General features: G+C 51.9%; 47 protein-coding genes and 1 tRNA gene. 10 read left to right on the forward strand and 38 right to left on the reverse strand.

Translation table 11 applies throughout. The features are described 5' to 3' along the window. Positions 1-93 precede the first annotated feature (93 nt). The 4 genes from sucD to FZ041_RS07780 are packed head-to-tail and all read right to left on the reverse strand — an operon-like array spanning position 94 to position 4,438. Positions 94-999 carry a succinate--CoA ligase subunit alpha gene (gene sucD / locus FZ041_RS07765; RefSeq protein WP_149189162.1) on the reverse strand — a complete coding sequence of 302 codons (906 nt, stop codon included), beginning with the start codon at positions 997-999 and terminating at the stop codon, positions 94-96. A gap of 3 nt (positions 1,000-1,002) precedes the next feature. Continuing rightward, entirely contained in the window at positions 1,003-2,193 is a 1,191-nt protein-coding gene (gene sucC, locus FZ041_RS07770) for an ADP-forming succinate--CoA ligase subunit beta (RefSeq protein ID WP_149189163.1), read from the reverse strand. A gap of 22 nt (positions 2,194-2,215) precedes the next feature. Next, complete coding sequence (locus tag FZ041_RS07775; protein ID WP_149189164.1) at positions 2,216-3,298, reverse strand: iron-containing alcohol dehydrogenase family protein; 1,083 nt, start codon at positions 3,296-3,298, stop codon at positions 2,216-2,218. Between the two features lie 12 nt (positions 3,299-3,310). Beyond that, positions 3,311-4,438 carry an aldose epimerase family protein gene (locus FZ041_RS07780; protein ID WP_149189165.1) on the reverse strand — a complete coding sequence of 376 codons (1,128 nt, stop codon included), beginning with the start codon at positions 4,436-4,438 and terminating at the stop codon, positions 3,311-3,313. Positions 4,439-4,647: 209 nt separating this feature from the next. On the opposite strand from FZ041_RS07780, the gene FZ041_RS07785 reads away from it, so the two are divergent. After that, the gene (locus tag FZ041_RS07785; protein ID WP_075445790.1) at positions 4,648-4,914 is read left to right on the forward strand and encodes a hypothetical protein; all 267 of its coding nucleotides are present in this window, start codon (positions 4,648-4,650) and stop codon (positions 4,912-4,914) included. A gap of 138 nt (positions 4,915-5,052) precedes the next feature. Here FZ041_RS07785 and pglZ read toward each other — a convergent pair whose 3' ends face one another. The 9 genes from pglZ to FZ041_RS07830 all read right to left on the reverse strand — a co-directional run bounded on the left by pglZ (position 5,053) and on the right by FZ041_RS07830 (position 21,884). Continuing rightward, positions 5,053-7,659 carry a BREX-1 system phosphatase PglZ type A gene (gene pglZ, locus FZ041_RS07790; RefSeq protein WP_187626342.1) on the reverse strand — a complete coding sequence of 869 codons (2,607 nt, stop codon included), beginning with the start codon at positions 7,657-7,659 and terminating at the stop codon, positions 5,053-5,055. A 218-nt stretch (positions 7,660-7,877) separates the two neighbouring features. After that, positions 7,878-8,528 carry a PBECR4 domain-containing protein gene (locus tag FZ041_RS14445; RefSeq protein ID WP_187626343.1) on the reverse strand — a complete coding sequence of 217 codons (651 nt, stop codon included), beginning with the start codon at positions 8,526-8,528 and terminating at the stop codon, positions 7,878-7,880. Positions 8,529-8,878: 350 nt separating this feature from the next. Beyond that, a complete protein-coding gene (gene pglX, locus FZ041_RS07800) occupies positions 8,879-12,472 on the reverse strand; it encodes a BREX-1 system adenine-specific DNA-methyltransferase PglX (RefSeq protein WP_149189167.1) in 3,594 nt (1,197 codons plus the stop codon). A 576-nt stretch (positions 12,473-13,048) separates the two neighbouring features. Beyond that, complete coding sequence (brxC, locus tag FZ041_RS07805; RefSeq protein WP_149189168.1) at positions 13,049-16,618, reverse strand: BREX system P-loop protein BrxC; 3,570 nt, start codon at positions 16,616-16,618, stop codon at positions 13,049-13,051. 19 nt (positions 16,619-16,637) lie between these two features. Continuing rightward, entirely contained in the window at positions 16,638-17,192 is a 555-nt protein-coding gene (locus tag FZ041_RS07810; protein ID WP_149189169.1) for a DUF1788 domain-containing protein, read from the reverse strand. A 10-nt stretch (positions 17,193-17,202) separates the two neighbouring features. Further along, the gene (locus tag FZ041_RS07815; protein WP_149189170.1) at positions 17,203-17,805 is read right to left on the reverse strand and encodes a DUF1819 family protein; all 603 of its coding nucleotides are present in this window, start codon (positions 17,803-17,805) and stop codon (positions 17,203-17,205) included. Between the two features lie 262 nt (positions 17,806-18,067). Next, entirely contained in the window at positions 18,068-18,748 is a 681-nt protein-coding gene (locus FZ041_RS07820) for an HAD family hydrolase (RefSeq protein ID WP_255449303.1), read from the reverse strand. Next, positions 18,745-20,463, reverse strand: coding sequence for a putative bifunctional diguanylate cyclase/phosphodiesterase (locus FZ041_RS07825; protein WP_149189171.1), 1,719 nt, complete (start codon positions 20,461-20,463; stop codon positions 18,745-18,747). The genes FZ041_RS07820 and FZ041_RS07825 overlap by 4 nt, the downstream gene beginning before the upstream one ends. A 140-nt stretch (positions 20,464-20,603) precedes the next feature. Further along, complete coding sequence (locus FZ041_RS07830) at positions 20,604-21,884, reverse strand: NCS2 family permease (RefSeq protein ID WP_143092220.1); 1,281 nt, start codon at positions 21,882-21,884, stop codon at positions 20,604-20,606. 187 nt (positions 21,885-22,071) lie between these two features. On the opposite strand from FZ041_RS07830, the gene FZ041_RS07835 reads away from it, so the two are divergent. Together FZ041_RS07835 and FZ041_RS07840 are read left to right on the forward strand one after the other, a co-directional pair. After that, positions 22,072-22,728, forward strand: coding sequence for a Crp/Fnr family transcriptional regulator (locus FZ041_RS07835; RefSeq protein ID WP_075445793.1), 657 nt, complete (start codon positions 22,072-22,074; stop codon positions 22,726-22,728). Between the two features lie 20 nt (positions 22,729-22,748). Next, the gene (locus tag FZ041_RS07840) at positions 22,749-23,228 is read left to right on the forward strand and encodes a hypothetical protein (RefSeq protein WP_075445794.1); all 480 of its coding nucleotides are present in this window, start codon (positions 22,749-22,751) and stop codon (positions 23,226-23,228) included. A gap of 29 nt (positions 23,229-23,257) precedes the next feature. Here FZ041_RS07840 and alr read toward each other — a convergent pair whose 3' ends face one another. Then, positions 23,258-24,367, reverse strand: coding sequence for an alanine racemase (gene alr / locus FZ041_RS07845; protein WP_149189172.1), 1,110 nt, complete (start codon positions 24,365-24,367; stop codon positions 23,258-23,260). An 83-nt stretch (positions 24,368-24,450) separates the two neighbouring features. Between alr and FZ041_RS07850 the strand changes: the two genes are divergently transcribed. Together FZ041_RS07850 and FZ041_RS07855 are read left to right on the forward strand one after the other, a co-directional pair. Continuing rightward, a complete protein-coding gene (locus tag FZ041_RS07850) occupies positions 24,451-24,852 on the forward strand; it encodes a NusG domain II-containing protein (RefSeq protein WP_255449304.1) in 402 nt (133 codons plus the stop codon). Positions 24,853-24,862: 10 nt separating this feature from the next. Further along, positions 24,863-25,384, forward strand: a complete 522-nt coding sequence (locus tag FZ041_RS07855; protein WP_149189173.1) for a Gx transporter family protein — start codon at positions 24,863-24,865, stop codon at positions 25,382-25,384. Positions 25,385-25,396: 12 nt separating this feature from the next. On the opposite strand, the gene FZ041_RS07860 is transcribed toward FZ041_RS07855, so the two are convergent. Both FZ041_RS07860 and FZ041_RS07865 read right to left on the reverse strand, forming a co-directional pair. Next, a complete protein-coding gene (locus FZ041_RS07860) occupies positions 25,397-26,773 on the reverse strand; it encodes a sodium-dependent transporter (protein WP_149189174.1) in 1,377 nt (458 codons plus the stop codon). A gap of 101 nt (positions 26,774-26,874) precedes the next feature. Next, the gene (locus FZ041_RS07865) at positions 26,875-27,333 is read right to left on the reverse strand and encodes a low molecular weight protein-tyrosine-phosphatase (protein ID WP_149189175.1); all 459 of its coding nucleotides are present in this window, start codon (positions 27,331-27,333) and stop codon (positions 26,875-26,877) included. 286 nt (positions 27,334-27,619) lie between these two features. Between FZ041_RS07865 and FZ041_RS07870 the strand changes: the two genes are divergently transcribed. Continuing rightward, positions 27,620-28,996, forward strand: coding sequence for a serine hydrolase domain-containing protein (locus FZ041_RS07870; RefSeq protein WP_149189176.1), 1,377 nt, complete (start codon positions 27,620-27,622; stop codon positions 28,994-28,996). A 181-nt stretch (positions 28,997-29,177) separates the two neighbouring features. Here the strand turns inward: FZ041_RS07870 and FZ041_RS07875 are convergent, their stop codons facing one another. The 5 genes from FZ041_RS07875 to FZ041_RS07895 form a co-directional block, all read right to left on the reverse strand. Then, the gene (locus FZ041_RS07875; protein WP_149189177.1) at positions 29,178-29,819 is read right to left on the reverse strand and encodes a peptidoglycan recognition protein family protein; all 642 of its coding nucleotides are present in this window, start codon (positions 29,817-29,819) and stop codon (positions 29,178-29,180) included. A gap of 235 nt (positions 29,820-30,054) precedes the next feature. Then, positions 30,055-30,288 carry a hypothetical protein gene (locus tag FZ041_RS07880; RefSeq protein WP_149189178.1) on the reverse strand — a complete coding sequence of 78 codons (234 nt, stop codon included), beginning with the start codon at positions 30,286-30,288 and terminating at the stop codon, positions 30,055-30,057. A 221-nt stretch (positions 30,289-30,509) separates the two neighbouring features. Then, complete coding sequence (locus tag FZ041_RS07885; RefSeq protein WP_149189179.1) at positions 30,510-30,791, reverse strand: hypothetical protein; 282 nt, start codon at positions 30,789-30,791, stop codon at positions 30,510-30,512. 109 nt (positions 30,792-30,900) lie between these two features. Further along, the gene (locus FZ041_RS07890; RefSeq protein WP_149189180.1) at positions 30,901-31,776 is read right to left on the reverse strand and encodes a zinc-ribbon domain-containing protein; all 876 of its coding nucleotides are present in this window, start codon (positions 31,774-31,776) and stop codon (positions 30,901-30,903) included. A gap of 93 nt (positions 31,777-31,869) precedes the next feature. Then, complete coding sequence (locus FZ041_RS07895; protein WP_149189181.1) at positions 31,870-33,045, reverse strand: PrsW family intramembrane metalloprotease; 1,176 nt, start codon at positions 33,043-33,045, stop codon at positions 31,870-31,872. A gap of 194 nt (positions 33,046-33,239) precedes the next feature. On the opposite strand from FZ041_RS07895, the gene FZ041_RS07900 reads away from it, so the two are divergent. Next, a complete protein-coding gene (locus FZ041_RS07900; protein WP_149189182.1) occupies positions 33,240-33,782 on the forward strand; it encodes a zinc ribbon domain-containing protein in 543 nt (180 codons plus the stop codon). A gap of 61 nt (positions 33,783-33,843) precedes the next feature. Here FZ041_RS07900 and FZ041_RS07905 read toward each other — a convergent pair whose 3' ends face one another. From FZ041_RS07905 to mqnE (FZ041_RS07925), 5 genes are all read right to left on the reverse strand, one after another. After that, the gene (locus FZ041_RS07905; RefSeq protein WP_149189183.1) at positions 33,844-35,175 is read right to left on the reverse strand and encodes an amidohydrolase family protein; all 1,332 of its coding nucleotides are present in this window, start codon (positions 35,173-35,175) and stop codon (positions 33,844-33,846) included. Between the two features lie 98 nt (positions 35,176-35,273). Next, a complete protein-coding gene (locus FZ041_RS07910) occupies positions 35,274-36,125 on the reverse strand; it encodes an MTAP family purine nucleoside phosphorylase (protein ID WP_149189184.1) in 852 nt (283 codons plus the stop codon). 11 nt (positions 36,126-36,136) lie between these two features. After that, entirely contained in the window at positions 36,137-37,165 is a 1,029-nt protein-coding gene (gene mqnC / locus FZ041_RS07915) for a cyclic dehypoxanthinyl futalosine synthase (protein WP_149189185.1), read from the reverse strand. Beyond that, entirely contained in the window at positions 37,162-38,256 is a 1,095-nt protein-coding gene (gene mqnE, locus FZ041_RS07920; protein ID WP_149189186.1) for an aminofutalosine synthase MqnE, read from the reverse strand. Before mqnE (FZ041_RS07920) ends, mqnC begins: the two co-directional genes overlap by 4 nt. Positions 38,257-38,279: 23 nt before the next feature. Further along, a complete protein-coding gene (gene mqnE / locus FZ041_RS07925; RefSeq protein WP_255449305.1) occupies positions 38,280-39,377 on the reverse strand; it encodes an aminofutalosine synthase MqnE in 1,098 nt (365 codons plus the stop codon). 272 nt (positions 39,378-39,649) lie between these two features. On the opposite strand from mqnE (FZ041_RS07925), the gene FZ041_RS07930 reads away from it, so the two are divergent. Then, a complete protein-coding gene (locus tag FZ041_RS07930; RefSeq protein WP_075445170.1) occupies positions 39,650-39,892 on the forward strand; it encodes a hypothetical protein in 243 nt (80 codons plus the stop codon). 251 nt (positions 39,893-40,143) lie between these two features. Here the strand turns inward: FZ041_RS07930 and FZ041_RS07935 are convergent, their stop codons facing one another. The 7 genes from FZ041_RS07935 to sufC form a co-directional block, all read right to left on the reverse strand. Continuing rightward, positions 40,144-40,848 carry a Crp/Fnr family transcriptional regulator gene (locus FZ041_RS07935; RefSeq protein WP_439653965.1) on the reverse strand — a complete coding sequence of 235 codons (705 nt, stop codon included), beginning with the start codon at positions 40,846-40,848 and terminating at the stop codon, positions 40,144-40,146. Between the two features lie 3 nt (positions 40,849-40,851). Beyond that, positions 40,852-41,355 (reverse strand): flavin reductase family protein, encoded by a 504-nt coding sequence (locus FZ041_RS07940; protein WP_082336293.1) that lies wholly within the window; start codon positions 41,353-41,355, stop codon positions 40,852-40,854. 118 nt (positions 41,356-41,473) lie between these two features. Beyond that, the gene (gene sufU / locus FZ041_RS07945) at positions 41,474-41,917 is read right to left on the reverse strand and encodes a Fe-S cluster assembly sulfur transfer protein SufU (protein WP_149189187.1); all 444 of its coding nucleotides are present in this window, start codon (positions 41,915-41,917) and stop codon (positions 41,474-41,476) included. Further along, positions 41,907-43,142, reverse strand: a complete 1,236-nt coding sequence (locus tag FZ041_RS07950) for a cysteine desulfurase (protein ID WP_149189188.1) — start codon at positions 43,140-43,142, stop codon at positions 41,907-41,909. The genes sufU and FZ041_RS07950 overlap by 11 nt, the downstream gene beginning before the upstream one ends. Continuing rightward, complete coding sequence (locus tag FZ041_RS07955; protein WP_255449306.1) at positions 43,135-43,968, reverse strand: SufB/SufD family protein; 834 nt, start codon at positions 43,966-43,968, stop codon at positions 43,135-43,137. The genes FZ041_RS07950 and FZ041_RS07955 overlap by 8 nt, the downstream gene beginning before the upstream one ends. Beyond that, the gene (gene sufB, locus FZ041_RS07960) at positions 43,968-45,377 is read right to left on the reverse strand and encodes a Fe-S cluster assembly protein SufB (protein ID WP_149189189.1); all 1,410 of its coding nucleotides are present in this window, start codon (positions 45,375-45,377) and stop codon (positions 43,968-43,970) included. The genes FZ041_RS07955 and sufB overlap by 1 nt, the downstream gene beginning before the upstream one ends. A 10-nt stretch (positions 45,378-45,387) precedes the next feature. After that, positions 45,388-46,146, reverse strand: coding sequence for a Fe-S cluster assembly ATPase SufC (gene sufC / locus FZ041_RS07965; protein ID WP_149189190.1), 759 nt, complete (start codon positions 46,144-46,146; stop codon positions 45,388-45,390). A gap of 346 nt (positions 46,147-46,492) precedes the next feature. On the opposite strand from sufC, the gene FZ041_RS07970 reads away from it, so the two are divergent. Both FZ041_RS07970 and FZ041_RS07975 read left to right on the forward strand, forming a co-directional pair. After that, positions 46,493-49,180, forward strand: coding sequence for an EAL domain-containing protein (locus FZ041_RS07970; RefSeq protein ID WP_149189191.1), 2,688 nt, complete (start codon positions 46,493-46,495; stop codon positions 49,178-49,180). A 13-nt stretch (positions 49,181-49,193) separates the two neighbouring features. Continuing rightward, the gene (locus FZ041_RS07975; RefSeq protein ID WP_149189192.1) at positions 49,194-51,389 is read left to right on the forward strand and encodes a transporter substrate-binding domain-containing diguanylate cyclase; all 2,196 of its coding nucleotides are present in this window, start codon (positions 49,194-49,196) and stop codon (positions 51,387-51,389) included. Between the two features lie 845 nt (positions 51,390-52,234). Here the strand turns inward: FZ041_RS07975 and rsmH are convergent. From rsmH to FZ041_RS08000, 5 genes are all read right to left on the reverse strand, one after another. Further along, positions 52,235-53,326 (reverse strand): 16S rRNA (cytosine(1402)-N(4))-methyltransferase RsmH, encoded by a 1,092-nt coding sequence (rsmH, locus tag FZ041_RS07980; RefSeq protein ID WP_149189193.1) that lies wholly within the window; start codon positions 53,324-53,326, stop codon positions 52,235-52,237. Between the two features lie 8 nt (positions 53,327-53,334). Further along, positions 53,335-54,156: a Cof-type HAD-IIB family hydrolase gene (locus tag FZ041_RS07985; protein ID WP_149189194.1), complete on the reverse strand. Its 822-nt coding sequence runs from the start codon at positions 54,154-54,156 to the stop codon at positions 53,335-53,337. A 329-nt stretch (positions 54,157-54,485) separates the two neighbouring features. Next, on the reverse strand, positions 54,486-55,772 hold the full coding sequence (locus tag FZ041_RS07990; RefSeq protein ID WP_149189195.1) for an adenylosuccinate synthase: 1,287 nt from the start codon (positions 55,770-55,772) through the stop codon (positions 54,486-54,488). Between the two features lie 154 nt (positions 55,773-55,926). Beyond that, on the reverse strand, positions 55,927-57,219 hold the full coding sequence (gene purB / locus FZ041_RS07995; RefSeq protein WP_075445151.1) for an adenylosuccinate lyase: 1,293 nt from the start codon (positions 57,217-57,219) through the stop codon (positions 55,927-55,929). Positions 57,220-57,562: 343 nt separating this feature from the next. Further along, positions 57,563-57,639: transfer RNA gene (locus FZ041_RS08000), tRNA-Val, on the reverse strand. Positions 57,640-57,671 lie beyond the last annotated feature (32 nt).

A 57,671-nucleotide genomic window follows, 5' to 3' on the forward strand; every position in this document is an offset into this window, starting at 1 on the left:
CTGTACCGAGTTTGTTTTAACCACGTACGGACAGATAAACTGCAATTGAAAAACCTCGATGCAAATTGCACCGAGGCTCTCCCTATCCTTTATTCAGCAAGTATGGCATTCGTCGTAGATGCCTGCTTTTTTGAGCGTTTCTACCACCGTTGCGCCGATGTGGGCAACGGTATCAGCCACTTCAATACCGACGGCATTGAGGGCCTTGATCTTATCGGCAGCCGTTCCCTTGCCGCCGCTGATGATGGCCCCAGCATGCCCCATGCGTTTGCCCGGAGGCGCCTGGCGCCCCGAGATGAAGGCTGCGACCGGCTTGTCCGGCATATTAGCAGCAATCCACTTGGCCGCATCTTCCTCGGCCGTGCCACCGATCTCACCGATCATCAGCACAGCTTTCGTCTCGGGATCGTCCTTGAACAGCTGCAACGCATCGATGAAGTCCGTGCCTTTTACGGGATCTCCACCGATACCGATAGCTGTGGTCTGGCCAATGCCAGCCGCCGTGAGCTGGAAGGAGGCCTCGTAGGTCAGCGTCCCCGAGCGCGAGATGACACCGACATGGCCTTTCTTGTAGATATAGCCCGGGATGATGCCCAGCTTGGCCTCGCCTGCCGTGAGGATGCCCGGGCAGTTCGGCCCTATCAGTCGGGTCTTCTTGCCCTCCATATAGCGGCGAACCTTGACCATATCGAGCACTGGGATATGCTCTGTGATGCAGACGACGAGGTCGAGCTTCGCATCAACAGCCTCCATGATGGAGTCAGCTGCAAAGCGTGCCGGCACATAGACGACCGAAGCCGTAGCCCCCGTTGCTGCCACCGCATCCTTGACCGTGTTGAAGACTGGCACGCCTTCTACCAGCTGGCCAGCCTTGCCTGGCGTAACGCCAGCGACGATCTGCGTGCCATAATCGAGCATCTGCCGCGTATGGAACGTCGCAGCTTTGCCCGTGATGCCCTGAACGATGACTTTTGTATCTTTACCTACTAAAACACCCATGATTCACGCCTCCGCCTCTTTGACCAGTCTCACGATTTCCTCAGCACCGCCCTCCATGGTCGGCGCCATGATGACATTCGCTATTGGCGTATTCCGCAGGATCTCACGGCCGCGCTCGACGTTAGTGCCCTCCAAACGGACGACGACCGGCACGGGCAGGCTCTTGCCGTCCGGCGAGATGATCTTGGCCGCCTCGACGATGCCCTCGGCCACGAGGTCGCACTTGTTGATACCGCCGAAGATATTGACGAAAATCCCTTTGGCCTGACCACCATCGAGCATGATCTTGAAGGCCTCAGCAATCTTCTCGGGCGTGCTGTCGCCGCCAACATCCAGGAAGTTAGCCGGCTCGCCACCATAGTACTTGATGATATCGACGGTGGCCATCGCCAGGCCGGCACCATTGACCATGCAGGCCACATCGCCGCCCAGGTTTACGTAGTTGAGCGCAGCCGCTGCAGCCCGGCGCTCCTTCGGATCTTCCTCGGTCTCATCCCGCAGCTCCTCGATATCGGGATGGCGGAACAAGGCACTGTCATCGAAGTTCAGCTTGGCATCCAGCGCCACGACATCATCCGCCTGCGTGACGACCAGCGGATTGATCTCGGCCAGGCTGCAATCCTTGCCGACAAAAGCATTGTACAGGCAGCCCATAAGTTTTGTAACCTTACGGATAGCTGGCTGCGGGAAGTGCAGCGCATAAGCCATGCGCGTCGCCTGGAAAGGCGCGAGGCCTACGGCCGGATCGATGTACTCCTTGAAGATCTTGTCGGGCATCTCCGCCGCGACCTTCTCGATCTCCATGCCGCCCTCTTCCGAGCCCATCATGACGACGCGTGCCGTCTGGCGGTCGATGACAAAAGAAAGATAGTATTCCTTCTTGATTGCCGAGCCTTCCTCAATCAACAGGCGGTTTACCTTCTTGCCCTCCGGACCGGTCTGCTTTGTCACAAGTGTCTTGCCGAGGATCTCCTTGGCATACTGCTCCACTTCAGCCATATTCCTGGCCAGCTTGACGCCGCCGGCCTTACCACGGCCACCCGCATGAATCTGCGCTTTGACAACAACGATCTCCGAACCAAGCTTCTTTGCATTCTCGACTGCCTCTTCCACACTAAACGCTGGTAACCCATTCGGTACATTCACACCATATGCTTTCAGGATTGCCTTGCTTTGATACTCATGGATATTCATAATCACGCCTCCCCGCTACGCATTACCTTTTATTATACTGTTCCAGTTCATTAGCCGCCCGATGCAGCATGTCCTGCGTGATCCTGTACGGCAGGATCTTCACATCCTGCTTCTTCTCAGTCGCCTGGAACACGCGATGGATATCCTCCTCACTGGCGCAGATATCCCGGCGGCTGGTCGGCAGCCCGATCTTCCGGCAGAAATCATAGAACCGCGCAAACTCCTGCTGCTGGCCATCGCATAGAAGCAGCAACAGGATGCCATAGGCCGCCAGCCCGCTGTGCTTCTGGCAGCCCGCCTCGCCCGCCGTGATATTCGTCAGTTCGGTGAACAGGGCATGAGCGATATGGCCGTTGTACTCCGGCGCAGCTAGATTCGACACGAGCCCACTCGTCATGACAATGGCGAGCACGACCTCCTCGAAAGCCTTCGTCGCCGCATGTGCCTTGTTGTCGGCTACGGCCTGCTCCCCATAGGCATACAGCGGTTCCAAGCACATCTGCGACAGAGCAAGCCCCATTCCATCACTATGGCAGAGCGTCTTGCCGCGCGAGGCAATCTGCGCCTCGTAGAATTTCGCCATCGTATCGCTGATGCCGCGCAGCAGGAATTCGACAGGTGCCTGCGCCAGCATCCGCGTGCAGAGGAATACATGCACCGGCGGCTCATCGGAATACGCATACTCGCAAAACGTGCCATCCGCATGATAGATGGTGGCGATGCTGGCCGCTGCGGCACAGCTCCCCGCCACCGTCGGGAAGGTGAAGAACGGCTTGTGCTGCAAATGTGCGACCTGCTTAGCTGTATCGATGGCCTTGCCGCCGCCCACAGCAAAGATCATATCGGCGTCTTCAACGGCCTGGTCGCGGCGGAGCTTTTCGATGTTTTCATAGGAAGTCTCCCCGCCAGCGAGCAGGAAACCCGTAAACTCGAGCCCGACCCCATCGACAGCTGCCGCCATTTTCGCCTGCGCTGCCTCGATGCCCCGGCGGCCACCGATGACAACCACACTCTTGCCATAGCGCGGACAGATCTCGCGGATCTTTTCATACGCCTCTACCCCGATCGTATAATCGGGAAAGGTCATAGTATATCTGCCTTGCATCGCAACGCCTCCTCAGTCTTTCGGGCTCAGGACATAAACGGTCTGGGCCTTCCAGGTTTCACCCTTTTTGAGGATAGGCTGCGGGAACGCCGGATTCGCCAGCGCATTGGGATAATACTGCGTCTCAAGGCAGAAGCCCGTGCGGTACTGGAACTCGACGCCATCCTTGCCCTTGATGCCGCCGCAGAGGAAATTCCCCGTGTAGAACTGGATGCCCGGCTGCGTCGTATAGCAGGTCAGCGTGAGCCCTGTCTTCTCCGACTCCGCATAGGCTGCCTTCTTCAAGCCTCCCTTGATGTAGTCGATGGGGCAATGCGGATCGAAGCCGAACATGCCTGGCTTCATCTCGACCATAGCCGGTTCATCGCGCAGCACCCAGTTATGGTCATAGCCCTTGCCCATCTGCAGCTCATCAAAATCGTCATCGATGTGCTCGCCGATGCGCACCGGCTCACGCAGATCCATCGGTGTCCCGGCCACATCCAGGATACGACCATCAGGCAGCGACTCTGCATCGGCCCAAGTGTATTGGTCCGCAAAGATCTGGATTTTCTGATCGAGCACCGGGCCGGCTGCAAAGCCATCCAGGTTGAAGTACGTGTGATTGGTCAGGTTGCAAATTGTGTCCTGGTCACAGGTCGCTTCATAGCTGATAGACAACTCATTGTCATTCGACAACGAATAGATAACGTTTACCGTCATATTTCCCGGATAGCCGCCTTCGCCGTCCTTGGCCTGATAGGTGAACTTCACGCCCTCGTAGATTTCCTCAGCCGTCCACAGCTGATCGTGGAAGCCCTGAAAGCCGCCATGGATATGATTCTGCATCTGCGAGCCCGTATTGCGGTCCAGCTGATACTCCTTGCCGCTGATCGTAACCTTGCCACCGGCGATGCGATTGGCATGACGGCCCACGACGCCGCCCATGCTCGTATCGTCCTTTTCATAAGCCGCGGCATCCGCATAGCCCAGCACCACATCGATGAACTTCGCCTGCGGCCCCATCACGCGCCAGCTCACCAGCCGTGCGCCATAAGTCGTGATCTTGGCCTCGGTGCCTTTCGTATTGCGCAGCGTATAGAGTTCCACTGCCCGTCCATCACTGAGTTTGCCGAATGCTTCTTTTCTGATAATAGCCATGACATATCCCTCCAGGACTCCTATTGTGAATTGCCAACGATTTCAAACAATTCTATACATCTCTCACTTTACTCTATTCATTATTGTTTGTCAACCAAATTGCCACGTCATTTATCGCGTCATTTATCAAGCGGGAAAATTTGTGCTATAATAGCTACATATCCGAAAACTTTAAGTGAGTATCTGGAAGTTTCAAGGGGGATTATTTTATGAAAGAGAAAAAAGCCTATATCTTCTTCAACTGCGATGAAGAAAAAAGCCGGACATCCATGAATGTGTTCTACAATCAGGAAATCTACCGCGATCTCAAGGGAGCGCGCAAGGCACTGCTCAGCAAAGTAGAAGCAGAGCAGGCTGCCGGCCGTATCCATATCGCTGACATGGATGCAGTCCAGCAGGCCATCCTCACCGGCGAGCCGACCGACGCCTCGGCTTTCATCCAGTACGGCGCCATTGAAAGCTTCACGATCATCTAAAAAATCATCCCAGCAATCATTCTCGCTTATCTTAAAAATACATGTAACCAAAAGGCGCTGTGGATAAAATGCAAAAGCATTTTATCCACAGCGCCTTTTTATTACATATCTTTAGGTACTATGGCTCCCCACCACAAGTCATTCCATAAAATTGAACTCTTCCTTCTGGAATGCCGTATCAATCTGGAACTCGACCTTCTGTACCACTTCGCTTGTGTCTGCATTTTGAATAACGAGGAAATACTGGGCACTACGGCTATAATCGCCTGCCTTGAGGTTGAAGTTACAGCGGAATGAACGGTCTGTGCTTTCCGGGCTGACCTTATCGGCTATGATGCGCTGAACGTCACTAATGGCATTATCATAGGCATCCGTAAAGTACACATCATAGTTTGCCGGTACAAAGCCGGAACCTGCAGCCTCGACCTGATAGAAGTTCAAGCCAAAGTCCATATTGCTGACCTTATGGCCGGAACTTAGGAGTCTCACCTGTACCGGCTTCATGGCGTACTGCTTCCGATTCTTCCTAAAGGCCGCCGAATCTGAGCGAACATGCTTAAATTCGAGAACTGGAACCACCATTTCCTGAAGGCTCACACCGCCATGGACAAAGTTCATGCCGCTGCCCTTGACCTTGAGCCGTATCTGTTCCTTGGGAGCGAAACCCTTGAAATCACCATTTTCCGGCATGAAATTCACAGCCAAAAGATGGTCTGCCTCGGCCTCCTTGTCTGTAATAACATAACGCCGGGACAGCTCAACAATATCTTCCTTAGCAAGGCCGCTGCCTGCCTTGCTATCTTCTGCCAGCGGCCTGCCCGTATAAAGGAAGCCATGGTCAGAAGTCAGGATGATATTGGTACCGCCAAACTCATTGATGATAATGCGCACGAGATTTTTTAGTTCATCAATCGTTTCATGGCAAGCCGTAAAGACCTTCTTATCATCGGTATGGCTGGCAGCATCAATGGTGTCATGGTAGATATAGACTACTTCCATGCCTTTGACCTTCGCTGTGCGCTCACTGCGTTTCATCAAGTTCAGTTCAGATGCCTTCAGTGCAACGCTCTTGGGATTTGCTCCCTTCAGTATTGCATCACGATTACCGGCATCCGTTGACTGTCCATCTGCGAGTACCGCCAAATTGCCACTGCCGTCCAGCTTCACAGACAGATTTTCATGGGGCAGTAATGCAGCCATGCCAAATTTCGTAATGCTCGGGAACATGGACTGACAGCTTCCAAGGTTCACTTCACTGGGGATCTCCCTTGCCAGTTCATCAGCGAGCGTTGCGGCCACTTCATAGCGCATAGCATCCGATATTACGACAAAGATACGGTACTTTGCACCAGCCACTTTCGTCTTGTAGAAATCCGTCTGTTGAGGAATCTCCTGTATCTTGCCGAACTCACTTAAATCATGCGCTATATTCTTTGTCCAGTTTTCACCCAACTGGGCCAGATAGTCATTGGTGTAATGGTTCTCGACCATTTCCGAGAGCTGCTTATAAGCATCATCCAAAACTTCCGGCAGGTTTCTCCCCAAAGTCTTAGCAAAGGCAGCATGGAATTTGCGGTAGTAACTATCCATGCGATAGTAGTTTCCGGTATAGGCCTCCCATACTTCTCGGGGATTGGTCAGATGGAAGCCAGTCCGATGTTCCTCGGCAAAGGCAAGCATATTGCCATATTGCCAAAGCCCTTCATACAGGCTTTCCCATTCATCGTACCAGAAAGCACTCCGGCGGCGTTCACATACTTTGCGAATAGTCTCGGGATGCACAAGGTTGTCAAGGCAGTCCTGCAGCAGACGCTCTAAAACCACCCCATCAACGCAGGGAAGCAGGTCAAAGCTCCCCAGTTCATCTAACGACAAGCCTTTCAGACGGTGAGCAAAATTCAAGGCTTTTTCCACCCTCTGCGCTACCGGCTGAAATTCCCTTCTTCGCACACCGTGCATCCATTCCGATATAAAGTCAAAAGCATATGTTTCAAATCCATCGCCTTTGAGGGTTTCTATTTCCTTGAAAGCCCGGTTGGGCAGCACACGGCTGGCCGCTGTTACAAACAAGTAGAGCAGCAAACGAGAAAGGTTACTTCCATCCTTTTCATCGTAACCAGTAATCTGCCGTACCATAGACCAGAAAACGCCTGTTAAGTTGAAGCTCTCCAACTTCTGATAAGCTTCGTTTTCCTCCATAACCGTTCCGGCAGTAAGGACTGCACGCAGTATATCGCCCACATCAATGCTCTTGCTCTTTACCAGCACCGCCATCATACCAAGCATAATTTTTGATTGAGTGTATTCGCCTACGCTGATATTGATAAACTGCTGTCTGCGTTCCCGTGCATTGAAAAACTTTCGATACTGCTTCAAAAGCTTCCGATAAGAAAGCTCATCCGGGATTTTCGCCTCATCCATCCACATGGATATAAGGTCAGCCCGGAAGCTGCCGCTGGCAATTTCAATATCCAGCAACCAGTTATCCTCTAATGACTCATAATCAAAGGGCACATACACCAGATAGTTGCTCTCTAGGTCATCATGGGAAAGTATTTTCTTGGTCAAAAACTGATTCTTTCCCGTAAGTTTCAATACCTTGGCATTATCCAGCGATAGCGTATCAATTTCCTCGGCAAATTCTCCCTCCGGGTCATGCCAGAATATAATGTGCCGTTCATAGTATTCTTTTAACGGCAGGGCAAATCTCCGATTCAGCTCCTGCACAATTTCTGCTATATCCATATCTATGTTCCTATCTACAATCTCTATATTCAAAAACATAAACTTTTTGGCTCAAAAATAGCCCAAGGCCATCCAGCCTTGGGCTACGAGTCTACCAGCATTTTTCGTTTGGCTTACGCCTAGTCAGGCTTTGGCTCAATGCAAACCGTGTAAAAAGACCTACTCTGGACACTTCCCTAACCAAGCCTCCAGTATCAACGGTGAAGATATAACTCGCTTTAAGAATAGCATTTTTCCCCTATGCTGTCAATTCTTACTTTGTCAGCAATATTTTCGTCCAGCATAGGCAGCAACACATCTGGAAACTTTTTCATCTTATCTCTATAGGTTATTTTTGAATATTTGGCACCTATATTATCGAGATTTTTCTCTAAAATAAAATCAACAAATTCTCCGCTATCACTATTCTCAATAGCCTTGTCCTTTACCCGTAAAGAACGAGGAATATATACATTTTCAGGAAACTTATTGATAAATGTTGGCTGTGCTACGCCTAGTGTAAATTCTAAATTTGTTAGCCCTAATTTATAAACCAAAGTATTTGTTTCCATATCACGGACTATGCAAACTGTTGAATCGGTAAGCTCTGGCAATCTAATTAAGCAAGGCAATTTCTTTTTTGCCTTTTTCATAGTCTGCCTTGGCGTAAATTGTATTTGCTTATCAGTCAAACTCTTATTCAAAGCATTTTTGTAAAAATCTTCCGCAGGCAGTGATGAATCAACACCTGTTAAATGCCTGAAACAACCTACGGCAAACAACAACTCAAAATATTGTTCACCACAAACGTACATATAAATTTTGTTTGCCAGCAACGAATATTGATACGCCGCTTTAACTATTTGTTCCCTAATTTTATTATCTGCCATAGAACCACCAAAAAAGGAGAACAGACAACTGCTCTCCCTTATAATTTCTTTTTCGAGAGTTTTCTGCTGGCCGTCAGCCTTGTGCCATCGCACGTTCTGGTGTAGGTTTAACCCCCTACGCAGGTACGACATTCTGCTTGCCGCCAGCCTTGTGCCATCGCACGTTCTGGTGTGGATTTTGATTTGCTCCACTCACAAACCGGCTTTTTACGATGCTCTCACATCGGAAGCATCTCTACTTCACTTATAGTATATCATTATTGTCCCCGGAATTCAATAAAAATCACCTTCTGAACCACGTTTATGCGTAGCTTTTGAATTGTCCACTCACTGTGTGGACAATTCAGCAGTTACTTTATCTTCGCCAAAATATCTGCAAAGAGGGCGTAGTTATGCTTCACGCCGTCATCGAGATCGATTTCCTGCCGCAGGTCAGCGTAGTGGTGGATTTTTTCCTCGTAGACATGGATTTCGTCAAACTGCTCATGGAGCTTTTTGAGTTCGCGCTTGCACTTGTTCTTGTCTGTCTGACTGGCGGCGGTGTCGATGCGGTTCTGGGTGGTTTCGATACGGGTCTTGTAGAGTTCCTGCTGTTTGTAGACGTAGTTCGTCCGCATACGGGCAAGGGTGTCGCGGTCATAGCGATGGAGGTAGACCAGCGCCTTGAAGCTGTTCTTCTTCCCGGCATCAAAGAGCCAGTAGATCGGACGCTTCTGGTAACGCTTGCAATGGTCGGAGTAGAAGTCATTGAGGAAGTAATTACGGATCACCTCACGGGGAAGCCCCTTGCCGCCGGAGAGACTATCGGCAATGAAGAGTAGATTATCCATAAAGTTCTCCTTGCCAAAGGCAGCAGAGAGCCATGCACAGAAGCGGTCTACAATATCATCCTCGAAGTATTCATCATCACAAATCGGGATAATGGCATCCTCGTCCGGGTGGTAGGTTTCATATTTTGACGGGTCAAATTCCCCTCCGGCACAGATAAGCCCCGGCTCGTCAAGGGAGTAACGGCCAAACATACAGCCTACGGCGTAGGAGATAAGGGATTTCACCACATCCTCACGGGTCAGGACGTAGTTATTGCCCTTCATGCTGTCGGGGATTTCCTCTTTGGTGTCGTAAATACGGGCTACGGTTACATCTTTGTCGGCTACGTTTGGGGTCAGTTCGTCAGATAAACCGTAAATGTCAATGAAAATGCGGTTGAGTTCTTCTTCATTCGCTTTAAGTGTGTCAAAACGCGCATTGGTAGTCTGCTGGTAATTATCATAGGCTTCGCTAAGGATGTTTGAGCCGTTAAGCAATGGGTGCTTCTTGAAATCCCAAGATGTTTCAAAAGAATCCCAATCTATTTTAGTTATATTGATATTACTTTTTACTTTTTCTATAACATTTTCTTTAGCATTTTCTTTTAAGATGAACGGCAATTTATTCATATCTGCATTTTGGAGTGATAACGTTGGGTTAATTACACTTATAAAATAATGATTAACCTTCGAATTAAGTAGCCCCAAAATATAATACATTTTTTCTTCTTCTGCAAACAACATCGGCCCCTTGTTAGAATCAAACGTATGACATTGACTATACCGGAATGAATTGGTTCCAGATGATAAAGCCGTCCATGTTATTCCCTTTTCAAAATAATGTTCTATTCCTGTGAATCTTACCGCCTTATTGATTTTATAATACTCTCGCAAGGCTTCCCCATTATTTTCAAACAACACCACTAAATCATTGTTTCCATACCAATTTCTAAATTCTCCTCCTTTATTATGAGGAAACCATTTTTTCTTACTATTTTTTGCTTCCTCAATATTATTACTGTCAATAGACATATTTTCAAAACTTACTTCATGCCAATTTCGTAAATACAGTTCATTATTTCCTGTGGTCAATCCCCTAGTAACATGACAAACATTTTGTAGATTAGGATTATCAAAGTCATTTGTAAAATTTTCACTTACCCAATATGCAATAGGACTTCCTGGCACTTTTTTAAAATTTCCAGCATTAGATTCAAAATACATATGCTCCTCATGGCTACAAATAGCTTCTAATGCTTTCTTTCTCTGAACTTCCATCCCTCCCCGATAGTCAACCAGTCGCAAGTATGTTCCTTTCTTGTTAGCATAGATATTATGCAAAACAAACGTACATATTGGAACAGTAGCTTCTTCAAACGCAGAATACTCAAATTGTATCAGCGTTTCGATTGTTTTTTCTTCGATAAATAATTTACGCATTTTTTCATACGAAGAAATAAACATCCATACATACGGAGAGAGGAAACCTGCGTAACCATCATCTTTAGTCATCTCTGTAAATTTGACCATACAAACAGAAAATAAGTCAAATCTGTAATCAGGATAGTGCATCTTTACATACTCAGAGAGCCTCATCCCCATATTCCCACTACCCATATACGGCGGATTCGTCACGACTACATCATACTTCTGCCCCATAATCTGAGCCTGTTTCACCAGCCCCGGCAGTCTTTCGCATACTTCATGCAGCCAAGCAGCCATGGACAGGTCAAGGACGCTGTTTTCCTGCAATTCCTTGATATAGGTCAGCAGTGCTCCATAATCTTTTTCTGCTACATCAAGAATGGAGCCGTATTCCTTGGCATCTTGGAATTTCTCAATCAGTTCATCCGCGAGCTGCACAAACTGGCTTTCGAGATTCAACTGCTGGGCACCGCTCATATCCATATTAAGCTCTGACCACTTGCCAAGACCATTGCTTTCCTGAATGGCGCAGAGGTTCGGCTCGATACGCTTCACCAGTATGCGGTGGTTATAATGCCATGCGCGCATCATTACGGCAAAATAAGCCAGCTGATAGGCTCTATCGTCAATATCGAGGCCATAGAGGTTATTTTTCAGGATAAGCTCGGGGATGTCCTTTTCCCGATAACCGGCATCCTTATAAATCTGCACCAAGAGGTCAAATGCGTACACGAGGATGTGGCCACTGCCCATGCAGGGGTCAATCACTTTGATTTCCGTGGGATTCAGGTCTTTGCGGCTCTCGCGCAATTCTTTTAGTTTTGCAGCCACTTCCGGCTCCTGCTCGGCCTCCGGCAGATAATATTTCCACTCATAGCCTTCGGCAAGCTCTTTTTCACTCTTGGTGTCATCTGCCGCGCATTTATGTTCCGTCCAGAGTCTCCCCAGCGAATTTTCCACCATGTAGCGTACAATCCAGTCCGGAGTGAACAGCTGGGTAGCGGCAGGGATATTTTCCTTGCTGACCTTGATATTTTTCTTCAAGGCCGCAAAGACAGCATCCTTTGGTTCGCTGTTGTAATACTGATAGAGCCAGCCGATAATCTGCACTTGGTCACGCCAATCGTCTTCCTCTATCTCCGTTACCATCTTATGGATAACACTGCCTTCACGCAGAAGATTATCCGGGAGCAGAAGCTGTGTATAATCCTCTATCTGCTGGAACATGACCGGCAGGATGCTCCCCAACGCATTGCACTGGGTGATGAGCAGATACTTATAGAGGTCTTCTGTGGCATCCTTTTCCTTCAGGTCAAACAGGACGGACTTATCCAAGCCATCCAGATTTTCCATGGTCAGGCATTCGTCAAGAATCTGTGGCGCAAAGGCACCCTCACGGCTACTAAATACCCGTACCCTTGTCGGCAGTACACCGTTGACCTCCATGTAGCGGAGAGCAGCAAAGCGGTTGAACCATGTATAGGCGGCTTCCTCCATGACGTTCTGGAAGCCTTTTTCCTGTACCTTCAGGACAAGTTTTCTTCTCCTGCGGCGTTCATCTTCCGTGAGCAGCCTGCCATTTACCTCCCCGGCATCGGGATTAGCCTGACTTTCCCCATCCACGCCGTAGTAGTAGGCTCGCTGCGTAACACGCATGATTAACTCTGTACGCGCCCATATCGCAAATTTCTTGATTCTATTCTTATCCATGGTACAAAATACCCCTATCTTTGATTTTCGAAAAATATCCTGACACCTGTTACAAAAGCTCCGACAATTTCACTATCATCGCATCTATTGACGTTGCATATAATGGATGATTGCCATTTTCATATGAATTTAAGTATTTCTGGCATTCTTCTTATTCTTCTCCAATATAGAAGCACATAAACTCGAAGATGGCGTATCTAAGCGGTACCGTTCCAAAAACCTTTTTTCAACGGGAAACATTTTTATATAGTGTATACCATGACGGTTTCCATCTTTGGTCGTAGAGCGTGGCGGCAAAGGAAAGTATTGATCTTTCGCCAACATTTCCTGGTCTATTTTTCTATATTCATGAAGCAATGATTCTTTAATGGATACTATCTTCATAAAATACCTCAGCAATCAAAAAAGTGAAAGGAAGCACATGGCCTCCTTCCACTCTTACACGTAGACGATATTCTACATTTAAGCCCCGTCGCCTGCGGAGGCTATACATACAAGTCCATTATATTCTACCCGTAATGGCCGGGAAGCATATATGCTTATCATTATGATAGCATATATCTATCATTTTGACAATTATCTTATCTTGATTTCATCTACTGCCGACAGCTGTGCTTCCAGCTCTTTGGCCACCTTATTCAGATAGCTTTCAATTTCAGCCGAAGAATGCAAGGTTACAGCTGGGAATATGGTCTGACGGTAAAGCGTTTTGGCCTTTGGCGGTTTTATAGGTGTTGCTGGCTTCTTTTCCGGCTTTGTCGGCTCAGCCTTTTCCTTGAGCTTCCGCTCATGGGAGTCTATGGTACTCTTGATGCTTCTGACGGCTTTATCCTGATAGTCAAACAGTCCTTGTGCTACACCTTGCAGTTCCAAGATGCTCTTGTTGGCTGCTATCTTTTTCCGCTGGGAGAGATAGTAGCCGTTAGCCAGTTCAATCTGTTCTTTCACATAGGCTGTATTTTTGCCAGCAGCATGAATGCTGTTCATGCACTGATTGATTACTTCATAGTTCTTCTGACGATAGTTTTCCAATAGTGCTTCGTGTGCCTTGCGGACATCGGCAATCAGGCCGGTCAGCTCGTGGATGCGGCCATAGTCGTATTCCTGTGTGTCCGATACCTGCAAAATAGCACGGATTTTATTCAGCGATGCTATGGCCTCCGGGGTTTCCTCCAGATAATCCATATCTCGGGTCATATTCTGTTCAAAGTAAAAAGCCTCATCAAACAGGCTGACCTGACTTTCAAAGAAGGATTCCACATCGTCAAGCGAATCCATAATCTCTTCAAAATCATCACGGACAGCAAGCAGCTCATCTACCAAGGTGATGTTATCTATCTGTTTGGCAAGTACCCGATCAATAAATTCCGTGGCTTTGCCCAGCACCATTTTCCCCGGATATTTTACCGCGTGATAGCCGCCATAGCGTATGAGCAGCTCCTTGTAGTGCTGTTTTTGAATCTTGAACTTTGTGAGGATAAATTCCACCAAGCCATTTTCATCCTTGGGAATATCCATAATCTGCAAATATTCTTCAAGGAAAGATACTGCCGCATCTATTTTCTGGGCGCTCATCATTTTGTGCTTCTGTACCAGCGTCTTACCTATTTCCGTACGTTTACGCAGATAGTCAATGATGTTTGGGTCACTGGCTCTTACGGTATCACCACCGTATTTTACGGTAACTTTTTGATTGAAGATAAGCACAGCCATACAAGCAGCAATATCAATTTCTCGCCAACCGTAGGGAATATCCTGATAGCGCTTCTGAATATCGCCCATCGTGGTTCTTTGCTTCTGCTGCAGACGAAGCTCCAAAAAGTCTTCTATCTTCTTGGCTGCTGTTGCATTTTCTTCTTTGCCTGTATAGAGGGCTAACTGCGAATTCCCCTTGAGAATATCTGCAATTTCCTCATTGTTTTCTACATGATGGGTGATGAGGTCATAATTCCTATACACGTGGGTAACCAGATATTCAAACGCCTGATTGATTTTATTCTTGGCATCACCGGCACGAAGGCTTATCTTCTCGCCGTCTACATAGTAAATGCCCTGCTCGATAGCCGTGGCCAGTTCTTCCATGACTCGTTCTTCGAGCCTTCCCGCATTTGCTTCCTGTATGGCAATGATCCCCACTGCTGCAGCTGACTTTACTTTACCGGCATTAATATTCACGTACTGCCGGATGCGCATAGCCTCTTCCAGCAATTCGTAATATCGGGATTCCTGCGACAGAACGACAATGGCCCGGCCTTTTGATTCCGTGATAAGGCGCAGTTCACTTTCCGTTCTGTCCGAATCACTGGTCAGAAACTGGATAAGAATATCGCCTTGATTGCCGCCGATAGAAAGGTCATCTACCATGCCGATAAAGGTGAAATCACGCACATCATAGCGGTATTTTTTGGCCGTATAAATATCGCCAAAAATAAGGCTGCCGATTCGCTCGGTTATCTTACTGGTGTCTACGTTAGTGCTATCAATTTCTCGCTGAATATCCTGTTCTTCATCCGTAAGGAATTTGAACACATCCCCTGTACGGCCAATATAATGCTGTTTCAGCAGGCGCTCCAAGGAGGCATTGATTTTCTGACGGCTATTTACCTTGTCCATATCCAAGCTGTCAGCCATCAAAATCATGATATTGTCAGCGTTACCTGGCAGGTCATTTTCTACATAACGAATGAGATAGAGACATTTGAGGACATCGACATCGTAAAGTTCCAAACCTGCATCATTATTCGCTGCTTTCTCACAGCTATCAATGACACGATTGATGGAGCTGTCCAGAAAACCTCTCATGGTGTCATAAAAACGGTAGAAGGGAGCAAGTGCATACTCGTCCTTTGTTTGTATCTGTATAGCAGCCTCTTGGAAACTGGAGAGCATAGAACGCTCACCGCCAGCTAAGTGCTTACCGGTATTGCCGTGTTTGCGAACCTCGTAGAATACCTTCTGCAGCAAAACAAACTGATAGGGGACAAAAGGATAATTTGCTGTAAAATCTGTTTCCGTTTTGAAGCCCTGCAAATTAGCAGTAGCATTCTTGAACAAGAAAAGGTTATCCAAAGATGCCTGCGTCTCTTGATATGCCTTGGAGAGGGCAGCCTTACCTTCATCATTTTTGGCAAGGATTCGCCGCTGAATTACTTCATCAACAGAAGACGATGTGAGGGACAGACGTGTCTTGAAACGTGCCATGATGCGTGAGAACTCATCCTGACGTACCTTGACCACTTCATCCAGTGCTTCCTGTCCCGTAGCAATAACCCATACCTTGCCGCCGCATTCCGACCCCAGCTTTTCTGTGAGGGACTGGAAGTTTAAGAGCATGTCCGTATCGGTACCGATATACTGTCCAACCTCATCCATCATAAAGAGCAGACGGTAGTTGTCCGGCTTGGTGTCCACATAGGCCTTGATTTCACGCACCAGCTGGGCAATGCTGATTTCTGCCTTTTCCGTACCGTTGAACCAATCACGAGCAGACTGTTCACTCATGCCCAGTACACGACCTAATACCACGATAATATCATCTTCAAGGAAGCCAAATACATCTCTGGATTCCTTCCAGCTATCACCATGAACGTCTGCAAATACTTCTTGAAATTCTTCCCATTTGCCCTGCTGGCTGACAAATTGCTCCAAGCGGGCAGTCTTTAGGTCTTCACCATAAAAGCCAAGGTGATTGTAGAACATCTTGGCAAAGACGCGAAGCACTGCTGTTTTCGTCTTATCGCTGGGGCCTTCTATATCAATATTAAAGAGGATGGCATCGGTATTTCCCGTAGCCGATTTTTTTATCTCCTCCTGAAGCTCCGGCACATCTTTGAGCTTTTCGATAAAACGCTGAGAGGTGCGTTTGCCATTTACTTCCATATCCGAAAGCAAATAGGACAGCATTTTCAGAAAGTGAGATTTACCACTGCCGAAGAACCCCGAAATCCATACACCCATATCAGCCGTTGGATTGTCGTACGCCTGACAATAATATTTAAAGAACGCCTTAAAGTGTTTGCGGAGTTCATCGGTTATGACATACTCGTCCAATTCCTGTTCAATAACATCTGTGTCCTTCTGGTCAACTTTAATAACTCCATTTATAGGACGGTTGATGTTTTTCTCAAAGATATTTCTTATTTCCATGCCTTGCTATCCTCTCTGATTATTTGATATTGAATGCCCGATAGTAGGGATTTGCCTTCAGGCAGTTGAAAAGCCGCAGTTCATGTCCATCATACTCGCCTGGATAAAGGACAAAGATGGGCATGTTGGAAAAATAGGGCTGTATAGCGTTAAGCAATTTATGAATACGCATAAAGGGGAAAGCACTGCCTATGCCAGTAATGAGAATTACGTCCTTTTCTCCGTGTGGTTCATATTTCATTTCCGATATGAAGGCATCCACAGTAGCAAATTTCTGAATTTCTCGGAAAAGACCTTTTGAGCCTTTCTTTTCTTCCAATTTGGGTATGACCTTCATTATCTTTTTCTTCTCACATAGAGAAAGGAATATCTCATAGAGGTCAAAAACCTTCAAATTACAGTTCAGCTTTGAATCTCTCAATTTTTTCACAAAGTGCCGGACTATCTGCTCATCTTCTGGATGATAGCCGTAGATGTGTATGTTTTCTTCATTGGAGAGGCCAAACCCTTCGATAACTTCGGAGCTGTTCATCATGCGACGAATCTCATCCAATTTTGCTTTTGTATCACTCATAGGTTCTCCTCTAATTCACATTGAATGCTGGCAACATCCACTCATCATGATTTCGTTTTATTATCTCTGCTACCTGTGATGACAGGCTGATGGGCTGAAGCTTTTTCGCTCTGGGATTCTCTAAATACTCATTCTGTACCAAGATATTCATCAGGACACTGCCAATCCTTCCTACGGTAGAATCACTCCAAGCCGCTACCTGTTCATTTTGTTCAGTCAAATGCAAAAAGAAAATATTTACATCGGAGCGACTGAAATTCGGATTATGCTGCCTGAATTTTTCGCCTACCACTGTGACCATAAAATCTGCCACTAAGCGGCTGTCTTTCATCATAGCATAAAGGCAGAGCTGACGAGCCGTCTGTACCATTTGAGTAGCAATGATATGTATTGCTTGTTTGTCTTCTATACCTTTCAGCCTACGGACACATGGCCGGATTAGGCTACGTACAGATTTTTCCGTTGGAAGCTGAAACAAATTTTCTTTTTTTATTTTCTCGTAAATTGCTGCTTCATCCAGACCAGTGTCCATAAGCTGCGCCACGATGCGTGTTTCCTTGAAAAGGAATTGCTCTCTGGTCAGGCTGGCACTGTAGCTATTTGCTGCAATCATAAGTCAACCTCGCTTATTTCAACCTATGACAATGTGTCACAGGTTTATTTTTTTTAAGTAAACACATTTTCTTATATATCTATACTGGCATTTTCATAATTTTTACCATTCTATTTTAATGGTTTAACAATTTGTTGTAAATGTTCGCTAGCATAGGATGGTAAAAAACAATTCGGGATGAATTTCATCCCGAATTGTTTTAGGCCTTTTCTTTTTTCTTGTCTTTCCTAAAATGCTGTTGTCTGATCTCCGTTAAGGTCCTTCACTTCGTCTCTTCACATTTTTCAATATCGATTTCACGGATATCATCAACAATGCGGTCTGCAAGCGATAAATCCTGCGCTCCCGAATGCGGATTGCGGAAGGCAATGCAGTACATGCCAGCCGCTTTGGCTGCCTTGATGCCGTTCGTCGTGTCTTCAAGCACATAGCAACGTGCAGGCGGTACGCCAAGACGCTCCGCTGAGATGCGATAGATTGCAGGATCAGGCTTGCTCTTCGGCAGCTCACCGCCTGAGAGCACCGACTGGAAATACTGCCGTATACCGAACTGATCGAGCACTGTCTCCATAACCACCTGCCAGGACGACGTCGCCAGCGCCAGTGGAATCCCTGCCGCATGAAGCCCGCGGATAAGCTCCACAGTCCCCTTGACCGGCTCGATTGTGCCGCTTTGCAGCACCTCCAGATAATGCTGATGCTTATACGCAACCATCTCTGCCGGCGTAATATCTGTGCGGCCCGACTTGGCAATTACCTCACCAAACATAACGTCACTTGTACGGCCCATATAATGGATGAGATCCGCCTCCTGGAATTCCAGCCCAAAATGCTGGAATGTGTCCATCTTGACACGCGAATGGATTGGCTCGCTATCGATGATGACGCCATCCATATCAAAGATAAAAGCTCCTGCCTTAGTCTGCAAAAAAATCTCCTTCAATCATCCATCTCCAAACCACCCTGCTTGCGGATCAGGAATTCAGCAAACTCCTTCTCCGACAGCGGCCGTGAGAAATAATACCCCTGCATATCCTCGCAGCCAATGCTGGCCAGATATGCCAATTGATCCTTCGTCTCGACGCCTTCGACGACAATTCCCATCGCCAGCTTCTTCACCATCGCGACGATGGCTTCCATAATTGTTCCCGCCCGCGCAGACTGACCGACCTCACGGACAAATGACCGGTCAAGCTTGATGCCATCGACAGGCAAATCCTTGAGCATATTGAGCGACGAATACCCGCTGCCAAAATCATCGAGCAGCACTATGAACCCATGTTCCCGCAATTCACGGACACAACGAGCCATCTGATGCGGATTATCTGTATAGGCACTCTCATCGATTTCCAGCCGCAGCATCTCTGGTTCCAACGCATAGGTACGCAGCAAACCAAGCAGAAAATCCAGCATATCCGTAGCATAAAAATGCAAACGTGAAACATTGACTGACACAGGTATGACCGTCCCTGTACGCTGCTTCTGAGCTTGAAGGAAGCGGCAGACCTCCGTCCAGACAAAGCGGTCCAGCCGCGAGATGAAGCCATTGCGCTCAAACACAGAAATGAACCGGTCCGGCGGGATCATGCCATGCGTCGGATGCTGCCAGCGCACGAGGGCTTCCGCTGCGACAATGCGATCCGCCTTCAGGTTGCAGACCGGCTGCAGATAGACGCAGAACTGCCGCTCCAGCAGGGCAAACTCCATGTCGCGGACAATCATCTGCTCCTCAAACATGCGCTCCCGCATGCTCTTGTCATAGTACGAATACCGCGTCAGATAGCTTCCCTTGACATTGTTCAGAGCCATGTTCGCGCGATCACACATCTGATCCACCGGCAGGAAGGCGTTGTCTACCGGATAGATGCCTGCATAGAAAGCGATATTGTGGCTGATGCCGAGCGACTGGATCGTGCTGTCGAGCCCCTCCATGATGCTGTCCATATCGGCCTGGGACGCCGGCAGGCAAAGGGCGAAGTGATCGGACTCGATACGGCCGCAGGTTCCCGTCTCACCAGCCAATACCTGGAAATAGATTGCCGCTGTCTTGAGCACGAGATTGCCCGTATCCAGGTGGAACATATCGTTGATCACCTTGAAACAGCTGATGTCGAAGAACAGGATGTTATAGGCAGTATCCTGATTCTTCTGCAAGAGAGACGCAGTCTTGCGATAGAACGTCTCCCGGTTGTCGATGCCCGTCAGCGCATCCTTCTCGATGAAGCGGTGCATTTCGACCAGCTGCTCGTTCTGCGCCACCTGCGCGACCTTGCGCCATTCGTTCTCCTGCCGTGCCATGACATTCTTGATGCGGCAGCGCACGATGGTCGGATTATAGGGCTTGGCAATGAAATCAGCCGCCCCCATCTCCATGGCGCGCTCCTCGCTGGAGCCGTCATTGCGCGCCGTCACGACGATGACAGGGATCTGCGCATAGAGATCGTTGCGCTTCATTGCTGCCAGCACTTCAAAACCATCCATGACCGGCATGACCAAGTCAAGGAGGACTATGCTCACGGATTGAGCGGCCAGAACCTCCATGGCGTCCTGCCCATTGGCGGCCTCCACGATCGTATATTCCTCTTGGAAAAACTGGGACAGCACGACCCGGTTTATTTCCACATCATCTACAATCAGCATCACAGGTTTTGCATCCACATTATCGCCTTCTTTGCTCATAAACTCTAAGTATATAGCTATCATCATTATACTACACTTTTTTATACGACAAAAGACTTCGGCTGATTTTGTAGGGATATCAACCGAAGCCTTTTTGTCAAAAGCTTTATGTAAATTCTTTAGAACCCTGCCTGGAAAACAAGGTTCAAGAGGAAAAGAAAGCCCAGCATGTACCCCAGCACATGAACCTCACGGGCACGGCCATTCATTACCTTTAACAAAGGATAAGCGGCAAAGCCAAAAGCCAGGCCCGTGGAGATGCTGTTCGACCAAGGAATCAGCACGATGACGAGGAAGGCAGGAAACCATTCCGAAAAATCATCAAAATCCACATTCTGAAGCTGCTGCATCATCATAGCACCCGTGATGATAATGACTGGTGCGATGGCAGCCTGAGGTACAAACGATAAAAGGGGGATAAAAAACAGGGACAAGGAAAAAAGTACCGCAGCCGTCAGTGCCATAAGACCTGTGCGGCCACCGCTCGCGATGCCGGCTGCGCTTTCAGCGGCCGCCACCGTCGGGCTCGTCCCCAGCAAACTCGAGAACATGGTCGTAAAGGCCGAGCCCTCGAAAGTTTTCTTGAACTTGCGCTGGTTGGGAAGGATTCCCTCCAGCAGGCCCATGGTCTCAAAAATCATGATCATGGACATGGAAAATACCGATAACAAGAACGGTATGCTCAGCATCTGCGAGAAATCCGCCTGCAATAAGAGCTCCGGATACCGCGACAGATGTGCCAAATTGAGATCAAGCGGCACCTCGTCATGGATGCCGAAGAAATACCCTACCAAACTCGTCACGATGATGGCGATGAAGAAGCTGCCCATGACACCGCGCAGATAAAGCGCCAGGCTCAATAGCAAGCCGAAGATCGCCAGGAGCGCCACGGGATTCGTCAGGCTGCCGAGCTCGATGATTGAGCTCGTGCCCCGCTGGATGAGTTGGGCCTTCACCAGGCCAATCTCCACGAGATACAGGCCGATGCCTGCCGTGATCGCTGACTTCAGCGACGCCGGTACAGCCTGGCTCAGGCGCAGGCACCATTTCGTACAGGCCACAAACGCAAAAATCAGTCCCGATACCAGCGATATCGCAATGGCTTCGTGCCAGTGCAACCCCATGGTGACGCAGACGGTATAGGTGAAGAACGCGTTGATTCCCATGCCCGGCGTCAATACGATCGGGGCATTGGCCACAAATGCCATGAGCAGGCAGCCAATGACCGACGAAAAGATCGTGGCAAACACCGACAGCTCAGCAGGAATACCTGCATCGGCAAGAATCAACGGATTGACGATGATGATATAAGAGATGGCAAAGAATGCCGTGACTCCTGCAATCAACTCACGTTGCCAGATGCTCCGCTTCCGCAGCGCCCCGCCAAACAAATCCCGCATGGCGCGTTCTCCTCCCTTCGTATTCATTCTCTCTGCTTATTAGTCTACACATCTTTGCGCCAATATAAAAGGACAGGTGTCTCAATACAGAATAAATCCGAACAAAACTCTCCCAAACCGCATTTCCCTCTTCGCGAAAAATATTATATAATAGAAACTGATTCATTATGACAGAAAGGACTACGCTATGAAGCTTGAATACCTGATTGAGCACATGCCCGAAGACATCAAGAGACAGACCACCCACAAGGTCTTCCTGCCCGGCGAATCCCTGATGCGCAAAGGTGAGCGTGCCACCCACGTCTACCTGCTGACACGCGGCAGCACACGCGTATCCAACGAATTCGCCAGCGGCCAGCGCTATACGTTCGCCTCGCTCGACACGCCAGATCTCATTGGCGATCTCGAGGTCCTGTCGGGGCAAGGCGCCTATGCGGCCTCGAACGAAGCCGTCACGACCTGCGAGGTCATCGCCATGAGTGCTGAAACCTTCCTGCAATGGATGCGCATGGACAGCGAATTCGCGCTGACCGTCGCGCAGATGCTTGCTGCCAAGATGTATCCGACCTCGAACGAAGCAGGCCGCGTCAAGTTCCTGCCGAGCCTTGAGCGCCTGCATAGCTATCTCATCAAGCGCCTCGGCACCATCGAGGCCGATACCTTCATCCTGCATACGAGCCGCCAGCAGATCGCCGACGACATCGGTACGAGCGTCAAGACCGTCAACCGCGGTGTCGCCAAGCTCAAAGAAGCGGGGCTCATCGGCCTGCTCCACGGCAAGATCTCCATCAACAAAGAACAACAGAAGGCGCTGCACAAAACCTTCCACGATCTCATCGACTAAAGAAAGGACTATCCATTCACATGATTGTTGCCATCAAGCGATTCTTGTTTTTCGGCGGCATCATCCTGATGCTGGCTGGCGTATTCGGTCTATCCTTCATCTGGAGCATTGACCATCGCACAGCTGAGAGCCTGTCCGCCTACTGCCGCATCGATTTCCAGAGCTCCCACACCGAAGCAGGCGAGCTCGAAGGAGCGGTGCTTACGCTTTGGGACTGGCGTTATGACGGTGCCGAGCTCAAGCCAGAGGCCATCCTATACACCGATGGCGACGCCTGGGAGATGAAAGCCGCCGTCAAGCAATCACCGCCCGGCACCGATGCCGACCACCCCTATCAGAATGAAAACAAGCTCTTCGTCGAGCTGCCACGCGCCAGCCTGCCTGCTATCCGCAAGGCCAGCGAGATCCGCTTCCGCTTTTACTACGACAACGGACAGACCATCGACCTGCCGCTGAATGCGCCCGACCTCGAATACTGGCGCCGGCAAGTTGCGCAATAAAAAAACTTCCCCGGCTTGGGGAAGTTTTTTTACTCTGTATATACACGCGGCACCCTGGGCGATATAAGGCAGGGAACCTCGTAATTTATCGTGCCGAGCCAGCCCGCTGCCTCATCGATGGACAGCGTCGGGCTGCCAAACAGCGTGGCGACATCACCGATGGCGACATCAGGGATATCCGTCACATCGACCATGACCTGATCCATGCAGATGCGGCCGGCAATCGGCGCACGCCGACCATGGATCTCGACCGCTCCCTGCGCACCATAGGCGCGGATATAGCCGTCGGCATAGCCGATAGGCAGCGTCGCAATGCGGCAGTCACGCTCAGCTATGAACGCGCGCCCATAACCGATGCTCTCCCCCTTACGTAGGGTCTTGAGCCAGACAACGCGCGCCTGCAGCTCCATGAGCGGCCGCAGGTCGATAGGATGCGTGACCTCCGCCGAAGGCCAGAGGCCGTACTGGATGACGCCAGCGCGCACCATATCAAAATGCGCCTCTGGAATCTCAAGGATAGCTGCCGACTCCGCGATATGCTTGATTGCTAAAGGTATGCCCCGACCCTCGACCGCTGCAATCGCCTGCCGGAACTTCACGAGCTGCTGCTGCGTATAACTCTTGTCCTTGCAGTCCGCCATCGAAAAATGCGAGAACATGCCCTCGATCTCTATGCCCGGCAGAGCTGCGATATCAGCTGCCAGCGCACCGATTTCCTCAGGACGCACACCAATGCGCCCCATGCCCGTATCGACCTTCAGATGCACCTTGGCCCTGCGCCCCTGCCGCACCGCCTCGCGCGACAAGGCGTGTGCCAGCTCCCGGTCACAGACAGCCTGCGTGATGCCATAGTCGACAATATCCTTTGCATCCTCAGGCATCACGAGTCCCAGCAGCAGGATCGGCGTCGTAAAGCCCGCTACCCGCAGCTCGATACCCTCTGAAAGCGTCGCCACAGCCAAATAAGAGGCCCCGGCCGCCACAGCGGTCCGCGCCACAGCCACCGCACCATGGCCATAGGCATCAGCCTTGACCACAGCGCAGAGTTTCACTCCCGGTTGCAGCTGTTTCTTGATTTCGCTATAATTATGCGCCAACGCACCCAGATCGATCCGGGCCCAGGCTGGACGATTCGGCATATCTACTCGCACTCCTTTTGCTCCTGCCCTAACGGCTCTTATACGGTTATTAAGTATAGCAAACTCCCTAAGGAAAGTCTATAATGGTGACTATGATGAAAATGCTGAAAAGAGCGGATATCCTGCTCATAATTATCTTGTTATTCCTGTCTCTGCTGCCCCTGCTATTCCTGCCGGACAGTCAGACCTCTGCCGTCTATGCCGATATCACGATTGACGGCCAGCTCTGGCGGCGTGTGCCGCTAAGCGCCCACCATGGGCATGAAACCATCACGGCCAGAACGCCTGACGGCCACTACAACACCATCGAGATTGACGATGATACCATCGCCGTCCAGGACGCAGACTGCCCAGACCACATCTGTATCCAGCAAGGCAAAGCCCAAAAGCCCGGCGACATCATCGTCTGCCTGCCGCACAAACTCCTCATCGAAGTCAAGGGTACCTCCCCTGACGGCACCACCGCTGTCCTTCCCGCCAGATAAAGGAACCACCATGAACCACACACACAGACTCGTATATATCGCCCTGCTGACCGCCCTCTCCCTTGCGCTCTACCTGCTCGAAGGGCTCATTCCCATGCCCTTCCTGGCACCGGGGGCCAAGCTGGGTCTCGCCAACCTCATCACGGTGCTCGCCCTCTACACCCTGCCCCGCTGGCAGGATGCCGCCGCCATCCTGATGCTGCGCATCCTGCTCGCCTCGCTGTTTGGCGGGGGGCCCACCGTCATGCTATACAGCCTCATCGGCGGACTGCAGAGCCTCGTCATCATGGTCATCCTGCAGCATACAGGCCTCTTTTCCCCGCTGGGCGTCAGCAGTGCCGGCGGCTTCGTCCACAACCTGGGCCAGCTGCTCACCGCCACATTGCTCAGCGCCCATGCAGGCCTGCTCGTCTACCTGCCCATCCTGGGCCCCTGCGGACTTGCCACAGGCTTTCTGATTGGCTATACCGTCCAGCAGATACTGACCAAAATACAAAATTGGCCATCGTTGACGATGGCCAAAGAAAAATAATATTTGATTGTCTTACTTGCTGAAAAACAGCGCATAATACCCGTTGACAAAGATGACGAGTACGATGAGCGGCAGGATATACGTGACGTAGAAGCGCACGCAGGTCGGGAAGGCCATGCCCTTGCCGGTATTAGCCTCCTGGATGAAGTTATCCCAGCCCCAGCCGTAGCGGCTCGTGCAGAAAGCAAGATAGACCAGCGAACCGAGCGGCAGCAGATTGTTGCTGACAAAGAAATCCTCCAGATCGAGCACACCCGAGCCTGGCCCCAGCGGCTGGAAGCCGCTCCAGACGTTGAAGCCGAGCACGCACGGCAGCGACAACAGGACGATGACCGGAACTCCCCAGCGAATGATTGTCCGGCGATCCTTATGCAGGAGCTCGAAGAAGCAGACGATGAGGTTCTCGAATACCGCAATGACCGTCGACATCGAAGCGAACGTCATGAACAGGAAGAACATCGTGCCCCAGAGACGGCCCAGCGGCATCGCATTGAAGACATTCGGCAGCGAGATGAACAAGAGATTCGGGCCGCTGGCCGGGTCGACACCATAGGCAAAGCAAGCGGGGAAAATGATAAGCCCCGCCATGATGGCAACGAACGTATCAAGCAGTACGACCCAGACTGCCTCGCCCGTCAGGCGCTTTGTCTTGCCGATGTAGCTGCCGAAGATGGCCAGTGCACCGATACCGATGGACAAGGTGAAGAACGCCTGTCCCATCGCCGCGAAGATGACTTCCTTGAGGCCGAATTCCGCCAGCCGTCCAAAGTCCGGATAGAGATAGTAGCGCAGACCTTCCTCGCCGCCCGGCAGCAGGACACTGTGGATGGCCAGCACGACCATCAGCACGAGCAGGCAGCTCATCATCGACTTCGTGATGCGCTCGACACCGGCCTGCACACCGAGATAGCAGACACCACCGCAAAGCACGACAATCGCGACCATATACCCCGCCATTGTCATCGGGTCCTGCAATAGCGCTCCAAACACGCCACCAACGCCTGCCGCATCAAGTCCTGAAAGGCCCCCGGACGCCATCTTATACAGATAGTACAGCATCCAGCCCGATACCGTCGTATAGAACATCATCAGCAACAGATTGCCCGCGATGGCTCCATACTTATAGAGATGCCACTTCGTGCCCCTCGGCTCCAGCGCATCGAACGACATCGCCGCGCTGCGGATGCTCGCACGGCCCACGGCAAACTCTGCGACCATGATAGGCAGGCCAAGGATAGCCAAAAACACCAGGTAGATCAGCACAAAAGCCGCGCCGCCGTACTCACCCGTGATATACGGGAAACGCCAGACGTTCCCTAGTCCGATTGCACACCCCGCCGACACCAGGATAAAGCCCAGACGGGTCGAAAAACTTCCTCTTGATTCCAATAAAACACCTTCTCTGCAATAATATAGGAACTGTCATATGCCAACATGTACTTCGCAAAAGTTTACAATGATACACATCCAGCAATAATTACCTATCTATATTACCGCATTGACTGAATCTTGTCCAGCAGAGAACGACATCCTCTAGTAACGTCCGCGTAAGTTGCCTCGAAGTTCCCCGTATACCACGGATCAGCAACCTCACGCGCCTCATCAGCATACTCGAGCAGCAGATGACACTTGCCCTGGGGATCGCCGCCTGTGAGTCTTGATAAATCACGCATATTCTCATCATCCATCGCGATGATCAAGTCATATTCCTCATAATCTGTGTACCGTATCTGCCGAGCCTGTCGCGACGTAAACGGCACACCATGCGCGCGCAGCACCCGTTTTGTCCCCGGATGCGTATCGCTGCCGATCTCGTCGGTACGGCAGGCCTTCGACTCCACGAGGATCTCCTCCGTAAGCCCAGCCTTTGCCACCATATCCTTCATCACAAACTCAGCCATCGTCGACCGGCAGATATTGCCATGACAGACGAAAAGAACTTTTTTCATATCCTAACACTCCTCATCACATCAAATTTCATCACTCACGTTATTCCCTCCCCACTATATTACAAAACACGTCGAAACATCAAATCGGCCAATTTTCTGACTGTTTCAATAGCTATTAAAGCAAGTGTTTTGGCAAACTGGAAAAATATTCATGATTGCATAGTAAAGACTTCATTAGCTGACCGCGCATGTTTTATTGACTTTTCAGAAAAGAGAATCTATTATAAAAGAAATATGACAAGGTACAAGACCATTTGCATGAAATTCGTAAAAGGAGTTGAACGGTATGAAGAAACGAATCCCCGCAATTGTTCTGGCGATATTCTGCCTGCTCATGAACACCTGCCTGGCTATGAGTAAGGAAAGCAAGGCCGATTTGGACAACGAGCTTGCCCAAATGGTCGGGGATACCGGAACGAAGGTTCCAGGGCTAGGGGTAATCGCCTTTAAGGATGGCAAAGAAGTTTACAGCAACTTTCAAGGTTCAGCTATTATCGACAGCCAAAATCCCCAAAAGAATCGGCCCTTTACCCGCGAAAGCCGTTTTCGCGCAGCTTCCGTCTCCAAGATGTTTACCGTGTTCACGATTATGCAGCTGGCCGAACAGGGAAAACTTAACCTGGACGACGATGTGAGCAAATATTTGGGATTCACGCTCAGGAATCCCAATTACCCAAATACGCCCATTACTGTGAGAATGTTGGCTTCTCACCAATCCTCCCTGCGTGATGGCAAGATTTACAGCATTCCACCACAGATGGGGCTGCAGGAATTCTTCCACAAAGACGGCAAGTTCTACGAAGATGGTGCGCACTTTGCCCCTGCTGGCCAGGAACCGGGCAAATTCTTTGCTTACAGTAATCTGAATTATGGCCTTTTAGGAACCATCATCGAAAAAGTTACAGGCGAACGCTTTGACCAGTATCAAAAGAGCCATATCTTAAAACAGCTGGATATAAAAGCTGACTATCTGCCCAGTAATTTCAGCCAGAAGGAATTCAAGAAACTCGGTGCAGTTTACCAGAAAAAAGATGCTGCCGGCGTCTGGAATGAAAACGGTCCCTGGCGCGCTACGCAGGATGGCTATCCCCAGGGACAGCCGAAAAAAGATACGGTTGCCCTGCAGAATCCTTATGCCGAAAATTTCCAGGACACCTACAGTCTGAAGGATTATGTTCCCGGCACCAATGCTACGGTATTTTCCCCGGCAGGCGGCCTGCGGATTTCCTGTGAGGAGCTTTCCCATGCGCTTTCCATGCTGCTTAACGATGGCACCTACAAGGGCAAACAGATTCTCACCCCGGCCTCGGTCAAGACCATGCTGGGGCGCGAATGGATTTATGACGACAAAATCAAGAACGGCAACAACTATGGCGGCACGATTCTCTCCTATGGTTTGGGCATTTACCAGATGGACGGCAAAAGCACAGCCCGCTTCTGTAAAGATACGGAAATCGACCTGGTAGGACACACCGGTGAAGCGTTCGGTCTGCTCTCCATGCTGGCTATCCGTCAAAACACCAAAGATGGCTTTGTCTACATCATGAACGGCGAAGCCATTGAAGAGGACGAAGACACACGCAGTGCTGGTAAATTCAGCAATAACTACATCTGGGAAGAAACCCTCAGCGATGCTATCTGCCGCAATGTTTTTGTCCGCTGATAAAACCGAATGACCTAGAAAAAGCCGCTGGATTACTCGGGCATACGAGCCCGCCAATTCAGCGGCTTTTTCATTTGTTTTTATCGATGTTCCAAAATATCCAGCAGGGCATTGTCATCTCTTCCCAAAATTAGATAGTCGATGGTACCCAATTGCCTGCCGCCCCCTTCTCAACCGCATCCTACTTATCATAAAATTTAAGACCTTCATCTTGCAAGCGACTTTTCAAAACAGTCATGAAAATACGGCCCGGATCTATTTTTTCTGAGCGATAGTCAGGTATATTTTCAATGTATAATCCGCTACTTCGGGCTGCATCCTGCTGATAATGACCAAAGACATAGGAAATTGTCGTGTATTTTTTATGTAAATATTTGATTAGCTCAACATTTGCTTCAAGTTGCGCATCCGTTAAATCTTCTACGCCATTAACTCCACCTACATTTTCTATGCCAATTGCACACCAGTTGTAGCCTATAATGTGTCTATTAAGCGCTGTTTCAGGTGTGAGTCTGAATATTTTCCCATCCCGTGACACCAGAAAGTGGGAGGCAACATTTAGCGTCCCATCAGCGCGTGCCTCTTGATAAAAATGGTTATAAGCGGATTCCCAAGTACTCGATGCTGTCCAATGCACAACAATAGCTTGCGGAATGATATCTATTCGATCCAGATTGTAGTGTGTTATGGCATACTCACGGATAAGCTGCTCTCTAACAGCAGACCATAGTATTGGCTTATCAATGATCTGTAATTCACCAGCAAAAGTTTTTGTCATAAGGCAAAGTGAAACCAATAGAAGAAATACTGTCTTTCTTATCATAAACTTTGCTCCTCTTTTCCAAAATTCTCTACCAAACACGGCACCGTATTCGTGTCCTTTTCATCTTTCTACTCCCTGACCAAACAGTATTCCATTATTGTCACGATAAAACATATGACTATATTACTTCGCCAAATCCGAAACAGTTCCTTTTATGAACCGGAAATTTTCTGGATATCCTAGTAAAAGCCGCTGAATTAACCAGTCATTCTGCCCGTTAAATCAGCGGCCTTTTTTATTTCGCTTTTGCTGCCATTTCCTTCATCAGCCAGTCATGGATTGCCTTGTTATTTACCTGTCCATCTGTGGGATTTTCATCAAGATATGTTGTTTTGAAATAGCCGGGCAGCTCTTCGTTAATAAGCTGTATTGCCCAGGCACCTCTATTCTCGCCAATCCCGTAAATGGCATCCTTATTGACCGCATAGTTCTTGCGCACGCTCTGTAACAAGGAAGTCAGGATTTCCATGCCTCTTGTATTGGTTAGACGACCAACATGCGCCTCAAAATCTTTCGTCGATTGAACGGTCAGGCTCCTCTTTATTGACAGTTCAACAGATGACGAACAGGGAATAATATTTCTGTTCCCTCTAATTTCTCCCATTATATCCCTAAAGATATGGACGTATTATGATCGCATTTATTTTGACTGTGTTTTCACCGTCTCTTTTATTGTTAGCGCGTTATTGACTAAAGCATCTGTTTCCGCGCATAGATATCCGTCGCAAAATCAATCATTTCCTTCCAGCTGCCAAACCGTGTGGTCTTTACTACATGTCTATCCATCTGTTCTTCGGGCAGTTCCTCGAAGTCCTGCTGGGATGCAATATGGAACTTACCGCCTTGCAAGAATTTCTCGAAGGTCCGGTAGTTTGTATACTTGCGCATAAATGATTTGTCGAACAAATCCTCAAAATCCACCGGCTGCGGCAGTGCGCCCGGCAGCTGGTAGTAGCCTGTCAGCTTTACCATTGCAATCACCTCAAATTTACATCTATTTCTTATATCTTAGCGTATCCCTTGCTTTCCCGCAATCGAAAAGGCCACGGCAGCTGCCGTGGCCTTTGTTGTTGCTATGCTCTTACTCGACAAGGACTGTCGGTTTGTTGCTGCCCTTGAACATCAGGAAGCTGTTGTCCTGGAAATTGATGCAGCGGAAGGTGATCTGATATTTTTCAGCCTGCGGCAGCTCTGCCAGCGGAATGACATCCGCCTTCGAGGTCGACGCGCCGGGAGCTACTACCTGACGCACCTCGACACTCTGGAAGGAATGTCCAGTCACAGGGCTCTTCATTGGCTCGCCGGCCTGATCGAGTGCCCGCACGGAAAGCTCCAGGCTGGAAAAGCCTTTTGCCAGCTTGTTCGTATAGAGCAGGCACAGCTGCGGATGCCCCGCAGCATCCATGGAAATCCGGGCATCCTTCAGCATCAGGATCAGCTCGTTCGTCTCATTGTTCATGAGCTTGCGGTCTTTGTGCTTGAGCGACAGCACCCCTGCCTGCTGCGTCTCCGTGCCAGGCTGGTCAGCGCCCTTTTCTACCGGATCAGTCTGTGTCACCTCGGGCTTGTCGTTGGCGCTCGACGAGCTCACGGCCATAAAGCCCAAACCGAGTACAGCGACAACGGCCAGCGTGATTGCTACGATCTTGCCTGTGGAGGCGCGGTTCTGTGGCTGCGGATAATAGCCGCCCGGCATATTCATCTGCGGCGGCACCGGAGGCACATTCGGCTGCGGCGTCACGTTTGGCTGTTGCGCCGTCATGACTGGCTGTGGCTGGGGAGGCGGCGTGACTTTCGACATCTGCGCCTCAGGGACCACATCCGTGCCGCTGGCCGTACCTGCACCCTCTGTACTGGCCGCTGCCTGCGGTTTCGTCTCTGCCATCACTTTCGTGCCGCAGTTCTTGCAGAATTTCGCATCATCTGGCAGTGGGGTGTTACAATTTTTGCAAAACATAGTTGTTCCTCCATCATTCGTCAAATCTTTTCATCGTCGTCCCACAATCCCCAAAATATCAAAACCTAAATCCACAATCTGAATGCCGTTTGCTCAGGCGCCTGGCGTTTCCTGCGGCACGGCTTGTTGTGCCTGCGCCTGCTGCGCAGAAATCTGCCGCAGGCCAGCATGCAGCATGACCAATACAAAGATCCAGACCAGCACCATGAGCCCGGCCTGCGTGATGAGCGGCAGGATATGCGAGAGCAGTGGCATATCCCAAAGACCATGCAGGACGATGCAGACCAGCAGGAACTTCAGAAACCGGAAGTCAAAAAAGTGATCCGCGCGCAGGGGCTGGCTGCCCTTGACCATTGCCAGGGCCGCGCCCGTGAGGCTTCCCCAAGCCACATGACCACCGAGCGCCAAGGCTGCGCGCAGGTAAAGCACGACCAGACTGTTTGTCTTGGCGATGTAGCCCGCCGTCTCAAAGACGGCAAAGCCTGCACCGACTGCCGCACCGATCAGCAGACCGTTCAGGATATACTTCTTTTCGGCACCGCGCAAAAAGTAGGCGATGACGATAAGCTTGCCGACTTCTTCGGCAAAGCCGACCAAAAAGGTACTCGTATTGTTCAGCTTCTCAAAGCCAATGAAGCCGTAGACCAGCATCGTCATGATGAGCGATATGACGCCACCAATGAAGAATATCTGCGTGGTTTCAAAGATGCTGATATTCCGCGGTGCATTGACCTCGAAAAAGAAAATCAAGGCAGAAAACGGCACCGCCAAAGCCCCGATGAATATGACCCCCGGCGCAGCCAGCTGGTTGCCCAAGGCCTGTGTCATGAACAACAGGCAGGCCATCGTGATGGCCAGCACGAGAAAGACGCGTGAATAAAGCCACGGATGCGGCCAAGCCGCCGATATATACCGTTCTGGCGGTGTCGTCGCAGCTGTGCCATAAATGAAGATTTCCTCAGCCTCTTGCTTCGTATGCTGGCGGAATACGCTTTCCACCAGGTCCTTCATCTTGAGATCAACGTGTTCCGTTCCCCCGGTCATACGATTGACATTGTCGATGAAGGTTGCCAGCGTCCCCTTTTCCTGCGGCCGTGGCCACAGATAGGGTTGCGGCATCATCCCCTGCTGGTATTGTACCTGCTGCTGGTACGTCATTGGCTGCGTTGCTTGCTGCGGCGGCATCTGAGCCATCACTGGCTGCCCACAGGCAGCACAGAATCTCTCATCCCCGTCCAGATGCGAGCCGCAATTCGCGCAGAACATCATGAACCCCTCCCTGATTCTCAAATCAAATCATTTGCTTGCTCCCTACCATATCATTAAAAAAAATGAATAGCAATCGATTTTAATCGATTTAACGGTTATCTAATTGAAGATTAATTGCCGTCAAACAAACCATGTGTATTCTATATAAAGAACAAGTCTAGCTTGTAGTCTGTTTTGAGAAATGAGGAATTTTTATGTACTGTATGAATTGCGGGCAGCAATTACCCGCTGACGCAAAATTCTGCACCAATTGCGGCGCAACCTGCGCTCAGCAAGAACAGCCGGCCCAGCCGCATTTTGCACCGCAGCCGCCGGCCGGAACCATGCCGTATCCGCCGCAGGCCAGTGGGATGGCCGTATGGCCGGGCATGATGGTCTCGTTCACGCCGGAACAGACAGCTCTGTTGGACAAGGGATGGACCCTCTGCCGTCTGGCCGTCGTCCTGCCCATCGTCCTCGGCATCCTCGCCGCGGGGCAGGAGAACCACCTGCTGCAGCGCATCACAGCCCTGTCCAGCCTCATCATGTACTGCGTAGACAAGAGCTACCTCAAGCAAGTCGGCTTGCGCATGTCTGCCTGGTACTATCTGGCCATCGTCCTTTGCCCGCCGATCTATCTCCACCATCGTGAGACGCTTACCGGCAAAGGCCATGCCTGGTCCATTGCCATCGGCATCATCTATGCACTCGTCATGCTGCTGGTCCTCGCGGCTATCATCAAAGTCATCCAGCACTGAAAAAAGCCTATCAAGCAGCTGCCATCGCTGCTTGATAGGCTTTTTCTGGCGCTCTGGAGGACTAGCGGACATAGCGGCCAGCTACATACCGGGCCGTGATATCTTCCGGTGTACCATGATAGATGAAATACTGCCACCGCTCCATGACGGAACGATCCGCTAGTGCCGCCGGCGTCCGTACGATCAAGAGATCCGCGTCATACCCCAGCTCAAAGCTGCCGACCTTTCCAAAGAAAGAACCGCCGCCTTTCGTGGCCAGATAGAACGCCTCGGGCAGTGTCAAGGCCTTTTCCTCAGGCTGCTCCATCGCCCGCACCTTGGAGACCTGTATCGCCCGCACGATGACATGGGGCATGAACAGATCATGCCCGGCACCGACATCGCTGCCCAACGCCACCTTCGCCCCCGCCGTCAGGAACCTGCGCACAGGCATGATGCCGCTGGTAAGGTTCAGATTGGATTCGGGACAGAAAACAGGATATACCCCATGACTGACCAAATCCCTGATCTGCGCCGCATCCATATGGATGCAATGGGCCATCAGCGTCGGCGTCGTTCCGTAGAGGCCATAGTGTGCATAAACCTGCGGATAGTCGCGGATGGTGGGGAAAAGCTCTGCAACCCATTGGATTTCCCCTTTGTTCTCGGATAGATGCGTCTGCACCGGGAGATTCTCCCGCCGCGCCAGGTCGCCGAGATCCTGCAAGAGTTTTGGCGTCACCGATGGCGCAAACCGCGGCGTCAAGATGGGCCGCACCAAATCCGTCCAGACTGGTGCATGGACAAACTGCTCGGTTTCCGCCAAAGAAGCCTCGCTTGTTTCGCATAGATAATCCGGGGCATTGCGATCCATATTGACCTTACCGACATAGGCGCCCAGCCCGCGCTTGGCCAGTTTCTGGGCCAGTATCTCGGCGCTCTGGCGGTGGATAGTTCCATAAACCGCGGCCCGCGTCGTCCCGCACTTCGCCAACTCAGCCGCAAAATCCTCATATACACGTTCTGCATAGGCAGGATCGGAAAACTTCTGCTCCTCGGGGAACGTATACTTTTCCAGCCACGTCAACAAAGACTCATCCATCCCCAGCCCGATCTGCCGGTATTGCGCCGCATGCACATGCAAGTCGCAGAATCCCGGCATGATGAGCTGACCGCGGCAATCCTGCTTTTTCAGATCCGCATAGGCTGCGGGCAACTCAGCATAGGTGCCCTGTACCTTGCCTTCCTTGACCACCAGATAGCCCTGCGGCAGGATTTTCGCTTCTCCGCAGGCCGGGGTATAGACGATGTCCCCCTGCACCACAAAATCCCGCTCGGCAGCAGCCGCTGCCGACACCAGCACCAGCCAGCAAAGCAGGAACACCAAACAACTAGATCGGAAATATCTCTTCATCTCCCTGCCTCCTTCATTCCCTGAACGTCTGATTCCAACTTATTATTCAAGAAAGGCTGTGCATTTTCCTGCACAGCCTTTCACATTTGGATAGCCGATCAGCCCTTGGCCGATACTTCGTTATAGACGTCTTTGAGCAAGGTTTCCTTGCGAAGGTCCAAGCACTCACAGTGACGGTCATCAGCATCGACGTTGCGGATGGTCTCGAGGATGATCTCGCCAATCATCGGCGCATCGTCATAGAAGATGTCGGCCATATCCTGATGGGACCACTTCTCGCGGATGCCCTCGCCATAGTTGACCGTGAAGTAGAGCCCTGCATAGCAGGCCCCGATCTCGCGGGCCAGATAGACCTCCGGCGCAATGCTTTGGCCGACGATATCAGCATGGCCGTTCATCATGGCCACTTCAGCCGGGCTCTCGAAGTGACGGCCATCGGTGACCGCATAGGTACCGCGCGTGAAGACGCGGCCAGCAAAGCGTTTCTTCGTCGCCGCGATCAAGGCCTGCCGCATCTCGGGGCACAGCGCATCGCGCATGATGAGCAGATAACGGCCATCAAGCATGACATCCTTGCGCACCGAAAGGTCAAGGTAATCATCGGGGATGATGAAATCCCGCAAATCCAAGAGCTTGTTGACCGTGCCGACGCCGCCCTCGGAAATGATGCGCTTGACACCAGCCTCGCGAAAGGTCCAAAATACCTGACGGCTGGCATCAGCCCGGGTGACCCCCGAGCGCCAGCCATGCATCTTGACGGTCAGCACGCGCTTTTGGCCTACCCGGAACAAGCGGATGGCCGGGCTCATGCCATACGGCGTCTCAAAGTGCAAGTTATCAGCAAGGATTTCAACGTCCTCATCCGGCAGATTCGCCGGAAAGTTGCTCGAAAGCGTGCCCGATCCGCCCACGACGGCATAGTCGGCTTTCGGTATCTTGATTTCACTCATACTCTATCTCCTCAAAACCGGCGGATTACCCTGTACTCCGTATCACGCTGGGCGGGCATCCTGCCAGCGCCGCGAATCAGCTCCGCCATCTTATTGATGCTCATCTCATAGCGCGTACCCGCGGCACGCACGACATTCTCCTCAAGCATGATACTGCCGAGGTCATCCGCGCCAAATCCCAGGGTCAACTGGCCAATGCGCTCGCCCTGCGTGACCCACGACCCCTGGATATGCTTGACGTTATCCATATAGAGACGCGTGAGCGCCAGTGTCCGCATGTAGTCCCAGCCCGTCGTTTTCTCTCCGCCAAGCTCGGTATTGCCAGGCTGATAGGTCCAGGTAATGAATGCGCGGAAACCGCCCGTCTTGTCCTGCAACCGGCGGATCTTTTCCATATGCTCGATGCGCTGGGCCATCGTCTCGCCAAAGCCGATGACCATCGTCGCCGTGCTCTCCATGCCGATACTGTGTGCGCACTCCATGACATGCAGCCAGTCGTCAGTCATGATCTTCTTGGGACTCACGCGCCGCCTTACCTCATCGACGAGGATCTCCGCCCCGCCCCCCGGCAGGCTCGAAAGCCCTGCTGCCTGCAGGCGCTTCAACGTGTCGAGGATTGAAAGGCCTGCCTGTTGGGCAAAGTACTGGATTTCCGTCGCCGTGAACGAATGGATCGTGATCTGCGGAAAATTCTCCTTGATGAGCCGCAGCATCTTCTCATAGTATTCGATACCGAGGTCAGGATGGAGCCCGCCCTGGATCATGACCTGCGTGCCACCAGCCTCTACCGTCTCGCGGACCTTCTCCAGAATCTCCTCATAGGAAAGCAGATAGGCATCCTTGTGATCCTTGCGGCGGAAAAATGCGCAGAACTTGCACTCGTTCTTGCAGACATTCGTGTAGTTTATATTGCGGTCAACGATGAATGTGACCGTATCGTCAAACAGCTTGCGGCGCGCCGCATCTGCCTGCTGCCCGAGCTCGATCGGGTCGCCATGCAGCAGCAGCTCCTCGCCTTGTGCTGGTGTCAGTCTCGTCATGCCTTCACCTCATGATAGAACGTATCGCGCTCCACCGGCTCATAGCCAGTCTCCCGGATCATCTTCTCCAGCGTCCCCCGCGTGATGCCCGTATTCGTTTTGGCCCCGGCAGCATGGATGATCTTTTCCTCGCCGATGGTTCCATCGAGATCATCGGCACCGAAGCCCAGCGCCAGCTGGGCAATCGGCATCGTCAGCATGATCCAGAACGCCTTGATATGGTCAATGTTGTCAAGAATCAGCCTTGATAGCGCCATCATCTTCAAGTCTTCCCACGAGCCCACGCGCCGCAGGCCGTATTCTTCGCCGAGCTTCGTATTGCCCGGATGGAACGGGAACAGCATGAAGGCCTGGAATCCGCCCGTCTCATCCTGGATATCCCGGATGGTAATGAGATGCTGCAGCCGTTCCTCGATGGTCTCTACATGGCCGTACATGATCGACGCATTCGTGCGGATGCCCAGGCTGTGCGCCGTCTTCATCGTCTCGATCCACTCAGCAGTCGTCGCCTTCTTCGGGCAGATGATCTGCCGCACGCGGTCAGCAAGGATCTCAGCGCCACCGCCCGGCAGGCTGTCAAGCCCCGCTGCCTGCAGGATCTCGAGCACCTCACGGATGGATTTCCCCGTCAGCTTCGCGAAATTCACGATTTCGACCGGCGTGAACGCCTTGACATCGGCCTGTGGCAGCGCTGCCTTGACCTGCCGCACGACGTCTGCATAATAGTCAAAGGACTTGTCGGGATGCAGTGCCGAGACGATATGGATCTCCGAGAGGTTCTTGACCTGCTGCGCCTCGGCAACGATACGCGCAATATCCTCCGTTTCCAGCGTGAAACCGCGCTTGTCGCCGTCCTCGACCTGGAACGCACAGAGCGGGCAGTTCGCGCTGCAGACATTCGTCAGATTGATATGGCGGTTGACGGTGTAAAACACCTTCCGGCCGCTCTTCTTCTCCTTAGCCTTGCGCGCGCAGGCTGCGAGGAACAAGATATCATTGTCCTCGTAGAGTGCCAGCGCGTCCCCAAGGCTAAGGCGCTCACCGCGCTCGGCCTTGGCACGGGCCGCGGCGATATTCTCCTTTATCTCCATGGAGCTTCCTCCTGCCTTCCGGCTCACTCAAACTTGCGGATGATGTTGAAATTGCAGTCACAGGAAGCCGGGATGCGCCCAGCTTCCTTGACGATGCGGATGATCTGGTTCTCCGATAGCGCTGTCGGGCTCGTCGCACCGGCATCGTGCAGGATGGTCTCTTTATGCACCGTGCCGTCGATGTCGTTGGCACCAAATCCCAGGGCAACCTGTGCGACCGGCACGGTCAGCATGACCCAGTACGCCTTGATATTCGTGAAGTTGTCGAGCATCAGGCGCGAGATCGCCATGGTGCGCAGATCGTCCCACATGCTCGTCTGCTTGACCGACTGCCCCAGCTCCGTATTCTTCGGCAGGAACGGGAAGCAGATAAAGGTCTGGAAGCCTCCCGTCTCATCCTGCAACTCCCGCAGCCGCAGCAGATGGTCGACGCGCTCTTCGATGGTCTCGATGTGGCCGTAGAGCATGCTCGCGTTCGACTTGATGCCGAGCTTGTGCGCCGTACGCGCGACCTCGAGCCACTGGTCGGCCGACGCCTTGCCTGGGCAAAGCTCCCCGCGCACACGGTCCGAGAGGATTTCAGCACCGCCGCCCGCGATGGCCTGCAGGCCGCCTTCATCACGCAGGCGCACGAGTACCTCCTCGATGGACAGACCCGAGATCTCGCTGAAATGCGTGATTTCCACTCCCGTGAAGCCCTTGATGTAGAGCTGCGGGAACGTCTCATGCAGTGCCTTGACGATGCCGAGATAGTGCTCGAACGTCCAGGTCGGATGCAGACCGCTGACAACGTGGAGCCCCGCCAGATCCGGATCCTGCATCGCATCCCGCACCACGGCGATGGCCTGCTCTTTGCTCATCGCATAGGCACCCTTGTCATCCTCGTCGCGGCCGAACGCACAGAACTTGCAGTGTGACGTGCAGATATTCGTAAGATTCACATGACAATTCACATTGTAATAAACGATATCGCCGCATTTTTCCTTGCGGACATGGTCGGCCATAGCGCCGAGCCAGGCAATGTCCGGACAGTGGAACAGGCAGATGCCGTCCTCACGGCTGAGCCGCTCCCCGCCCATGATCTTTGCCTCGATATCCCGATAGGTTTCCGCTGCTAACAATCCATTCCCTCCAAAATCTATGATATAGGAAAGCCGTCTCTATACATATCTATTAATTATAACATCTCTCGGTTACATTTGCAGGTATTTATCGTTCGTTTTCATCTTCTCAGTAGAAAATAATAGTTTCCTTAATCAACTTTTAACAGCCTCCACCTTGTTTTCTAAGCCAGCAGCTCTATACTGTTAACTGTAGTCAGGAACGACACATACACCGTTCTCAGGGACTGAGATGTTCAAAGACTATTCTACGAAAAGGAGATGAACATACCATGTTCAACAAGAAATGCTTGAAAGTCACTACGGCTGCCGTTCTGGCCAGTTTCGTAAGCCTTGGCATCTTCAGTGCCACGGTCTCCGAGGCCAGTCCGCGCCATCATCAGGAGTTCGGCCCCCGCTATGAGGTCCAGGAACTCTCGCACCGCTCCCATCCGAAGAAATATTCCGAGGGGGAGCGCAATACCGCAGCCATCATCGGTGCGGTAGTCGGTGCCGTCATCGCCAAAAACACCTGATGCAACCCCAAACCTGCAAATATAATCAACATCTAATGTCTAGCATATGTTTTTTTAAAAAAACGTGTCTATACTTTAGGTTGTGAGCAGGAAAGCGAATACACACATCTTTGTGAACTTCCCTATTGGTAATTCTTCTTCCCCAGAAGAATTTACATACATTCGATTCCTAAATCTCTAATTCTCTCGAAAAACGGGACATGCCCCCACAGCATGTCCCGTTTTTCTATGCAGATTTCCCCGCACACCTCTCAGAGATATGCCTCAAAGCGCTCCATATCTACGACTTTGATGGTCTTGCCATCAACAGCCAGTATCCCTTCGCGCTGCATAGCCGAAAGCTCGCGGGAAAGAGACGGCCGCGTGACCGCCAGATACGCCGCCAGGAATTCGCGGCTGACTGCCAACTCTATGCAGCCATCGCCGCCAAGGTGCTGGAACAGGAAGCGCACGATCTTCTCACGCAGGCTGCCACTGGCGAGCACCTTGAGCTTGCCAGCCATGAAGTACGCCTTGCGCGCGAAGATGCGCATGAGATTGCGTTGCACCAAAAGCGCACTCTGCGTGAGCTCGCCGCCTGCATCAAACGACAGCAGCCGGCTCGCAATCTCGAGCACACGGGTCGGCTTCACCGCCTCGACATACATGTCATAAGGCTGTTCCAGTACCTCGTAGACCTCGCCAAACATATCCCCAGCCTCGGCGATTTCCGAAAGGAAGATCTGCCGTCCCGAGAACGTGTCCTTGAGGATATGTACCTCACCAGCCAGCAGGATATAGATGCAGTGCGGCACTTCACCCTCATAGAAAACGATATCTCCCTTGGCATAATCCCTGATACGCACCTGCGCCAGGCTCAGCAGCTCGCGGATCTCCGCCTCGCTCATCCCATCTGTCAGCGAGCATTTCTGCAGCACAGGGATAAGCTGTTCCTTCACTTCCGTCATCGCTGCCATCACTTACTCCTGCACGAGGATCTTGTCGATCTCGACGATATACATCGTATGGTAATCATCGTTGTACCATTTCTCATCACAAGCCTTGTCGATGAAGCACTCCTGCTTGAGCTCCTGCGCATAGAGCTTGCGGCAGAGCATCGTCACGCGCGCTTCATCAAAGTACGTGCGGCCATTGTCATGACGTACGGTAAGTCCAGCCTTGGCAATCTTGTCCTCATCGCGGCCCGAAACAGTACCGAAGTAGCTCATCATCTTGCGGCGGTCCTCCGCAAATACTGACAACGTCAGCCCCTCGGCCTTATCAATGAACTCCTTCGTGTAGCGGCTCGGACGGATGAAGATATATGCCACCGGCTTGCCCCACATGATGCCCATGCCACCCCATGAGGCCGTCATTGCATTTGCCTTGCCCTCAGCTTCGCCAGTGACAAGCAGCCAATCCTTGCCGATTACCTGGAACACGCTTTCGTTGAATGCTTCTGGTTTGACTTCTTTCATTGCCATTGTGCTTATTCCTTCCTTTATCCACATTTATTTACACATATCCACAGGAAAAATCCACAAAACGTCGCCTTTATCCACAGTTATGCCGTGGATATCCCCAACATTTTGTGGATAAGTATTACTGTTTGTTATTATTTCCGGATTTCAAGGCATCATCCAACGTATGCCAAGCCAAAACCGCGCATTTGACGCGAGCCGGCATATGCGAGACATTCTTGAGCGCCAGGGCTTCATCCAGCTCCTCCAGCTCTTCCTCATCGGTAATCTCGCCTTTGATCATGCTGATGAATTTCTGAGCAAGACCGCGGGCCTCCTCGACGGATTTGCCGCGGATCAGCTCGGCCATGATGTCCGTGCTGGCCTGGGAGATCGCACAGCCAATGCCCGTGAAGGCCGCATCCTTGACCATGCCGTCCTCCACCTGCAGTTCCAGCGTGATCTCATCGCCGCAGCTCGGATTGCGGCCCTTCACCGAGCAGGTCGCGCAGCTCAGGTGATGTTTGTGGTCGGGATTGCGGCTGTGCTCCCCGAGTACCTCCGTATATACGTCATCAAGCGCCATAACCTAATACCCCCCGTACCTTTTTCAGCGCCGCTATCCAGCGGTCGATATCCTCGCGCGTGTTGTAGAGATAGAAGCTCGCACGGCAGCTGGCATTCTGGCCGAGATAACGATGCAGCGGCTGGGCGCAGTGATGGCCCGCACGTACAGCGACACCATCGTTATCAAGGATTGTCGCCACATCATGGGGATGGACATCCTTGATGTTGAACGCGATGATGCCCGTCTTGTTATCCCGCGTGCTGTCACAGCCGTAGAGCTCGATATAGGGGAGCTCTCTGAGCTGCGGCAGAGCATAGTCCACCAGGTCTTTTTCGATGGCTTCGATGCGGTCGAAGGTGATTGCTTCGAGATAGTCGATAGCCGCCGTGAGACCTGCCGCCCCACCGACGTTCTGCGTGCCTGCCTCGAATTTCGCCGGCAGCTCCGCCCAAGTCGATTCCTGTTCCTGCACGTATTCGATCATATCGCCACCGCGCAGGAAGGGCTCCATCTTGTCAAGGATCTCGTACTTGCCATAGAGCACGCCAATGCCCATCGGCGAGAGCATCTTATGGCCCGAGAAGGCGAAAAAGTCGCAATCCAGCTCCTGTACATCGACGGCCATATGCGCCACGCTCTGTGAGCCGTCGATAATGCAGACAGCTCCGACACTATGGGCTTTCTTGACGATGCTCTTGACATCATTCTTGAGGCCGAGGACATTCGATACCTGCGTGACCGCTACGATTTTCGTGCGCTCCGTGATCTTCGTTTCGATATCCTCCTGCGAGAGGTTTCCATCTTCCTCAAGGTAGATGTATTTGAGCGTCGCCCCCTTGGTCTTGGCAACGAACTGCCAAGGCACCAGGTTGCTGTGATGCTCCGAAACGCTGATGACGATTTCGTCGCCAGCCCCGACATTCGCAAGACCATAGCTGTATGCCACCAGGTTCAGCGCCTCTGTGGCATTCTTCGTGAAGACGATTTCCTCGGAACGGCCCGCCTTGATGAATTGTGCCGTGCGCTTGCGCGCCGATTCGTAGATATCTGTCGCCTTGACCGAAAGCGCATAAGCCCCGCGATGCGGGTTGGCATTGCAGCCGCCATAGTAGCCGCAGATCGACTGGATCACCTGCTGCGGCTTCTGCGTCGTCGCGCCATTATCGAGATAAGCGATATGCCTGCCATCGATTTCCCCATGAAGCAAGGGGAAATCCTTTAGGAATTCCTGTGCATCAGCCATTTGCGAGCCTCCCCATCAATACCTTGTCAATCTCCGCTTTGAGCTCCTCGTCTTCAATGCGGTCCAAGACCGGATTGAAGGATGCCTCCACAATCAAGCGCTGGGCATCGGCCATATCGAGGCCACGGCTCATGAGATAGAACAGTTTGCCTTCGTCAATCTTGCCAACGCTTACGGCATGGTGGCCATCCACGTCATCCTCATGGGAGAGCATGACCGGAACGCTGCGGTTGCGAACTGTTGGCGAAAGCAGGACCACTTCCTCATTCTCGCGGCCCACAGATCCCTTGGAACCTTCGAGGAAGTCCAAGGTGCCGCGGAATATCTTATCGCTGGTTCCTAACAGTGCACCGCGAACCTGCATGTTGGCATCGGTACGGCGCCCCTTCTGGCGAATAACGTAGTTGAGGTCGATTTTGCTTTCGCCATCGCCGAAATAAAGCCCCCAAATATCACTAACGCTGTCATCGCCAGCCATATCCACCGTAAGCTCGGCCGCCGTATGACGTGCACCAGCTTCCACCGTAGTATAGCTGAATTTAGCCCCCTTGCCCACGTAAACTTTCACGCGGCTGATAGCTGCCGTATCATCAGGCACCAGCTGCGCATTCACCAGATGCAGCTCACCACCGTCGGCGATATGTACCTGTACTTCCAGCTGGCCACCCTCGCGGTTTACCAGGACAACTTCATCCTTCTGTCCGGCTTCCACGAGAATCTGTTTTTTCTTTACGTTATCACTGAGGTTTTCCGGAACCCGGGCTTCATTGACGCCCAGCCAGCGCCAGGTGCGCATCGGAATCTCAGAAAAAATTTTATCATCCATTAGCCGATAGTCCCTTCCAACTCAATATTTACCAGATTATTCATTTCGAGCGCATACTCGAGCGGCAACTCCTTGGCAATCGGCTCGACAAAGCCGCGGACGATCATTGCCCGGGCTTCTTCCTCATCAATGCCGCGGCAGGTGAGATAGAAGATCGCCTCATCACTGATGCGGCCTATCTTGGCCTCATGCCCGATGTCGGCCTCATCACCCTCGATGTCCATGACCGGCAGTGTATCGCTGCGGGAAAGATTGTCCAGCATCAGCGACTCGCAGTTGACCGAGCACTTTGCATGGGGAGCATTCTTCGTGACCTTGACGGCACTGCGGTAGGTTGCCATGCCGCCTGCCTTCGAGATCGTGCGCGTGTTGATGTTCGCTGACGTATGGGGTGCGGCGTGGATGACGCTGGCGCCTGTATCGAGGTTCTGCCCCTTCGAGGCGAACGTGACACCTGTGAACTCACAGCGGGCGTTCTCGCCATGCAGCACACTGCACGGATAGAGGCACGAGATATGCGAGCCGAACGAGCCAGACACCCACTCGATGATGCCGTCCTTCTCGACAAGGGCGCGCTTCGTGTTGAGGTTCATCATGTTGCGCGACCAGTTCTCGATGGTCGAGTAGCGCAAGCGCGCCCCATCCTTGACGAAAAGCTCCACGCAGCCGGCATGCAGGTTCGTGACATTATGCTTCGGTGCCGAGCACCCCTCGATGAAGTGCAGGCTCGCCCCCGGCTCCACGATAATCAGCGTGTGCTCGAACTGGCCAGCACCAGCTGCATTGAGACGAAAATAGCTCTGCAGCGGCATCTCCACATGGACGCCAGCCGGCACATAGACGAATGAGCCCCCCGACCAAACCGATCCATGCAAAGCTGCAAACTTATGATCCTTCGGCGGCACAAGTGTCATGAAGTATTCTTTGACAATATCCTCATGCTCACGCACAGCAGTCTCCATATCGGTGTAGATAACCCCCTGCTTGACCATATCCTCCTGAATGGAATGATAGACAACCTCCGAGTCGTACTGCGCACCGACGCCGCCCAGCGACGTTTTCTCAGCCTCAGGAATGCCCAGACGGTCAAACGTATCTTTGATATCCTCAGGAACTTCGTCCCAGCTGCCCGTCATCTTGGCATCCGGCTGGACATAAGTGACAATATCATCCATATGGAGTTCCTCAAGGCTCGGCCCCCAGCTCGGCAGCTCAAGGGAATTGTAGACCGCCAGCGAGTGCAAGCGAAAATCCAGCATCCACTGCGGTTCATGCTTACGCACAGAAATGTCGCGGACTACCTCCTCTGTAAGTCCGCTATGGGCTTTGTAGACTGAGCGGTCTACGTCTTTGATATCGTAGAGTGTACGCTCAATATCTTCTATATATGTTTTCTTCTTCTCTGCCATCCGAAATGCCTCACTTTGTTTCCGGCTGCGCCTCAAGGATATGCGTAAATCCACGGTTATTGATATCCTCGATGAGCTCAGCGCCCCCCTCTTCAACAATCTGGCCATTCATCAATACGTGTACCTTATCAACCTTGAGTTTTTCGAGGATACGCGTATTATGCGTGATAATAAGGCAGCTGTTCTCTTCGTTATGGAACTTAGCAACGCCTTCAGAAACGATCTGGACAGCATCAACATCGAGACCTGAATCCGTTTCGTCGAGCAGCGCCAGCTTCGGTTGCAGCATCAAGAGCTGCAGGATTTCATTGCGCTTCTTCTCACCGCCCGAGAAACCGACATTCATATAACGCTGCGCATACTCCGGCTTCATTTTGAGTTCCTGCATCTGCGCCTTCATGTCCTTACGGAATGGCAAAATCTTGACCTTATTCCCCGTGATGGTCTGCTTGGACGTACGGATCATGTTCTCGACCGTAATCCCCGGAATCTCCTCCGGCGTCTGAAACGACAGGAAGAGGCCCTTGCGCGCACGTTCGAAAGTTTTTAGTTCCGTCATATCCTCACCTTCGAACGTCATCGTACCCTCCGTAACCTGATACTTCGGGTGCCCCATGATGACATTCATAAGTGTCGATTTGCCCGAGCCATTCGGGCCGAGGATGACATGAACCTCTCCCTTGTTGACGGAAAGATTCAATCCTTTGAGGATTTCTTTATCTTCCACGCCCGCATGGAGATTCTTGATTTCCAAAAGCTTCTCTGCCATTATATAAACTCTCCTTCTATGAAAAAACGGTTCGTTGTTTAATCCTTAGTATTTTACTCGGGATTGATGTTTTCATTGTATGTGCTTTCATGCCAAAAGTCAATAGAAAGGCTCACGAACAATAAATTTCACACATAATTGAGAATATATATCATCGATAAAGACTATCTCGTTCGCAGCCTATTTCTTCGTCAGTTTTCTTCATTATAGGAAAAGATTTGCTCGCTTGAACTGCGATATTATGATAGGATTATAGATAGAAAACGCTAGGACTATCCGCCTATAAACGAACAACCATTGGCCTACGGATAGATTTTTGATCGACACGGGAAGAAGGGATGTTCCTATGCAATCATCACGATCATTTGCCACCAGATGCCGCCGGCTTTTGGCCGCACTTTTTACCTTTGGCCTGCTATTGACGCTGCTGCCTGCCGCTTCTGCCTATGAGCGCCAGACGCTGCGCGTCGGCTATACCGAATCGGCCAGTCATCTGACACGGGATGCCCATAATCATTATCACGGCATGCTCTACGAATCCATCGAAACGCTTGCTACCCATATTGGCGCAAACGTCATCTACATACCGGGAACAGCCAGTGAAAACCGGACGCGCCTGCAAAGCGGCGCCATCGATATCATCGCCCAAAGCGACAATCTGCGAAACTACGCTATGCCCGATGATATCATCTCACCACCAGCCGGAATCCGCACAATACCGCTGGCCCGCGGCATTGGCTGGCTTGAAATCAGCACGCGGAATCAAGCCCTCGCTCAGGCCGTCGATGACAGCCTGGACCAGCTCCGCAGCATCGCACCACTCTACACGCTCCGCTTGCTCGAAAAATACCGGGATGCTGGCGAACAGGGTGCGCTCAGCCTGACTCCGGCAGAAAAACGATATCTGGCCGAACATCCAGTCATCTACGCGATGGCTTCCCCGGGCCAGCCACCGTATACATATTTTCTCGGCGATGGCACCCATGCAGGCGTCATCTCAGATATCATGGCACTCATCGCCTCAGACCTCGGTATCCGCATTGAAGTCCTGCCCAATAGCGACCATGCTCGCATGATGCAGCAATTAACCGATGGTGATATCACTATGGTGGCCGACTTCTACTCTGACTACAACTGGGCCCATCAGCATAACGCCGATATTACGCTCCCCTATCTGACCATCAACTATGTCGCCGTCCTGCGCAAGGATCAAGAATTGCCGTCTACACCGATTGTCGCTTGTCCGCGCGGCCATTTCTACGCCCATAAATACATCGAATCCATGTATCCACCTGAGCAGCTGCGCTATTATGACACCGTACAGGAGTGCATGTTTGCCGTCAACAGCGGCCAGGCCGATATCACTTTTGCAAAATCCATCACAGTACAAGCTGACATCCATCTGGGCAACTACTACAATCTGTATACGAACAGCAATGTCGTCTTTTCCCACGATGTCTCTATCGCCGTAAGCCAAAAAGCTGATCCTATCCTTATCCGCATCCTCAACAAAGAAATCACGCATATTGATCCGCACCAGACTTCGAGCATCATCAACCGGCAGGTCTATACTATCCAGGGGCGGGATACTCTGCCCGCACTAATCTACCGCAACCCGATTGGCACGCTCGTCTGTTGCTCAACCTTGCTGCTTGCCATCATTATCGTCCTGCTGCTCATCATGCAGCTTAACAAACGGCATAATGAAGCACTTTATCGCGAAGCACACTACATCAAGGAAGTAAACATGTATAATCTGCGCTGGTTCGTCAACAACCTGCCAGCCAATATCGACCGCTACCGCGAAGAACGCGAGCACGGCAAGCTGTTCCTGCTCGTACTCTCCGCCCAGCATATCGCTTTCCTGCGCGAGCTCTACACACGTAAGACCTTCAATCAAGCCTTGCTTGGTCTTATCCAGCAGGCACGCGCCCAAAACGACTGGCTGCTCACACATGCCATGTCTTTGGACACGGTTTCTCTGGCTGTGCTCTGCCGCCTGCCCGCAGGCTTTACCATGGAGCAGTCCGCAGCCAAGCTGGCCCAGGATGCCAGCACCTGCAGCGTCAATGGCACCCCGATGATCATCCGCTACCATATCGGGCTCTGCGCCATCCCCACGACCGGGCCAATCAACGCTGCGGCGCTTCTGGACAACGCCATGCTGGCCTACGCCGAAAGCGTATCCCACGACAAGGAGATCAGCACCTACAACACCTCACTGCGCGAGCGCCTGCTCTATCGCAAGCAGATGGAGGACCTTATGGGCAAGGCGCTCAAGAATGGCGAATTCCAGGTCTACCTGCAGCCGAAATACGACATCGAGACCCAGACAATTGTAGCCGCTGAAGCTCTTGTACGCTGGCAAAGTCCTGAGCTTGGTTTCCTTATGCCAGCAAAATTCATGCACCTATTTGAACACAATGGGTTTGCCGTCCAGCTCGACTACTATATGCTCGAAACGGTCTGCCAGTACCAGCAGGAACGACTGGCTCGTGGCGAAGCCATTGTGCCGATTGCCGTCAATCAATCCGGCCTGCATATCACCGAGGAAAACTACCTGGCGCATATGCAGGACATCGCCGATAAATATCAGCTGCCAAACGGCAGTATTGAGCTTGAACTCACCGAAACCGCTTTTATCGACTACAGCGCCAACGATGCCCGCTACGATGCGGCCACTATTGTCGCCCAGCTTCGCCATATGGGCTTCTGCCTCTCGATGGATGACTTCTGCACCGGCTATTCTTCGATTGCCATGCTGCAAAACCTCCCCATGGATGTCATGAAAATCGACCGCACTATGCTGCTGGCCGCGGAAAAATCACCACGGTCACTGACCATCCTGCGCCACATCGTCGAACTCGGCAAGAGCCTCAATATGAAAGTATTGACCGAGGGCATCGAAACCCGCCAGCAGGAAAAACTACTGCTGGCCATTGGCTGCCGGTTCGGGCAAGGCTTCCTATTTGCCCGCCCCATGCCTTTAGCAAATTTCGCAGCATTTCTTGAAAAACATTCCATTAAGTCCTAAAAGGGGTTTTACCATGCATTTTGTCCAAAAGCTAAGCTGCCTGCTGCTAAGCTTGATACTATTGGCACTGCCGCCCACGAGAAGTTTTGCTGAGCCGCCTGCCTATCAGACCATCCGTATCGGCATCGCCAATGACCGGCGCCCCGGCCCAGCCAACGATGCCATCCGGCTGCTGACCAGCTATAACACCGCCTATTTAGCAGAAATCGCCAAAATCACGCATTGGCAATACGAGATCTACCACGGATCGGCTGCGGACTGCCTGCAGCGGCTGCGCGACGGCCGTCTCGATCTCGTCGCACCGGTATGCAGCGCCGCTTTCGCGGACGAAAACTTTCTTTTCTCCGATGGCTACTCCTGCTATGCTGTGCTCGGCCTTTATGCCCGCGGCGATAATACGTCCATCGATGCCGACTATGCCGCTACCATCAACGGCTCCACCATCGGCTTGCTCGCCAGCGACGACATCAAGAGCCGTCTGCAATTCTACATCAACGCCAACGGCTGGTCCGTAACCCTGCGCACCTACCCATCAGGCGATGCGCTCAATGCCGCCCTCCAGAAGGGGGAGATCCAGCTCATGGCCAGCACCGTATTCAACCTGACGGGCACCGAACGCTGGGTTTCCTTCGTGACCACCATCCCCCAGCAATACCTGACCACTCCGGCCCATACCACACTGATGAGCGAGCTGAATCAGGCCATCCTGAATATCGAGATGACGAATCCTTCGTTCGAGACACGTCTGGAACGGGAATACCTCGATCCAAGCATCTACAAGATGGCCCGCTACTCCGAGCAGCAGCAGGCCTATATCCGCACGGCGCCGACCGTACGCGTGGTCTTCCCGGGCACCTTTGCCCCGCTTGTCCAGAAGAACAATGACTTCGGCAATATCTACGGCATTGCACCAGACATCCTGACGCTGCTGATGAATGCCACAGGGATTGTCTTCCAGTCCAGCATCGCCAGCTCGTACGATGAGGCAGAGCGCATGCTGCGCACCCATGATGCCGAGGCCATGTTCGCCGTCTATGTCAACGATCCCAAGCTGCAATTCATGCAGTTCTCCAACAATATCCTCTGGCTGCCATTCACCCCGGTCATCGCCCGGGCCAGCAGCGACACCGCCCGCCCGGAACGCATTGTCCTGCCGACCTGCTATACGGGACTGCGGGATTTCTTCCAGCGTCTCAATCCGCAGGCAAAAGTGACCGAGCTGGCTGACCCCGAGGAATGCCTCTACGCCGTCGAACAGGGACAATATGACTGCACCTATCTGCCGCAGCCATACCTGTCCAAAAACAAGAACGTGCTGCTGCACTTCCAGCTCAAAGTGCTCGAAAGCACCACGGTTTCCGTCCCCCTTTGCCTGATGTTCCGCGCGGACGCGCCCGAAACGCTCTGCCGCACAGTCAATACAGCACTCTTGGGCCTGCCGCAGAACCAGCTGGCACAGATCATACAACGCAACAGTGAGCCGGACGTCTCCTTTGGCTATCTGTTGAGCCAGCACCCGCTGTCGTTGACCATCGGCCTGCTGATTGTCTTCACCATCTTGGCCACGGCCATCTTCCTGATGTACCGCAACCGCCTGGAGCAGGAAAAGAACCGCGTCCTCCGCGCGCGTGAACTCGAGCTCCAGCAGGCCCTTGACGCGGTGGAGATCCTGCAGGAAGACCGCGATAACTACAAGCATAACGCGGAAACCGACCATCTGACTGGCTGCCTCAACAAGGCCGCCATGACTGCCCAGTGCCAGCAGATTTTGGAAAAGATCCCGGATAACTGGTCAGCCGCCTTCTTCATTATCGACCTCGACCACTTCAAAGAAGCCAATGATACCTACGGCCATCAGCGCGGCGACGATATCCTCGTCGAATTCTCCAGCATGCTTTACGACATCCTGCCGCCCCGCACGCATATCGGCCGCTTCGGCGGCGACGAATTCACCCTGCTCATCGTGCAGGAGGACTGCGGCGACTGCGTAGCTTATGCCAGCATGCTTGCCGAGCTCATCCTCGAGCAAACCCGCGGGCTCATCGTCTGCGGCACGCCAGGCAACGTCACCGCCAGCATCGGCGTCGCTATCAGCCCTGCCGGCAGCGGCGACCGCCGCAATCTCGACAGCATATTCCGTCGCGCCGACCGCGCACTCTACGACGTCAAAGAAAGCTGCCGCGATAGCTATCGGATTTATCAGCACTGAAAAACGCTGGGAAATGCACGTCATTTCCCAGCGTTTTTTACTGTATATTCCGCTCACAAAAACTCCGGCCCAAATTGCAGTTTGTAGTTCCCTTTTCTTATTCGCATAAAGCCGCGCCGCCGGACAGGGGAGTACCAACGCTTCACTTAGATGCTTTGCTAAAAATATTTTTTGCCTTTAACTAAGCATTGAAAAAGTTCCCAAACGCGCTTCGCTTGAACGGTGTGAATTTTTCAACGAAATGTGAGGGCAAAAAATATTTTCTTTACGCAAACCATCAATGTTACGCTTATGGTACTCTCCTGTCCGGCGGCTTTACGTTTGGCAATAGCTCTGAACTTCTTCAAATTGCTGATGCGCTGGTGGGGGACGTTCCGTGCGCAGGACAGTCGCTCCAGACAGAAAAGAGCACTACCCCGTTCGCCCCTTTGGTAACGGAAATCTGAGATTGTACGAATCGTTTCTCCCGTAACAAGCACATCGATGTAATTCGTGACCTATCGCCGGAACAGAGCAGGATTATCCCAACATAACGGAGGGCGAGGGTGGGTACACTTTCTTCGTAGACGGAGCGACTGCCCGAACGCAGTGAGGGATGGCCCGCGGTAGATAATCACTAGAACGTCTAGATGTATTGGCGCGCCGCCGGCTTGCCCGGCGCATGCCAATAAGTGCGTACAAGGGTATCCGCGCGGGTCATTTAGCGGAGCGGAGAAAAAGAGCACCCACCCTCACCCAAGCTGAGCTGCTCCAAGCCTATTTTCAGCTCGCACGAACAAACAAACTGCAATTTATCACAAAAAGTCCACTGGCACATTTCTGCATCAGTGGACTTTTGAATCCATCTACTCCTCACTCTTGACTGCCCAGCGCAGTTTTGTCGAGTGGGCGCGGCTATTGCGATAGCATTCTTCCCTAGTCGGACGGATGACATCTTGGGCAATATCCGCATAGATGCCTTGCTGATGGAAAGCCTTGAAGGCTTTCTTGACGATGCGGTCTTCTCCCGAATGGAAGGTAAGGATGGCGGCACGGCCGCCGGGGGCGAGGGCATCGGGAAGTTTTTCCATAAATTCGTAGAGCACTTCGTACTCATGGTTGATATCGATGCGCAGGGCCTGGAATACGCGGGCGCTGCTCTTCTTGATGAGCTCTGCCCGTGCCAGAGCCTGTTTCTTCGTGCTGTAACCAGCCCGCTCTGCCATCTCCCGGGGCAGTTTTACCTTAGATAGTGCCTGCCCGATGGCCTCGTGCAGGTCCTTCGTCGTCTTTATCGGCCGGCGGCGGCGCGTCTTTACGATATAGCGGGCGATTTCGGCGGCATAGGGCTCGTCGGCATTTTCCTGCAAGAGGCCTTCCAGTTCATACTCGTCAATGTCCCGGAGCCGCTCGGCGGCCGTGATGCCTGCCTCGGGATTCAGCCGCAAATCAAGGGGCCCTTCGCTCTTATAAGTGAAACCGCGCTCCGGATTGTCAATCTGCATGGAGGATACGCCAAGATCCGCGAGAATGAAGTCGAAAGGCCCCACCTCACGCGCCAGCTCGTCAATCTGGCAGAAGTTCATATTGCGCAGCTCCCAAATAGCCTCGGAAAAACCCTTGGCCCGGATACGCGCCTCGGTCTTCTTCGACTCTATCGGGTCAATATCCCCGCTGATCAGGTGCCCTTTTCCCTCGAGTTTTTCCAGCATCGCTGAGGTGTGACCACCATAGCCCAAGGTCGCATCAAAGCCACGTTCACCGGGCTTTATGGCCAGCACCTCCAAGATCTCATCCACCATGATGGGAATATGCATCCCCGCTGGGGTATTGCCCTTGGCGATGACATGGGCAACCTCATCGCCATATTTTTCCGGGTTCAATTCCTTGTATTTTTCTTCGAAGCGCCGCGGATATTTCCCGCTGTAATGGATGCGCCGTTTGTGCTGCTGCTCCATCAGGCACCTCACATAGAAAAATGCTTCGAAAGCGTCACGGCGATGCCATCCTCATTATTGGAAAGGGTGACTTCGTCAGCAATCGCCTTGAGCTCCTCGCAGGCGTTGCCCATAGCGACGCCATAGCCGGCAAATTCCAGCATGCTCATATCGTTCTGGGCATCCCCGAAGGCCATGACTTCACTCTGGTCAATGCCCAGGCAGTCACAGGCATGATCCAATGCACTGAGTTTGCTGACGCCCTTGATGGTACCCTCGTAGAACCAGGGGGCCGACTGGACAAAGGACATCTTATCTTCAAAGCCGCGGCGGATATCTGCCAGATGCGGCACGAGGATCTCATTTGGGGCAGCCGTCAGGATCTTTACCGGATCGAAGCCGCCAGCGGCCACAGCATCGGCAATATTGTCGACAATTTTTATCTTGAGGTTGTTGTTGCGGCTTTCGTCCATGACTTTATGGCGGCTGGCATCCGTCGTGTAGATATACTCCCCATCATCGACGATAGGCGAAAGCTCCGGCCACTGCTCCAGGTGACGCAGGAATTTGACCGCCAGCTTGTTATCGATACTGCTGTCAAAAAGGATTTCCTTCGTCGTAGCATCCTCAATGCGGCCGCCATTGTAGGAAATGCGCAGGCCGTGATATTTCTCAAGCTCCAGCGCCTCGGCCTCACGTTTGAGCCCCGGTGCCTGGCGTCCCGATACCAATGCGACTACCACCCCCTGCTTCTGCAGGCTCATGATTGCCTCTTTCGTCTTCGGCGTGATCACCTTATCATCATTATTGAGCGTACCATCAAGGTCAAATGCCAACATCTTATAAGCCATATTTCTGTCCTTTCTTGACTGAAAACATAAATATCGATATAATGAGTGTAGAGAAGGTGCTACCGTTAGACGGTCAGCCCCGCATATAGTTTCAGCTTGAAGAAGCCGCCCTAGTTTGTGAGACTGCAGGGCGGTTTTCTTATGCCTTTATGGCAACGATCATGAGAAGCGTCAAAAGCATCAACGCGAAAAAATCATATTTCGTCATCCGCATCGCCCCTCTCCGGGGCTAAGACTTACCGCCTGCCTAATAGGTAGCACCGCCGACATTATAGCATAAAAGCCCATCTACTGACAATCCAGCAGATGGGCTTTCCTATTACGCAAAATCAAAAGATATCTTTGGCGATAACGATAGTCTCATCGCGGTTCGGGCCAACGGAAACGATGCCGAGGCCGATACCCGTTACCTCAGCCATACGCTCGAGGTACTTGCGGGCATTTTCCGGCAGGTCTTCGTACTTGCGGACCTTGCTGATGTCGGTCTTCCAGCCTGGGAAGGTCTCATAGACCGGCTCAACTTCTGCCAGCACCTTGAGGCTGGCCGGAATCTCGTTGAGGATTTCGCCTTTGTACTTGTAAGCGACGCACATCTTGATCTCGTCGAAGCTGTCGAGGATATCGAGACGCGTCACAGCCATGTAGTCGATGCCCGAAAGCAGGCCGGCATAGCGAACCACGCAGGCATCGAGCCAACCCGTGCGGCGCGGACGGCCCGTGACAACGCCATACTCATGGCCTTCCTCACGGATTCTGTCGCCGATCTCATTGAGCTGCTCCGTCGGGAAGGGGCCTTCACCTACGCGGGTGCAGTATGCCTTGACGATACCGACCACCTTGTCGATAGCGCGCGGTGCTACACCGCAGCCAACGCCAACGCCGCCCGAAATCGGATGGGAAGCCGTAACATACGGATAGGTGCCATAGTCGATGTCAAGCATCGTAGCCTGCGCACCCTCGAACAGGATCTTGCGGCCCTCTTTGACTTCCTCATTGAGCAGGGCAATCGTGTCGCAGACATAAGGACGCAGACGGTCAGCATAGCCGTTGTATTCCTCGAGGATCTCCTCATAGTTGAGGGGCTCATGGTCATAGAGCAGCTTTAATTCGCGGTTCTTGATTTCGAGATTCTCCTTGAGGCGTTTAGCGAACTCTTCGCGGTCGATGAGGTCGCAGACGCGGATGCCGATGCGGTTATCGCGGTCGATGTAGCAGGGGCCGATACCATTCTTGGTCGTGCCAATCTTGTTCTTGCCACGGGCTTCATCGCCAATGCCATCCATCAGGCAATGATACGGCAGAACGACATGGGCACGGTTCGAGATGCGGATTCCCGAAAGGTCGATCCCACGAGCAGCCAGTGCATCCATCTCCTCGAGCATAACCTTCGGGCTGAAGGCAACACCGTTGCCGACGACACAATGCGTGCCCTTGAACAGGATGCCCGACGGCATCAGGCGGAGCTTATAGGCCTCACCATCGACGACGACCGTATGGCCGGCATTGCTGCCGCCCTGGAAACGGACGACCGTCTCAGCCTGCTGGGCCAGATAGTCTACGATCTTGCCCTTGCCTTCGTCGCCCCACTGGGTACCGGTAACTACTACTGTTGACATAAGATTTCTCTCCTTAATAACCGCTGTCCACCAGCTGGCAGACCAACTATGGCAGCGAATCCATCCCGCAAAGCCTGCAAAAAGCCCCTACGGGTATAATAACGCCGTAAGGGCTCAAAGGATTTGAGCCCACGGCTCATCATAACATATTGAATTACAGACCGAAACGCTCGAAAATCATGTCGACGCGGCGGATGAAGAACTTGTAATCGAAGCAGTCATCGATTTCTTCCTTCGTCAGATACTTCGTGATATCCGGATCGTTTTCGACGCTCTCCTTAAAGTCTTTGCCTTCCATCCAACGTTTCATGGCATTGCGCTGTACCCACTTGTAGGCATCCTCACGCAATACGCCTTTGCTGACGACAGCCAGCAGCAGACGGGAGCTGTACATGAGACCGCCCGTGCGGTTCATGTCGTGCATCATCTTCTCCGGATAGACGAGCAGCTTATCAATGATATTCGTGAGCTTCTTCGTGCAGTAGTCGAGGTTGATCGTCGTATCCGGCAGGATGACGCGCTCAACGGAGGAATGAGAGATGTCGCGCTCATGCCAGAGCGTGATGTCTTCCATAGCTGCTACGGCATTGCCACGGTTCAGGCGGGCCATGCCCGAGATGCGCTCGCAGTTGATGGGGTTGCGCTTGTGCGGCATAGCCGAGGACCCCTTCTGGCCCGGGGAGAAGTACTCCTCGGCCTCACGGATATCCGTGCGCTGCAAGTTGCGGACCTCGGTCGCGATTTTCTCGAGGGTGCTCGATACGATAGCCATCGTCGTGACGAACTCGGCATGACGGTCGCGCTGGATGACCTGGGTAGCCAAGCGAACCGGCTGAAGGCCAAGGGTCTTGCCGACCATTTCCTCGATGCGCGGATCGATATTGGAGTAGGTACCGACAGCACCCGAGAGCTTGCAGACCGAAACTATTTTCTTCGCATGCTCGACGCGCTCGATATCACGCTCGATCTCAGCGCTCCAGAGCAAAAGTTTCAGACCGAACGTCATCGGCTCCGCATGGATACCATGGGTGCGGCCAATGCACGGCGTGTGCTTGAACTCTACCGCACGGCGGCGCAGCACCTCAAGGAATTTCTTGAGATCATCGATGATGATGTCAGCAGCATCGCGCATCATCATGCAGTATGCTGTATCCTTGACATCGCTCGAAGTCAGGCCTTTATGGACGTACTTGGAATCATCACCAACATTTTCGGCGACGTTGGTCAGGAAGGCGATGATATCATGATGCGTAACGGACTCGATTTCCTTGATACGCTTGACATCAAATTTAGCCTTGGCGCGAATGTTCTTCGCAGCCTCAGCCGGAATCTCGCCGATCTCGGCCATTGCGTCGCAGGCAGCCATCTCCACATTCAGGATCTGCTGCCATTCGTTCTCGATGGACCAAAGATGGCCCATCTCCGGGTTGGTGTAACGTTCGATCATTAGTGATTTCCTCCTCATTTTCCTGGCGGCGTCACTGCACCGCGGAAGTGAAAACACGACGAAAAAACTCAAATTGACCTCTCACCTTGGGGTGCAGGCCTCATTTTGAGTCTGGAGATTTCCTTATTTCCCTTGACTATAATAGCAAATCTTGCCTGTCACTGTCAACGAAAACTATTGTTCAAACACACTTGTGCACAAGCAAGATACTAGCCATCAAACCATCACCGCCTTACAGGAAAAACCAAACCAACGCTAAACTTTGTTGCCTCCAGACCTAACCAGTTTTTCAGAATTCAAAAAGAGAACCAAGGTTTCCCCTGATTCTCTAAAATATTCAATATGGTGCTCGCTGAGGGATTCGAACCCCCGACCCCCTCCATGTGACGGAGATGCTCTAGCCAACTGAGCTAAGCGAGCAGATAAACAAAAAGGACCCGTCGTCAGACGAA

This window comes from Pseudoselenomonas caprae (assembly GCF_008271345.1).
Lineage (GTDB): Bacteria > Bacillota > Negativicutes > Selenomonadales > Selenomonadaceae > Selenomonas_A > Selenomonas_A caprae.

Coding starts and splice junctions, on each gene's coding strand:
- FZ041_RS07955 (WP_255449306.1), bottom strand. CDS start 43,968: ATGGATGATAAAATTTTTTCTGAGATTCCGATGCGCACCTGGCGCTGG.
- FZ041_RS07900 (WP_149189182.1), top strand. CDS start 33,240: ATGTACTGTATGAATTGCGGGCAGCAATTACCCGCTGACGCAAAATTC.
- sufC (WP_149189190.1), bottom strand. CDS start 46,146: ATGGCAGAGAAGCTTTTGGAAATCAAGAATCTCCATGCGGGCGTGGAA.
- pglZ (WP_187626342.1), bottom strand. CDS start 7,659: ATGGATATAGCAGAAATTGTGCAGGAGCTGAATCGGAGATTTGCCCTG.
- FZ041_RS14445 (WP_187626343.1), bottom strand. CDS start 8,528: ATGGCAGATAATAAAATTAGGGAACAAATAGTTAAAGCGGCGTATCAA.
- sufB (WP_149189189.1), bottom strand. CDS start 45,377: ATGGCAGAGAAGAAGAAAACATATATAGAAGATATTGAGCGTACACTC.
- FZ041_RS07935 (WP_439653965.1), bottom strand. CDS start 40,848: ATGGCAGCGATGACGGAAGTGAAGGAACAGCTTATCCCTGTGCTGCAG.
- FZ041_RS07905 (WP_149189183.1), bottom strand. CDS start 35,175: ATGAAGAGATATTTCCGATCTAGTTGTTTGGTGTTCCTGCTTTGCTGG.
- purB (WP_075445151.1), bottom strand. CDS start 57,219: ATGATCGAACGTTACACCAACCCGGAGATGGGCCATCTTTGGTCCATC.
- FZ041_RS07890 (WP_149189180.1), bottom strand. CDS start 31,776: ATGTTTTGCAAAAATTGTAACACCCCACTGCCAGATGATGCGAAATTC.
- FZ041_RS07780 (WP_149189165.1), bottom strand. CDS start 4,438: ATGGCTATTATCAGAAAAGAAGCATTCGGCAAACTCAGTGATGGACGG.
- FZ041_RS07865 (WP_149189175.1), bottom strand. CDS start 27,333: ATGAAAAAAGTTCTTTTCGTCTGTCATGGCAATATCTGCCGGTCGACG.
- FZ041_RS07970 (WP_149189191.1), top strand. CDS start 46,493: ATGCAATCATCACGATCATTTGCCACCAGATGCCGCCGGCTTTTGGCC.
- FZ041_RS07850 (WP_255449304.1), top strand. CDS start 24,451: ATGGTGACTATGATGAAAATGCTGAAAAGAGCGGATATCCTGCTCATA.
- sucD (WP_149189162.1), bottom strand. CDS start 999: ATGGGTGTTTTAGTAGGTAAAGATACAAAAGTCATCGTTCAGGGCATC.
- FZ041_RS07830 (WP_143092220.1), bottom strand. CDS start 21,884: ATGCGGGATTTGTTTGGCGGGGCGCTGCGGAAGCGGAGCATCTGGCAA.
- FZ041_RS07810 (WP_149189169.1), bottom strand. CDS start 17,192: ATGAGTGATACAAAAGCAAAATTGGATGAGATTCGTCGCATGATGAAC.
- FZ041_RS07885 (WP_149189179.1), bottom strand. CDS start 30,791: ATGGTAAAGCTGACAGGCTACTACCAGCTGCCGGGCGCACTGCCGCAG.
- sucC (WP_149189163.1), bottom strand. CDS start 2,193: ATGAATATCCATGAGTATCAAAGCAAGGCAATCCTGAAAGCATATGGT.
- mqnC (WP_149189185.1), bottom strand. CDS start 37,165: ATGACGAGACTGACACCAGCACAAGGCGAGGAGCTGCTGCTGCATGGC.
- FZ041_RS07855 (WP_149189173.1), top strand. CDS start 24,863: ATGAACCACACACACAGACTCGTATATATCGCCCTGCTGACCGCCCTC.
- brxC (WP_149189168.1), bottom strand. CDS start 16,618: ATGGAAATAAGAAATATCTTTGAGAAAAACATCAACCGTCCTATAAAT.
- FZ041_RS07870 (WP_149189176.1), top strand. CDS start 27,620: ATGAAGAAACGAATCCCCGCAATTGTTCTGGCGATATTCTGCCTGCTC.
- FZ041_RS07930 (WP_075445170.1), top strand. CDS start 39,650: ATGTTCAACAAGAAATGCTTGAAAGTCACTACGGCTGCCGTTCTGGCC.
- FZ041_RS07840 (WP_075445794.1), top strand. CDS start 22,749: ATGATTGTTGCCATCAAGCGATTCTTGTTTTTCGGCGGCATCATCCTG.
- FZ041_RS07990 (WP_149189195.1), bottom strand. CDS start 55,772: ATGTCAACAGTAGTAGTTACCGGTACCCAGTGGGGCGACGAAGGCAAG.
- FZ041_RS07975 (WP_149189192.1), top strand. CDS start 49,194: ATGCATTTTGTCCAAAAGCTAAGCTGCCTGCTGCTAAGCTTGATACTA.
- FZ041_RS07875 (WP_149189177.1), bottom strand. CDS start 29,819: ATGATAAGAAAGACAGTATTTCTTCTATTGGTTTCACTTTGCCTTATG.
- FZ041_RS07835 (WP_075445793.1), top strand. CDS start 22,072: ATGAAGCTTGAATACCTGATTGAGCACATGCCCGAAGACATCAAGAGA.
- sufU (WP_149189187.1), bottom strand. CDS start 41,917: ATGGCGCTTGATGACGTATATACGGAGGTACTCGGGGAGCACAGCCGC.
- FZ041_RS07910 (WP_149189184.1), bottom strand. CDS start 36,125: ATGAGTGAAATCAAGATACCGAAAGCCGACTATGCCGTCGTGGGCGGA.
- FZ041_RS07785 (WP_075445790.1), top strand. CDS start 4,648: ATGAAAGAGAAAAAAGCCTATATCTTCTTCAACTGCGATGAAGAAAAA.
- mqnE (WP_149189186.1), bottom strand. CDS start 38,256: ATGGAGATAAAGGAGAATATCGCCGCGGCCCGTGCCAAGGCCGAGCGC.
- FZ041_RS07880 (WP_149189178.1), bottom strand. CDS start 30,288: ATGGAAATCCTGACTTCCTTGTTACAGAGCGTGCGCAAGAACTATGCG.
- FZ041_RS07775 (WP_149189164.1), bottom strand. CDS start 3,298: ATGCAAGGCAGATATACTATGACCTTTCCCGATTATACGATCGGGGTA.
- rsmH (WP_149189193.1), bottom strand. CDS start 53,326: ATGGAGCAGCAGCACAAACGGCGCATCCATTACAGCGGGAAATATCCG.
- FZ041_RS07940 (WP_082336293.1), bottom strand. CDS start 41,355: ATGGCAATGAAAGAAGTCAAACCAGAAGCATTCAACGAAAGCGTGTTC.
- FZ041_RS07895 (WP_149189181.1), bottom strand. CDS start 33,045: ATGATGTTCTGCGCGAATTGCGGCTCGCATCTGGACGGGGATGAGAGA.
- alr (WP_149189172.1), bottom strand. CDS start 24,367: ATGCCGAATCGTCCAGCCTGGGCCCGGATCGATCTGGGTGCGTTGGCG.
- FZ041_RS07985 (WP_149189194.1), bottom strand. CDS start 54,156: ATGGCTTATAAGATGTTGGCATTTGACCTTGATGGTACGCTCAATAAT.
- pglX (WP_149189167.1), bottom strand. CDS start 12,472: ATGGATAAGAATAGAATCAAGAAATTTGCGATATGGGCGCGTACAGAG.
- FZ041_RS07950 (WP_149189188.1), bottom strand. CDS start 43,142: ATGGCTGATGCACAGGAATTCCTAAAGGATTTCCCCTTGCTTCATGGG.
- FZ041_RS07815 (WP_149189170.1), bottom strand. CDS start 17,805: ATGATTGCAGCAAATAGCTACAGTGCCAGCCTGACCAGAGAGCAATTC.